The sequence below is a fragment of the Aeromonas sp. S16(2024) genome (assembly GCF_041403065.1).
Taxonomy (GTDB): Bacteria; Pseudomonadota; Gammaproteobacteria; order Enterobacterales; family Aeromonadaceae; genus Aeromonas.
This window is the reverse complement of the sequence record NZ_JBGLQX010000016.1, coordinates 57,279-113,322: the sequence shown is the minus strand read 5'-3', so window position 1 is coordinate 113,322 and position 56,044 is coordinate 57,279. Positions and strand designations below refer to the sequence as shown.

Here is a 56,044-nt window from a genome sequence, read left to right as displayed (position 1 = left end):
GGCGCTCGCTGCGCCCCTGCCAGCGGCCGAACAGCTGCCGCTGCAGCGGGCCGAAGCCCAGGTTGAGGTAGAGCAACCGCTCGATCATCAGAATCCACATCAGCACCAGCAAGGCCAGGATGACCCAGAGCACGGGGCCGCCACGGCCCATGAAGCTCTGCAACTGTTGCCAGATGTCGACCATCATGCCACCCGCTCCATCCCGTCCCCGTTATTCTCGGCCCGCTCGGCCAGAATGCCGGCGACCTGCTGCTCCAGCACGTTGGAGAGCTCGGTGAAACGGGATTGCAGCAGGCTGTGGGCCAGGATCAGCGGAATAGCGGCCACCAGCCCCTGAACCGTGGTGATCAGCGCCATGGAGATGCCGCCCGCCATGATCTTGGGATCGCCGGTACCGAACTGGGTGATGGCCTGGAAGGTGCCTATCATGCCGGTGACGGTGCCGAGCAGCCCCAGCATGGGGGCGATGGCCGCGATCACCTTGACCATGCCGATGCCACGCTCCATTCGGGGCGTCTCCTGCAGTATCGCCTCGTCCAGCCTCAGTTCGAGGGTTTCCATGCTCAGCTCCGGGTGCTTGTCCGCCACCGTCAGCACCCGACCGAGGGCGTTGTCGGCGTGGTATTCGCCACTCTTGAGCTGGCGACGCACCAGGGTCAGTTCGCGGGAGAGGGTCCAGAGCCGCACGGCGGCAATGCCGAGGCCGATGGCGGCCAGCAGCACTATTATGGCGCCGACCTGGCCCCCTTGCTGGACTTGCTGCCAGAAGGTCGGTGCCTGGGCCTGCATCTCGAGCAGGACGCCGTGGGAGGGATCCAGCGGCAACGCCTCACCTTCCTTGCCCTGATAGGCGGTCAGCTCGGACAACAAACCGCCGGGCAGCCCCAATACCGGGCTCAACCCTTCGCCGCTCGGTTGCAGGAAGCCTTCGCTGCCAAACAGCGCGAAGCTGCCGACCCGGGTCAGCGCCTGCTCACTGGCAGCGCCCTGGGCATTGAGCACCTTGCCATCGAACTGAACAACCCGACCCGACTCGCGGATCTCCTGCAGCAAGGTGGCGGGCAGCAGGGCAAGGGCGGCGCGATCCGGCACCTGCTTGTCCTGGGCCATGGCCTTCAAGGCAGTCAGGCGATCCGGATACTGGCCCTGCACCGAGGAGTCTCCCAGCAGCTTGACCGCATCGCTGGCCCCCTGACGGGTCACCGCGAAGATCTCGTTCATGTCGCCGGAGGCTTGCTCCCAGCGGGTGTTGAGCTCGACCAGCTGCTTTTCATTGCTGGCAAACTGGCCGGCCAGCTCCTTGCTCAGGCGTTGGGCCTCGGCCAGCCTGGTGCGGGCACTGTGCAATTCGGTGGAGACAGATGCCAGATCCTGCTGTGCCTGTTGCTCGCGGGCCTGTTCCTGCTGTTGCCACTCTTCATTGGCAACAGCCAGATGGGAGCAGAGGGAGAGGGTGATCAGAAGGGGGAACCATTTCATGACTGAGCCTCCTGGCTACGTGCGACAGACAGGGGCAGATGCAACAGTTGCGGGACTTTCTTGTCGGCCGCCATGTCCAGCGCATCGGCAAGGGGGCTGAGCCACTCGCTATCCAGCGGCAACCAGGTCTTGCTCTCGGCGGACCAGCGCCACCCCTGGGTGCGATCGGCTGTCATGGCCAGCAGGGAGACGCGACCGAGCGCCAGCACATCGACCCGGCGCTCGACACCATCCAGCGCCAGCTGGGCGGGATAGGCGTCCATCCGGCTGCCGTATTCGGCTTCGATCTGGTAGGCCTGCAGCAGCTGGCGGAACTTCTCCGCCTCGCTCACGTCCGCCCGGGCCAGGGTCGCTTTCAACTGCTCGACCCGCGCCAGACGGTCCTCCTTGCGCAGGGGAATGTCATCCTGCACCAGCTGCTCCAAATCCGCCTGCATCTGCAGCATCAGGGGGATCAGGCCCTGCCGGGTCTCCTGCACCGCTTCCAGCTGTTGAGTCAGCTTGCCCAGCTCATTCTGCTGATCGGCCACCAGAGACTGCATGTAGCGGTTGTAGGCTTCCAAATCCCGCAGTTGCAGCTGGGCATTTTGCAGCTCCAGCCGGGCGGCAACGGCGGCATCGGCCGCCTTTTCTACGCGCTGCTGGGAGGCTTTCCCATCCGCGATGCTGTTTTTCAGTGCGGGCGCGACCAGATCGTCTGCCGAGGCGGCGAAATGAACGGCCAATGGCAACAAGGCCAGACCCCAGATCTTTTTCATGGTACACAATCTTAACAATGATAACTATTCTCATTGTCTCAAAGAGTAGTGCCAGTGGCAATCAGATGATTTTCTTGGCCTGTGGCCGAAAAAACAGGATACTTTTTAGACAAGCACGGGAATAACTGGCGTTGGTAGTCACAACACCTTTTTAAATAACTAAAAAATGTCTTTTCGATCAGGATGATAAGTGGTCGAAGAAGGAGACTTACATGTTTAACGATGCGATCTGGGAACACATAGATCGGTTCACCAAGGCCAAGAAAACCAGCGACATCCAGCAACAACTGGAGCGCTTCAGCCATCAGATGGGATTTGATTACTTCAGGTTGCTGATCATTTTCCCCATCAGCATGCAGAAATCACACGTGGCCTTGTTCAACAACTGTCCGACCAGCTGGTTCGAGGCTTACTCTGAACGGCACTACCTGACCCAGGATCCTGTGGTCTTTCTGGGCCTGAAGCAGACCCAGCCCATCTTCTGGAACAAGCTCGATTGCGACTCCCCCTGGCTGCCCAGCGCCAGCCGGGAAGTGATGAACCTCGCCGCCGACTTTGGCGTGAGAAACGGCGTCTCCTTCCCGCTGCACACCCCCCAGGGGGAACACGGCATCCTCTCCTTCATCAGCAAGGAAAAATCCAACTCCGACCTGATGTTTGAAAACGTTCCCATGCTGTCGTTCTGCGCCAGCTACATCTTCAATGCGGCGCTGCAGCTGATAAAGAGCAGGCCGGACCTGATGAAGCATCTGGCCGAGCTGTCGGATCGGGAGAAGGAGTGCCTGTTCTGGGCCAGCGAGGGCAAGACCTCCTGGGAGATAGCCACCATACTCGGCATCAGCGAGCGCACCGTGAACTTCCACCTCAATCAGGTCACCAACAAGACGGATTCGAAGAACCGCAACCAGGCGATCGCCAAGAGCATCTCCAGCGGCATCATAGTGCCTTCGCTGAACGACGTGACCATCACCAACCTGCGGCTCTCCTGAGCCGGTCCGCAGCAACAAAAAGAGCCGCTACAGCGGCTCTTTTTTTATGTCTGACAACGGCTTATTCCACTGTCACGGATTTTGCCAGGTTGCGCGGCTGATCCACGTCCGTGCCCTTGATCAGGGCGACGTGGTAGGAGAGCAACTGCAACGGCACCGTATAGACGATGGGGGCTATCATCTCTTCCACGTGGTTCAGGCTCATCACCCTCATGGTCTCGTCGCTCTTGAAGCCGGCATCCGCATCGGCGAACACGTAGAGGATGCCGCCACGGGCACGCACCTCTTCCACGTTGGACTTGAGCTTCTCCAGCAGATCGTTGTTCGGCGCCACCACTATGATGGGCATCTCGGCATCGATCAGCGCCAGCGGGCCGTGCTTGAGCTCACCGGCGGCATAGGCCTCGGCATGGATGTAGGAGATCTCTTTCAGCTTGAGCGCCCCCTCCATGGCGATGGGGTACTGGCTGCCGCGACCGAGGAAGAGGCTGTGGTGCTTGTCGGCGAACTCTTCGGCCAGGGTCTCGATCTGCTTGGCCAGGGCCAGGCTCTCCTTGATGCGCAGCGGCAGGGCTTGCAGCGCCTTGACCAGTTCGGCTTCGGCCTCGGCACTCAGGTGGCCGCGGCAGTGACCGACGGAGGCCACCAGCATCAGCAGGCCGGCCAGCTGGGTGGTGAACGCCTTGGTGGAGGCGACGCCAATCTCGGCACCGGCCCGGGTCATAAAGGCCAAGTCAGATTCCCGCACCAGGGAGGAGCCCGGCACGTTGCAGATGGCGAGCGAGCTCATGTAGCCGGACTCCTTGGCCAGGCGCAGGGCCGCCAGGGTGTCGGCTGTCTCGCCGCTCTGGGACAGGGTCACCAGCAGGCTGTTGGGGCGCACCACAGACTTGCGATAGCGGAACTCGGAGGCGATCTCAACGTCGCAGGAGACGCCGGCTATCTCTTCGAACCAGTAGCGGGCCACCATGCCGGAGTTGTAGGAGGTGCCGCAGGCCACGATCTGGACGTGCTCCACCTTGTCGAAGATGGCGCGCGCGCCGTTGCCGAACGACTCGACCACCACGTGATCGCTGCCCAGACGCCCTTCCAGGGTGTTGGTGATGGCCTTGGGCTGCTCGTAGATCTCTTTGAGCATGTAGTGGCGGTACTCGCCCTTGTCACCGGCATCGTGGGAGAGCTCGGACTCCAGCTCCTCGCGCACCACGGCATTGCCCTGGGTATCGAAGATGTGCACGTCGCGGCGGGTCACTTCGGCCACGTCACCCTCTTCCAGGAAGATGAAGCGGCGGGTCACCGGCAGCAGGGCCATCTGATCGGAGGCGATGAAGTTCTCACCGATGCCGCGGCCGATCACCAGGGGCGAGCCGGAGCGGGCCACCACCACGCGGCTGTCGTCACGGCTGTCCATAACCACAGTGCCGTAGGCACCGCGCAGCTGCTTCACCGTGACCTGCATGGCCGCCAGCAGGCTGGGGGCGGATTTCAGCTCGTGGTGCACCAGGTGGGCGATCACCTCGGTGTCGGTGTCTGAGCTGAACTCATAGCCCATGCCCTGCAACTGTCTGCGCAGCTCTTCGTGGTTCTCTATGATGCCGTTGTGCACCACCACTATATGCTCGGAGACGTGGGGGTGGGCATTACGCTCGGACGGCTCGCCATGGGTCGCCCAGCGGGTGTGGGCTATGCCGGTGCCGCCGTGGACGGACTGCTCTTCCAGCGCCTTGGCCAGCTCGGCCACCTTGCCGAGGCGGCGTACCCGCTGCAGCGGCTGGTTGGCGCTGAACACGGCCACACCGGCGGAGTCGTAGCCGCGGTATTCCAGACGGCGCAGGCCTTCTACCAGGATTTCAGCCACATCACGTTGGGCCACTGCCCCGACGATGCCACACATAGACTTCTCCTTGAAATGTAAGACGTTAATTCGATTGGATAATAGATGTTTGGGTCAAACCGCCACTGGGGCGCAGATCAGTGCTATCCCCCTGGCCTGAATCTGTGCTCTGGCCTCTCCGTCCAGCCCCTCATCGGTCACCAGGGTATGGATGCTGGACCAGGGCAGCTCGAGATTGGGGATCTTGCGGCCTATCTTCTCCGACTCGACCATGACGATGACCTCGCGGGACACCTCGGCCATCACACGGGAGAGGCCCACCAGCTCGTTGAAGGTGGTGGTGCCCCGCTCCGGGTCTATGCCGTCGGCGCCGATGAACAGCTGGTCGAAGTCATAGGAGCGCAACACCTGCTCCGCCACCTGACCCTGGAAGGATTCGGAGTGGGGATCCCAGGTGCCGCCGGTCATCAGCAGAGTGGGCTCGTTCTCCAGCTCGCGCAGGGCACCGGCCACATTGAGGGAGTTGGTCATCACGATGAGGCCGCGCTTGCTGCCCAGCATGGGGATCATGGCGCTGGTGGTGCTGCCGCTGTCGATGATGACGCGGTTGTGATCGCGGATGCGCTCGGCGGCGGCACGGGCTATGGCCAGCTTTCGTTTCGAAACTTGATCCGGGTTGCTGTCCACCACCATCTCGCTCGGCAGGGGCACGGCACCACCGTAACGACGCAGCAGCAGGCCGCCGGTCTCCAGCACGGCCAGATCCTTGCGGATGGTCACTTCCGAGGTGGAGAAGTGCTTGGCCAGGGCATCGACGCTGACTTCGCCCTGTTCCTGCACCAGGGTCACTATGGTGTGACGGCGCTGTTGTGTATTGCGTTTGGTCATCTTAAAGTTTCGATTCGAAAGAATGTCGAAATATTAATACCTTTTTGGGAAAAATCAAACGGCAAATAGGATCCGATTTGGTTCGATGCCAGAATGGTCAGGCCGATTTATGACGAGGACGCCATGCAAAAACGAGTCATCTGGCTGGTGGAAGATGAGGCCAGCATCGCCGACACCCTAATCTATGCCCTGCAGACCGATGGTTTCGAGGTGGAGTGGTTCCCCCTCGGCCAGCCGTTGCTGGTGCGACTGGAACAGACGCGACCGGATTTTCTGATCCTGGATGTGGGGTTGCCAGACATCGGCGGCTTCGAGCTGTGCAAGCGGGTGCGGGCCCTGACCGACACGCCCCTGATGTTTCTCACCGCCCGCAGCGAGGAGATAGACAGGTTGATCGGGCTGGAAATCGGGGCCGACGACTATGTGGCCAAGCCCTTCTCGCCGCGGGAGGTGTGCGCCAGGGTGAGGGTGATACTGCGCCGCAGCCAGCCCATAATCCCCCAACCGAGCCAATTGTTGGCACTGGACGAGGAGCGGGCCCGCATCTGCTTCCACGGTCAACCCCTGACCCTCACCCGCTACGAATACCTGCTGCTCAAGACTCTGATGCAGGCGCCGGGCCGGGTCTACTCCCGCCAGCAGCTGATGGATCTGGTGTGGAGCGGGGCCGAAGAGAGCCTGGATCGCACCGTCGACACCCACATCAAGACCCTGCGCGCCAAGCTGCGGGAGCGGGACGCCGAGGCCAATCTTATCCTGACCCACCGCGGGCTGGGCTACAGTCTGGAGCTGGCATGAACCACAGGGGATCGCAACGGCCAGGCAGGCCAGGGCAGCGGAACCACAGAGGGGCACGACCATGAGGATAGGGTTGCAACTGCTGTGCGGTCTGGTGCTGATCTTCGCGCTGGCTGCCTGGTTCGTGCTGGAGATCTTCGTCGAGGAGATCAAACCCGGGGTGCGCAGCGCCACCGAGGATACCCTGGTGGACATGGCCCAGCTGCTGGCCCCCCTGGCCCTGGACGATCTGCAGGAGGGGAAGATGGCGGATGGCCGGCTGGCCAGCGCCTTTGCCCGCCTCAACCAGAGCCCCATCAACGCCCTGATCGACGGCCACCTCAAGCAGCAGGCGGAGTACCGCATCTATGTGGTCGACGCCAAGGGCAAGGTGGTCTATGACTCGGACGGGGTGGATCTGGGCAAAGACTACTCGCGCTGGAACGACGTCTACCGCACCTTGCGCGGGGAGTATGGCGCCCGCAGCACCCGCAGCGATCCTGACGATCCCGCCAGTTCGGTGATGCACGTGGCCGCCCCCCTGCGCGAAGGGGACGAGATCCTGGGTTCCCTCACTGTCGCCAAGCCCAACCGCACCCTGCTGCCCATGATAGAGCGCAGCGAGCACCAGCTGTTGCAGGGGGCGGCCCTGCTGCTCTGCCTCTCGCTGCTGATCGGCGCCCTGCTGGTGTGGTGGCTCACCCGCGCCATCGGCAAGCTGGTGCACTACGCCGATGCGGTCAGCCAGGGCCAGCCCGCCAGCCTGCCGAGGCTCCACAGCCCGGAGCTGGACCGGCTCGGCCACTCCCTCGAGACCATGCGCCGCCAGCTGGACGGCAAATCCTACATCGAAGCCTATGTGCACAGCCTGACCCACGAGCTCAAAAGCCCGCTGGCCGCCATTCGCGGGGCAGGGGAGATCCTCGCCGAGGCACCGCCCCCCGAGGTGGCGCGGCGCTTTATCGGCAACATCAATCTGGAGACGGCCCGCATGCAGCAACTGATCGAGCGCATGCTGCAGCTCGCGCGCCTCGAATCGGGGCAGGGGTTGGACAGACAGGCCATAGCCCCCGCCACACTGGGCAGGCGGGCTCTGGATGCCCGCCAGATAGTCGCTGCCCGTCGTCAGGTAGCCCTGGCGGCAGAGCTCGCCGACGCCCCCAGGCAGAAGTGGGATCCCCTGCTGGTGGAGCAGGCCCTGGGCAACCTGCTGGACAACGCCCTCGATTTCTCACCCGCCGGGGGTCAGATCCGGCTAAGCGGCGCCCTGGAGCAGGGGGGCTACTGCTTCCGGGTGCGGGATCAGGGACCCGGCATCCCGGACTATGCGCTGCCCAGGATCTTCGAGCGCTTCTACTCCCTGCCCAGACCCGACAAGGGCAAGAGCAGCGGCCTCGGGCTCAGCTTTGCCGCCGAAGTGGCTCGCCAGCACGGCGGCCGGCTGACCCTGGGCAACCAGCCGGAAGGCGGAGTGCTGGCCGAACTCTGGTTGCCCACGGCTTGAGCCACGGACTTCACACCGAGCACACAGAGCAGGGCTAAGCTGCGCCTCCTCAGATAGGGTCCCGCCCGGACCCGTTGATACGCGTTCTGATGAATCAAGGAGATGTTCATGTCCCGCATTCTGTTGTCCGGCCTGCTTGCCGCCGGCCTCTTCTGTACCTTGCCCGCCAGCGCCACCACGGGCTGCCTGCTGTTTGCCGATGGCAGCGGCAAACCCCTCAGCGCCCAGGGTGACTGCGCCAGCCAGCTGACGCCCGCCTCCACCTTCAAAATCCCCCTCGCGCTGATGGGCTATGAGAGCGGCTTCCTGGTGGATGAACAGTTGCCTGCCCTGCCATTCAAACCCGGTGACCCTGACTTCCTGCCGGAGTGGAAGCAGACCACCACCCCGAGCAACTGGATGAAATTCTCGGTGATCTGGTATTCCCAACGCCTCACCGAGTGGCTGGGAGAGGCGCGCTTCCAGCAGTACGTCGACCGCTTCGACTACGGCAACCGGGAGCTGTCGGGCAACCCGGGCAAGCACGACGGTCTGACCCAGGCCTGGCTCAGCTCCAGCCTCGCCATCAGCCCCCAGGAGCAGGCCCGCTTCCTCGGCAAGCTGGTGAGCGGCAAGCTGCCGGTCTCCGCCGAGGCGGTGCGCCGCACCAGCACTCTGCTGCGTCAACCCGACATCGATGGCTGGCAGATCCACGGCAAGACCGGCATGGGCTATCCCAAGCTGCTGGATGGCAGCCTCAACCGGGATCAGCAGATCGGCTGGTTCGTCGGCTGGGCCAGCAAGCAGGACAAGAAACTCATCTTCGTGCACACAGTGGTGCAAAAACCCGGCAAGCAGTTCGCGTCCCTCAGGGCAAAGGAAGAGGTGTTTGCCGCCTTGCCAGCAGAGCTGAAGAAACTCTGATCCCCAACCGGCGCCAGGCGCCGGTTTTTTTATCCTCCTTCACTCCCACTTCACAGGGCCCCATCCCCGCTTCACCCGACCAGGGCACAGTCGACCCCATCAACAAGGAGAGGCGTCATGGTCAAACAGATATTCACCCACAAGATAACGCTGCTGCTGTTGCTCAGCCTGCTGCTGATGATCCCGGTTCACTCCATCATGGAGCTGAACCGGGAGCGTCAGGCCTACCGCAGCCAGGCCATCCACAGCATCATGGCCAGCAGCAGTGGTCCGCAGCGCTTGCTGGGACCTGTGCTGGTGCAACCCTATACCCGGGCCGTCACCGTCGAGCAGGATGGCAAGCGCTTCGTGCACGAGGAGCGGGTCTATCGCTACCAGCTGCCGGACAGGCTGGATGTGCGGGCCAGCATGGAGGTCACCCCGCGCAAGCTCGGCATCTATCAGGCCCAGGTCTATCACGGCCGGCTCTCCCTCTCCGGCCGCTTGCCAGCCAGCCTGGCCGACAAGGTGCTGGTGGCCGGCAACCCGGATCTCAGCTTCGACGCCGCGGATCCCGCCCTGATCCCGGGCAAGCCCTACCTCAGCCTGGTGCTGTCCGATGCTCGCGGCATCAGCAGCGTGCCCGAGCTGCAGCTGGGGGAGCGGCGCATTCCGTTCGCCCCCGGTGCCTTGCTGGGTGACGGCCTGGCCGGTATCCATGCTCCGCTCGACAGCCTGCCCGGGGAAGATGGTCGCTTTCACATCGAGCTGAACCTGCAGGGCATGAATGCACTCGAGGTGGTGCCGATCGGCCAGGACAGCAGGTTCAACCTGAGTGGCAACTGGCCCCATCCCAACTTCATCGGCGATTTTCTGCCCGGCAACCGCACCCTGAACGATCAGGGGTTCGACGCCGGCTGGCAGACCAGCTGGTTTGCCACCGACATGGAGCGGCGCTTCACCCGCATGATGAAGGGGGCGGGGGCCGAGTTACCGACCTTCAGCGTCAGCCTGGTGCAGCCGGTGGATCACTATCAGCTGAACGAGCGGGCCGCCAAGTACGCCCTGCTGTTCATCGGCCTCAGCTTCCTCAGCTTCTTCATGTTCGAGCTGCTCAAGGGGCTGCGGGTGCACCCGATCCAGTACGCCCTGGTGGGCATGGGGCTGGCCATCTTCTATCTGGTGCTGTTGGCGCTGACCGAGCACCTCGGTTTTGGCTGGGCTTATCTGGTCGCCAGCCTCGCCAGCGTGTCGCTCAATGGCTTCTACCTCAGCCATGTGCTGGGGGGGCCGCGTCAGGGACTCGGCTTCGCGGCCCTGCTCGGGCTGGTCTACGCCATCCTGTTCGGGCTGCTGCAAGCCGAGGAGATAGCCCTGCTGCTCGGCGCCCTGCTGCTGTTCGCCATCCTGGCGCTCGTCATGGTGCTGACCCGCAAGCTGGACTGGTATGGGGTGATGGGCAACCCGCCCCCTTCTCCAGCCCCGGACCAGGAGAGCTGAAAACAAAACCGGCGCCCTCAGGCGCCGGTTTCATTTCATTGATCGGGCATCACTTCTTCTTGACCGGGCGGGCCCAGTTCTTGATGTGGCGCTGGGGCACCCGGGTGATCACCAGCTCGTGCTCGGCCACATCCTTGGTGATGGTGGAGCCAGCCCCCAGGGTCGCCCCCTTGCCGATGCGCACCGGCGCCACCAGCTGGGTATCGGAGCCGACGAAGACGTCATCCTCTATGATGGTCTGGAACTTGTTCACCCCATCATAATTACAAGTGATGGTGCCGGCACCGATATTCACCTTGGCGCCGATGTCCGCATCCCCCAGGTAGGTCAGATGACCACACTTGGAGCCGACCCCGAGCCGGGATTTCTTCATCTCGACGAAGTTGCCGACGTGGGCATCCTGCTCCAGCACGGCACCCGGGCGCAGACGGGCGAAGGGGCCGACCGAGCACTGATCCGCCACCAGGGCACCCTCGATGACGGAGTAGGGTTTCACCTCGCTGTGATCGCCAATCTCGCAATCCTTCAGCACGGCGCCTGCACCTATGCGCACATGGTTGCCGAGCTTGACCTTGCCCTCGATGATGACGTTGACGTCGATCACCACCTCCTCCCCGATCTCCAGGGTGCCGCGCAGATCGAAGCGGGCCGGATCGATCAGGGTGACCCCGGCGATCATCAGCTTCTCGGCCTGCATCTGCTGATAGCTGCGCTCGAGGGCCGCCAGCTGGACCCGGTTGTTGGCCCCTTCCACCTCCATGGCGCTGTCCGGATGGACGGCGGCGATGGGGCAGCCATCCCCATGGGCCATGGCGATCACGTCGGTCAGATAGAACTCCCCCTGGGCGTTCTTGTTGTCCAGGCGCGACAGCCAGCCGCTCAGCTGGGCGCCATTGGCCACCAGCACACCGGTATTCACCTCGCGGATGGCGAGCTGTTCGGCGTTGGCATCCTTCTGCTCGACGATGCCGACCACCTGGCCGCTCTCACGGACGATACGGCCATAGCCGGTGGGGTTGTCCAGCACCACGGTCAGCAGCGCCATGCCGTCGTCGGCCTTGGCGGCCAGCAGCCGTTGCAGGGTCTCGGGCTGGATCAGCGGGGTGTCGCCGTAGAGCACCAGCACGTCATCCTCATCCTGCCAGAACGGGATCGCCTGGGCGACCGCATGGCCGGTGCCCAGCTGCTGCGCCTGCAACACCCAGTTGAGATCCGGGGCGGCGATCCGCTCCTTGAGCAGCTCGGCGCCGTGGCCATAGACCAGGTGCAGTTGCTCGGCACCTATCTGGCGGGCGGTGTCGATCACATGGGACACCATGGGTTTGTTGGCGACAGGGTGCAGCACCTTGGGCAGAATGGAACGCATGCGAGTACCTTTACCCGCAGCCAGGATCACGACGTTGAGAGACATAGCCAGCCTTTGAAACATGAGGAAATGCTCGGCGGAGTCTATCCAACGGGCAAAAAAAAAGCGACCCGAAGGTCGCTTTTTGCATCACCGTGATTAGCGGTAATTCTTTTTGACGATATCGATAACCCGCAGCTGGGCCATTGCTTTGGCCAGCTCGGCAGACGCCTGAGCATAGTCGATATCACCATGGGAGCTGCTGATCCGCTCTTCGGCACGACGCTTGGCTTCCTGGGCTTTCGCCTCATCCAGGTCATCGGCACGAATGGCGGTATCGGCCAGCACGGTCACGGCTTCGGGTTGTACTTCCAGCATGCCGCCGGAGATGTACAGCACCTCTTCGCTACCATTTTGCTTGATCAAGCGGACCAGGCCCGGCTTGATGGCAGTCAGCAACGGAGCATGACCGTGGCGGAGACCCAGCTCACCCTCGGAGCCTGTTACCTGGGCTGATTGCACGCGACCGGAAAACAGTTTTCCTTCGGCGCTCACCACATCCAGGTGAAAGGAGATCATCTCAGCCATGGGCCCTCCTATCGAGGCTTACAGTTTCTTGGCTTTCTCGACGACTTCGTCGATGCTACCAACCATGTAAAACGCCTGCTCGGGCAGATCGTCGTACTCGCCTTTCAGGATGCCCTGGAAACCACGAATGGTCTCTTTCAGCGGCACGTATTTGCCCGGAGAACCGGTAAATACTTCGGCCACGAAGAACGGCTGGGACAGGAAACGCTCGATCTTACGGGCACGGGATACAGTCAGTTTGTCTTCTTCTGACAGTTCATCCATACCCAGGATGGCGATGATGTCCTTCAGCTCCTTGTAGCGCTGCAGCACGATCTGCACACCACGAGCGGTCTCGTAGTGATCCTTGCCTACCACCAGCGGATCCAGCTGACGGGAGGTGGAGTCCAGCGGGTCAACGGCCGGGTAGATACCCAGTGCCGCGATCTGACGGGACAGAACGATGGTCGCATCCAGGTGGGCGAAGGTGGTCGCCGGAGACGGGTCGGTCAAGTCATCCGCAGGCACGTAAACGGCCTGGACTGAGGTGATGGAACCAGTCTTGGTGGAGGTGATACGTTCTTGCAGAACACCCATCTCCTCGGCCAGGGTCGGCTGGTAACCTACTGCGGACGGCATACGGCCCAGCAGTGCGGATACTTCAGTACCGGCCAGGGTGTAACGGTAGATGTTGTCCACGAAGAACAGCACGTCACGACCCTCGTCACGGAACTTCTCGGCCATGGTCAGACCGGTCAGCGCCACGCGCAGACGGTTTCCGGGCGGCTCGTTCATCTGACCGTATACCAGGGATACTTTGTCCAGTACGTTGGACTCCATCATCTCGTGGTAGAAGTCGTTACCCTCACGGGTACGCTCACCCACACCGGCGAATACAGAGTAACCACTGTGTTCGATCGCGATGTTACGGATCAGCTCCATCATGTTGACGGTCTTGCCTACACCGGCACCACCGAACAGACCGACCTTACCACCCTTGGCGAACGGACAAACCAGGTCGATAACCTTGATGCCGGTCTCCAGCAGCTCGGCGCTGTTGGACTGATCTTCGTAGCTGGGGGCTTCGCGGTGGATGGACCAACGCTCTTCTTCGCCGATCGGACCCTTCTCGTCGATGGGCTCGCCCAGTACGTTCATGATACGACCCAGGGTCGAGGTACCAACCGGTACCTGGATGGCCTTGCCGCTGTTAACTACTTCCAACCCACGACGCAGACCGTCGGAGGAACCCATGGTGATGCAACGAACGACGCCGCCGCCGATCTGTTGCTGAACTTCCAGTACCAGACCCTGGCCTTGGCCTTCGCTGATGACTTTCAGTGCATCGTACACCTGGGGCACGGCATTCTGCGGGAACTCGATGTCCACGACAGCGCCGATGATTTGGACGATGAAACCGTTACTCATGTCAAATCCTCTAAACCTTTGATAACCCTTGCCTTACACCGCAGCAGCACCGGATACGATCTCTGTCAGTTCCTGGGTAATACTGGCCTGACGGGCCTTGTTGTACACCAGTTGCAGATCGTTAATCAGGTTGCCGGCGTTGTCAGTCGCGGCTTGCATGGCAACCATTCGGGCTGCCTGTTCACTGGCCAAGTTTTCTACCACACCCTGGTACACCTGGGATTCGACGTAGCGAATCAACAGGGTATCCAGCAGCTGCTTGGGATCCGGCTCATAGAGGTAATCCCAGTGGTTCTTCTTGTTCAGCTTGCTGTCTTCTGTTACGGGCAAAGGCAGCAGTTGATCGACTTTTGGTTGCTGAACCATGGTGTTGACGAACTTGTTGTACACCAGGTACAGCTTGTCAATCTCACCGTTGTCGTAAGCCTTCAGCATGACCTTGACTGAACCAATCAGGTCATTGACGCTCGGGTTGTCACCCAGTCCGGAGACGTGGGCTTTCACCTTGGCGCCGTGCCGCTCAAAGAAGTTGGAGGCCTTGCTACCGATCAATGCCAGGTCAACCTTGGCACCTTTCGCGCTCCATTGCTTCATATCGTTGAGGGCGGCTTTGAACAGGTTGATGTTCAGGCCGCCACACAGGCCACGGTCGGTGGAGACGACGATGTAACCCACTCGCTTGACCTCACGTTCGATGAGGTAGGGGTGCTTGTATTCCAAGTTCCCCTGAGCGATATGGCCGATCACCTTGCGCATGGTTTCAGCGTACGGACGGCTGGCAGACATGCGTTCCTGCGCACGGCGCATCTTGCTGGCTGCCACCATTTCCATAGCGCTGGTGATCTTCTGAGTGTTCTTCACACTCCCGATCTTGTTACGTATCTCTTTTGCGCCGGCCATCTCTTCTCTCCATCAGGTGGCAGCTCGCGCTGCCACACACGCTTACCAGGTCTGGGTTGCCTTGAAGCTATCCAGCAACGCAGTCAGCTTGCCAACGATCGCGTCGTTGTAGTCGGCCTTGGCATTGATTTCAGCCATCAGCTCAGCATGCTGGGTATTGGCGTAAGAGAGCAGAGAGGCTTCGAAGTCGACGATCTTGCTCAGTTCGACATCGGCGAGGTAGCCCTTCTCGGCGGCGAACAGCACCAGAGACTGGTGAGCCACGCTCATCGGAGAGTACTGCTTCTGCTTCATCAGCTCGGTCACTTTCTGACCATGGTCAAGCTGCTTGCGAGTCGCATCGTCCAGATCGGAGGAGAACTGGGCGAAGGCCGCCAGCTCACGATACTGGGCCAGCGCGGTACGGATACCACCGGACAGCTTCTTGACGATCTTGGTCTGAGCGGCACCGCCCACACGGGATACGGAGATACCCGGGTCAACCGCCGGACGAATACCGGAGTTGAACAGCTGAGTGGTCAGGAAGATCTGGCCATCGGTGATGGAGATCACGTTGGTCGGAACGAACGCAGACACGTCGCCGGCCTGGGTTTCGATGATCGGCAGCGCGGTCAGAGAACCGGTCTGGCCAGTCACGGCACCCTTGGTGAACTTCTCGACGTACTCGACGTTGACGCGGGAAGCACGCTCCAGCAGACGGGAGTGCAGATAGAAGACGTCGCCCGGGTAGGCTTCACGTCCTGGCGGACGGCGCAGCAGCAGGGAAATCTGGCGATACGCTACGGCCTGCTTGGACAGGTCATCATAGATGATCAGCGCGTCTTCACCGCGGTCACGGAAGTACTCACCCATGGAGCAACCGGCATAAGGAGCCAGGTACTGCAGGGCAGCCGCTTCGGAAGCAGATGCAACGACCACTATGGTGTTGGCCAGGGCGCCGTGCTCTTCCAGCTTGCGCACCACGTTGGCGATGGTGGAGGCCTTCTGGCCAATCGCAACGTAGACGCACTTAATGCCGGAGTCTTTCTGGTTGATGATGGTGTCGATCGCGATGGCGGTCTTACCAACCTGACGGTCACCGATGATCAGCTCACGCTGGCCACGACCGATAGGGATCATGGCATCGATGGCTTTCAGACCGGTCTGGACTGGCTGGTCAACAGACTTACGCTCGATAACGCCCGGGGCAATCACTTCGATCGGCGAGTAGCCGTCGTTGTCTACCGGACCCTTACCGTCGATCGGCTGACCCAGGGTGTTGACCACCCGGCCCAACAGACCACGACCGACCGGCACTTCCAGAATACGGCCGGTACCTTTTACTTTCATCCCTTCCGCCAGGTTGGCATAGGGACCCATGACAACGGCACCAACGGAGTCACGCTCCAGGTTCAATGCCAGAGCGAAGCGGTTACCCGGCAGCTCGATCATTTCACCCTGCATGGCATCGGCCAGACCGTGGATACGAATGATACCGTCGCTCACAGAGACGATGGTACCTTCGTTACGCGCTTCGCTTTTGACATCAAACTGCGCAATGCGCTGCTTGATCAGCTCGGCGATTTCAGTGGAATTCAGTTGCATGCTCTAATACCCCAATCAAGATTGCAGCGCGTCGGCCATGCGATCCAGCTTACCGCGGACCGTGCCGTCGATAACCAGATCACCGGCCTTGATGAGCACCCCGGCCATCAAGGACGCATCGATGCTGCAATTCAGCTTCACTTTGCGCGCGAGACGTTGTTCCAGAGAAGCCTGAATAGCGGCCTTCTGCTGGTCGGTCAGTTCGATCGCCGAAATCACGTCAGCCTGAACTTCTTTATCCAGTTCAGCCTTGAGCGCGACATATTCAGCAACGACGGCCGGCAGCACACCCAAGCGACCATTCTCAGCCATCACCCGGATCAGGTTCTGACCATGCTCGTTGAGCTGCTCACCGCAGACACCGACAAACAGATTTGCCAGCTCTTCGGCGGCCACAGAGCCGTTTACCAGGTCATGGATGGTCTCGTTCTCGGCCACTTGTGCGGCGAAACCGAGCATCTCCAGCCATTGGTCAACCGCCTTGTGCTCAACGGCAAACTCGAAAGCAGCCTTGGCGTAGGGGCGAGCGATTGTAGTCAGTTCAGACATAGCCCCGTTCCCGTTACAGTTCTGCTACCAGTTTGTCGACGATGTCGCTGTTGGCAGCCTGGTCGATTTGGCGTGCCAGGATCTTCTCTGCACCCGCAATAGCAAGAGCAGCAACCTGCTTGCGCAGTTCTTCTTTGGCACGATGACGTTCAGCTTCGATCTCTGCACGGCCCTGAGCCAGGATTTTTTCCCGCTCTGCTTGAGCTCCGACAGCGGCTTCATCAATGATCTGGGCCTTGCGTTTGTTGGCTTGATCGATGATTTCGGCAGCCTGGTGCTTGGCTTCTTTCAGCTGATCGGTGGCGTTGGCCTTGGCCAAATCCAGATCTTTCTTGGCACGCTCGGCAGAAGAGAGACCATCAGCAATTTCTTTCTGACGGGCTTCGATGGCAGCGATCAACGGCGGCCATACGTACTTCATGCAAAACACTACGAAGAAGAAAAAAGCAATTGCTTGGCCGAGGAGGGTGGCGTTGATATTCACAGCCTATGTCCTCTTAAGTTAGTTAATGGGTTATGCCTGGGGAGTCGTAGAGACTTAGCCAGCAACCGCAAACATCACATACAGACCCAGACCAACGGCGATCATCGGGATCGCATCCACCAGACCCATGACGATGAAGAACTGGGTACGCAGAACAGGGATCAGGTCCGGTTGACGAGCAGCACCTTCCAGGAACTTGCCACCCAGGATACCGATACCGATGGAGGCGCCGATAGCCGCCAGACCCATCATCATTGCAGCAGCGATGTACAGCAGGTCCATGTTCAAGTTTTCCATGAGGATCTCCATTTATTTAGATGTAATTGATTGTATAAAAAGGATTATTTGAGTTGCATCAACCATGGTCTTCTTGCGCCATCGACAGATAGACGATGGTCAGAACCATGAAGATAAACGCCTGCAAAGTGATGATCAGGATGTGGAAAATTGCCCAAGGCACGGACAGGATCCACTGTGACCACCAGGGTAACAAACCCGCAATCAGGATAAAGATCAGTTCGCCAGCATACATGTTGCCGAACAGTCGCAGACCCAATGAAACAGGCTTGGAAATCAACGTGACGGTTTCAAGGATGAAGTTAACCGGGATGGCAGCGGGATGGTTGAAAGGCTGAAGCGTCAGCTCCTTCACGAATCCACTGATACCCTTGACCTTGATGCTGTAGTACAGGATCAAGAAGAACACGCCCAAAGCCATGGACATGGTGATGTTAACGTCAGCAGAGGGAACCACACGCAGATAGGGAACACCCATCAACTGTGCAGCGTGAGGGATAAAGTCAACGGGGATCAGATCCATGAAGTTCATCAGGAAGATCCAGACAAACACTGTCAGTCCCAGCGGTGCGATGACCGGGTTCCGACCATGGAAGATGTCTTTGACGTTACCATTCACAAACTCGACCAGCATCTCCACAAAGCACTGCAGCTTACCGGGCACACCGCTGGTGGCCTTGACGGCTACGCGGCGGAACGACCAGATAAACAGGGCGCCTAGCAAGACGGAAAATATCATTGAGTCGATATTCACCGTCCAGAACCCGGACCCGACTTGCAGGTGGGTCAGGTGGTGGGAGATATATCCCTGAGGAGTCAGGACTTCTCCGGTTGCAGACATGAGTTTTCCTAATAGTGGTTGTTAAGCGTGAATGAAACTATCCACTGTACAACGAGGGCGAGGATATAAGTGGCGAAGAACGAGACGGTGTCGATCTCGATCCCGGAGCCAAACATCAGGGCGAAAAGTCCTGTTGTAGTAATGAGCTTAATCCCTGCCCCACCATAAAAGTCCCGCAGAACCAGGCCCACGCTCTCTTTCGTCACCTTGCGGCGCAGAACCCAGAGTGTGAACAGGGCTTGAGGAACCCAGTACATTCCCCCCCCGAAGAGGGAAGAACGTCCGGCAAACGCCCCTGTCTGATAAAACCAGACGGAACTGATCGCCAGGATCAGGATGAGCTGACAAACGAGCATAGCCAAGGCTAGCGTCAAACCTTCCAAGGCTACTTTCTGTTTCACCAACCTACCCCTGAACATTACAGAACTGTAAAAAATCGGGATCCGAAGACCCCAGGTTCACAGTTCGAAAAGCCGGTCAAATTATACCCGTGAAGACGGCTATTGCAATATGACAAAAATCCTTAATTTTTGAGGCTTTCCGCGCGAAATTAAGGTTATGTTCATATCGAAAGGAATGGATGTTTTATTACTACAAAAAGCGTAAAAATCACGATTCTGACAGACCAAAATAGCCCAATACCCGGTCCAAATCCGCTAAGTTATCGTAACTTATTACTAACTTGCCGCTATCCTTCTTGCCAGGCTGAAGCTGTACCTGATTGCCAATTTTTTCTGAAATCTGGCGCTCGAGGTAACCAAACTGGGGATCGCGCACGGGTTCGACCTTGGTTTTTGCTGGCTCCAGCGTTTTTTGCACCAGCTTCTCGGTATCTCGCACCGTCAGCCCCTTCTGGGCGACCAGCTTGGCCAATTCGGACTGGGCCGGGCCGCTCAGGGCCAGCAGGGCACGGGCGTGGCCCATGTCGAGATCGCCGTGCTCGACGAACCGCTTCACATCCTCGTTGAGCTGGTTCAGGCGTAGCAGGTTGGTGACCGTGGTGCGGGACTTGCCCACCGCCTCGGCCACCTGCTGGTGGGTCAGCTCGAATTCGGTCAGCAGTCGCTGCAGGGCGACCGCCTCCTCGATGGCGTTGAGATCCTCGCGCTGGATATTCTCAATCAGCGCTATGGCCACCGCGGCCTCGTCGGGCACGTCCTTGACGATGCAGGGCACCACCTCGAGCCGGGCCAGCTGGGAAGCGCGCCAGCGCCGCTCACCTGCGATGATTTCGAAGCGATTCTCCCCGATGGAGCGTACCACTATCGGCTGAATCACGCCTTGCGCCCGTATCGAGTTGGCCAGGTCTTCCAGCGCGTCCTGGGACATGTCCTTGCGAGGCTGGTATTTGCCGGACTGCAGCCACTCCAGCGGCAGCTTGCGCAGCTCGCCCTGGTTGGTGGGCGCCATGGCCTGTTCGGTACGCTGGTCGCTCATCACCTGTTTCTGGCGGGCGGCCGTGCTGGTGCTGAGCAGGGCATCCAACCCCTTGCCCAGCCCACGTTTCTTCGGCGTCATATGCTCTCTCGGTCTGCGGTGATCGGCTGAGACTCCTGCTCCTGACGACGCAGGATCTCGCCAGCCAGGGCCAGATAGGCCTTGGCCCCCACCGATGATTTGTCATAGTGCATGGCCGGGGCACCGAAGCTCGGCGCCTCCGCCAGTCTAACGTTGCGGGGGATGATGGTGCGATAGACCTTGTCCCCGAAATGCTGTTTCAGCTGATCGGACACATCATTGGCCAGCCGGTTGCGGTGATCGAACATGGTGCGCAGCACCCCCTCGATCTTCAGCTCCGGATTGACGACGGCCGCCAGCTTGCTGATGGTGTCCACCAGGGCGGTGAGCCCTTCCAGCGCGTAATACTCGCACTGCATGGGCACCAGCACGGAGTCGGCGGCGGCCATGGCGTTGACGGTCAGCATGTTGAGAGAAGGCGGGCAGTCGATGAAGACGTAGTCGTACTTGTCCCGTACCGAGGCAAGGGCATTGCGCAGGCGGATCTCGCGGGCGAAGAACTCCATCAGACGGATTTCCGCCGCCGTCACGTCGGCATTGGCGGCAATGAGGTGATAGCCACCCGAGGTCTCGGGGATGATCACCTCGTTGATGGGAGCATCGTCGATCAGCAGTTCATAGGCGGTGCGTTCGACTTCGTACTTGTCGACGCCGCTGCCCATGGTGGCATTGCCCTGCGGATCCAGATCGATCACCAGCACCTTGCGCCGGGTAGCGGCCAGGGAGGCGGCCAGATTCACACAGGTGGTGGTTTTACCCACTCCACCCTTCTGGTTGGCTATGGCGATGACTTTTCCCACACTATCCCCTAAATGAAACTGCGACCCTATGCGGGCTGGATATGTTTGAATTCCAGCAGATGACGTTCGCCTTCCAGTTCCGGTACCCGCAACTCATGACAGGCTACCAGACGGATATTGGCAGGCAACTGGGCCAGCTCCTGCTCGGGATATTGTCCCTTGAGCGCCAGGAAGCTGCCCTCGGGTGACGGCAGATGGTGACACCAGCTCAGCATGTCCTCCAGCGAGGCGAAGGCACGGCTGAGTACCGCATCGAAGCCCACCTCGGGTTGATACTCCTCCACCCGGGATTTGACCGGCGTCACATTGGTCAGCCCCAGCTCCTGGATCACCTGGCGGATGAAGCTGATCCGCTTGCCCAGACTATCCAGCAGCACAAACTGCTTGTCCGGATTGATGATGGCCAGCGGCAGGCCGGGCAGGCCAGGGCCTGTGCCCACATCGATGAAACGCTCACCGTGCAGATGAGGGCTCACCACCAGGCTGTCGAGGATGTGCTTGACCAGCATGGCGTCCGGATCTCGCACCGAGGTGAGATTGTAAGCCTTGTTCCACTTGTGCAGCAACTCAACCAACTGCACCAACTGGGTCTTTTGGGTGTCGGTGATAACAATACCGGCCTGCATGAGCAGGCCGTTCAATCTTTCCAGCATATTTTCCAACGGTAAGGATCCTCAGGCGGTTTTACGCAGCAGGCCGTGTTTCTTCAGGTGAACCAGCAGGATGGAGATGGCCGCCGGGGTGATGCCGGAGATGCGGGAGGCCTGACCTATGGTCTGCGGCTTGGCATCGTTGAGCTTGGCGATCACCTCGTTGGAGAGACCGTTCACGTCGCGGTAGTTCATGTCCAGCGGCAGCAGGGTGTTCTCGTTGCGCAGCTGCTTCTCCACCTCGTCGTGCTGGCGCTCGATGTAGCCGGCGTACTTGATCTGGATCTCCACCTGATCCGCCGCGGCCGCGTCTTCCAGCGCCGGGCCGACCCCCTCGATGGCCATCAGGGCATCGTAGGTCACCTCGGGGCGACGCAGCAGCTCTTCCAGGCTCTGCTCCCGGGTCAGGGGTGTGTTGACCAGGGCGTTGACCGCCTCCAACGACGGGTGCTGCGGGTGGATCCAGGTCGAACGCATGCGCTGACGCTCCTGCTCCACCTGCTCCATCTTGGTGTTGAACAGGCTCCAGCGATGGTCATCCACCAGGCCCAGCTCGCGACCTATGGCGGTCAGGCGCAGATCGGCGTTGTCTTCCCGCAGCAGCAGACGGTATTCGGCGCGGCTGGTGAACATGCGGTAGGGCTCGCGAGTGCCCAGGGTGGAGAGATCGTCCATCATCACGCCCATGTAGGCCTGATCCCGGCGGGGATGCCAGGCATCCTTGCCCTGGGCGCGCAGACCGGCGTTCAGACCGGCCATCAGCCCCTGGGCAGCCGCCTCTTCATAGCCAGTAGTGCCGTTGATCTGGCCGGCGAAGAAGAGGTTTGGAATGCACTTGCTCTCCATGTTGGCCTTGAGATCCCGCGGATCGAAGAAGTCGTATTCGATGGCGTAGCCGGGGCGGGTGATGTGGGCATTCTCGAAGCCACGGATCGAACGGACGATCTGCACCTGCACGTCGAACGGCAGGCTGGTGGAGATCCCGTTCGGGTAGAGTTCGTGGGTGGTCAGGCCCTCCGGCTCGACGAAGATCTGGTGCGCCGTCTTGTCGGCGAAACGGGTGATCTTGTCCTCGATCGACGGGCAGTAACGGGGGCCTATCCCCTCGATCACCCCGGCGTACATGGGGCTGCGATCCAGGTTGTTGCGGATCACCTCGTGGGTCTTCTCGTTGGTGTGGGTAACGTAGCAGGGCACCTGACGCGGGTGCTGGCTGGCGTTGCCGATGAACGAGAAGACGGGACGAGGATCGTCGCCGTGCTGCTGCTGCATCACGGAGAGATCGACGGTGCGGGCATCGATGCGGGGCGGCGTGCCTGTCTTGAGCCGATCGATGCGCAGGGGCAGCTCACGCAGGCGCTGGGCCAGGGCGATCGAGGGAGGATCCCCGGCGCGGCCGCCCTTGTAGTTTTCCATCCCGATGTGGATCAGGCCGTTCAGGAAGGTCCCGACGGTCAGCACGACGGTCTTGCCGCTGATGCGGATCCCGCTCTGGGTGACTACGCCTGCGACGCGATCCCCATCCATGACGAGATCGTCACAGGCTTGCTGGAAGATCTTCAGGTTCGGGTAATTTTCCAGGGTCTGGCGCACCACGGCCTTGTAGAGCAGGCGATCCGCCTGGGCACGGGTGGCACGTACCGCGGGCCCTTTGGAGGAGTTGAGGGTACGGAACTGGATCCCGCCAAGATCGATGGCCTGCGCCATGATCCCGCCCAGGGCATCCACTTCCTTGACCAGGTGTCCCTTGCCGATCCCGCCGATCGCCGGATTACAGGACATGTGTCCCAGCGTATCGATGTTATGGGTCAGCAACAGGGTATTCAGGCCCATACGGGCGGCCGCCGTCGCTGCTTCGGTTCCTGCATGACCGCCACCGACGACGATCACATCAAATTGTTCATGGTATTGCATTGGGGATCACCTTGATCTGCACGCCTGAAGATCTTTATTTGCCTGGGCTGAAGGGCGGATCATTCTATCCGTTTCGCCTCTTGAGGGGAACGTCTACTTCAGGATCAGTATGGATGCAGGATCCGTTAGTAGATCTTAAGGATCTTTAGATCGATCTTTTACTGGATCTTTTATTAGGATCCACGATTTCTGTTGATAAGCCCTTTTTGATCATAAAGATCATCCGTTTAAAGACGATCTCAGCTTGTGGAAAAGCTTGGATCCCAGGGCCCTGAACGGGGGGATAACCAGTGGTTTTATACACAGACCAGAACTGTATAAGATCTCATACATGGATAACTATAGGTTTTACAGAGCTTAACACTGTAGTTATGCACATTACCCCTGGGCATTGTGGGTAACCCTGTAGAACAACTCTCCCAGATCTATCTGTTAATAACCTGGTGGATAGGAATTTGGGGACAAGCGGGGAGATCGAGGTGCTTTTACCGGATCTCCCAGGCCCTGATCAGGCGATCATCTGCATCCAGTCATGGATCCAGGCTTCGGCGGCATCTTCCGGGATCTCGTGCTGGGTCACGTCTATCTCCAGACGATCCCCGATCCGGCTGGCGCCGCAGTCGGCCAGCAGCCGATCCAGCGTCTTGCCGCCCTGGCAGAAGGTGTCATAACTGCGGTCCCCAAGCCCGATCACCCCATATTTCAAGGCGTTGAGATCCGGATGCTGGTCGGAAAGATCCTTGGCGAAGGGCTGAAGATTGTCGGGCACATCGCCGGCGCCGTGGGTGGAAGTGATCACCAGCAGGATCGCATCCGGCTCCGCCAGCACCTCGGCCAGGCTGGCCGGGTTGTGGATCCGGGTCTGGTGGCCCGCCTGTTCCAGCAGGCTGGCGACATGATCTGCGACATATTCGGCGGCGCCCAGCATGGAGCCGACGACAAGATTGAGTTTGGCCATGGAATGGATCCTGATGTCATCGAAAGAAACGGAGAGCCGGGATTCTACCGCCAAAGGATGTGGATAAATATGGATAAAGCTTGGGGATAAGGATCCTTCACGATTTTTATGGCGAAGGCCGCCCTCGCCATCTTTTTTCATCTTCCTCTGTGTTCCCTTCTTTTGATCACCCTCCTGAATGAGTCTTTCTGCCGGAAAAGTCGTCCGTTGATACAGCAGGTAACAATAGAGATGCAAATGATTAGCAATTATTGAATCGATTCGATCATGGCTCCTGTAGTAGCATTGTGCCGCTTTATTCGCCTAAGGAGTCGGGCAGACCGGCCGCATTGGGCACCCATAATAAGAAACCAAAATATAACTCATTGATATTTGAGACACTTATATGATTGCGCAAAAAAATACCCAGAATGCAGTGATGCGAAAGAGGGGAGCCCAGCTGTTACCGCTCTCCTGCCTGCTGGCGAGCCTGCCGATGCTGGCTGCGGAACAAGCGGATAAAGAGCTGCCCAAGGCGGCTGAAACCATGGTGGTGACCGGCACCGCCATGAAGGTCGAGGTGCCCATGGCCGAGACCCCCCGCGCCGTCTCCGTGGTCAATCGCGAGGAGCTGGATCAGCATGCCGTGCTTCAGCTCGACGAGTCCGTGCGCTATCGCTCCGGCGTACTCACCGGTTTCTATGGCTCAGACAACAACACCGACTGGTTCAAGGTGCGTGGCTTCGATGCCGCCCAGTACCTCGATGGCAACCGCCTGTTCGGCACCGGTTACTATGTCTGGACACCGGAGCCCTTCGGCCTGGAGAGTGTGGAGCTGCTGAAAGGCCCGGCCTCCATCCTCTACGGCGAGGCACCTCCCGGCGGCGTGATCAACTCCATCAGCAAGCGCCCCACCGCAACCCCGCAAGGCCTGGTCAATCTGCAACTGGGCAACCGGGATCTGCGCCAGGTCGGGGTCGATTTCTCCGACGATCTGACCGACGACAGCCGCTATCGCATGGTTGCGCTCTATAAAGAGCGCGACGGCGTGCTGGATGGCACCTACAACGAGCGCGCCTACCTGGCGCCGAGCGTGACCCTGGACATCTCGGATCGCACCAGCCTCACCCTGCTGGCCAGCTTCCTGCACGATGAAGGGGTGCCCACCAACGGTTTCTTCCCCGTCTATGGCACCCTGAACACCTCGGGCGGCCAGATCGATCCCGCCACCAACCTGAGTCAGCCGGATTACGATCGCAACCGCAACACCCAGATCTCCACCGGTTACGAGCTGGCCCACCAGTTCAACCAGACCTGGGAGTTCAAGCAGAACGTCCGCTTCAACTACAACGATCTGCTGCTGCGTCAGACCTATATCTTCCCGACTTACGAAGGCACCACCGCCTACCGTGGCCTGGTCTACCGTGATGGCGACACCAAGAGTGCCACCATGGACAACCAGCTAGTGGGTTACTGGAACACGGATCGCACCGAGCAGACCCTGTTGATGGGGATAGATCTGCAGCGCCATGTGAATGAAGGGGTCGAGGCCGACAACTACGGCATGGGGTCCATCGACACCATGAACCCGGATTACAGCGGCTTCCCCGGCTTCGACGAGTCCACCGCCACCTATCAGAAGAACACCAAGGGCCAGAGCGGCCTCTACGCCCAGCATCAGATCCGCTGGGACGATCGCTGGTTGCTGACTGCAGGCGGCCGCTTCGACTATGTGGAGACCCACAACATCAGCGAAGCCACCAGCAAGAACGAGAAACAGTATGACGACAACCTCTCGCTCTCCGGCAGCCTGATGTACCTGGCCGACAACGGCCTCTCCCCGTACTTCGCCTATGCGGAGTCGTTCGAAGTGCTGCCTGGCATAGACCCGAACACCAAGAACTCCTACAAGCCGCTGGAAGGCAAGCTGTATGAGACCGGCATCAAGTACGCCCCCAGCTTCCTCGATGGCTACATCAACCTGGCGCTGTTCGATCTGGAACAGACCAACTCGCTCGTCTCTACCGGTTCCGGCCAGCAGACCCAGGCCGGTGAAGTGACCTCCCAGGGGATCGAACTGGAAGGGAGCGTGCAGGCCACAGAGGCGCTGCGCCTGACCGCTGCTTATACCTACACCGATGCCAAGACCAACGACACCGGCAACGGTGATCGCCAGGCCAGCCTGATCCCGCGTCACCAGGCCTCCTTCTGGGGCAACTACAAGGTGCAGCAGGGTCCGGTTTCCGGGCTGGAAGTGGGCACCGGGGTGCGTTACATCGGCTCCAGCGTCGGCATAGGTGCCGTGAATGCGGACTACACCCCCATCTACGGTTCGGCCCAGGTGCCGGCCCAGACGGTGTGGGATGCGATGATCGGGTATGACTTCGCCAAGAACTGGCGTGCCCAGGTCAACGTCAACAACCTGCTGAACGACACCTATGTAGCGAGCTGTGACTACTACTGCTACTACGGTGAGCCGCGCAGCATAGTCGGCTCAGTCAACTACCGCTGGTAAGATACAGGCCGGGCGGGAGCCTCAAGCTCCCGCCCTCCTTCTTTTTGTACACAGGCCTGTCATGGAACTCTTGTCACTGGTTTACCGCCAATACCGTTGGCCCTTCATCGCCATTACCCTGCTCAGCCTGCTCAGCGCGGTGAGCGGGATAGGTGTCATTGCCTTTATAAATCAATATCTTATCGAGTCAGTCGGCGATCCGTTGCCGATCCTGGGTCAGCTTGTCGGCCTTATCTTTTTGCTGCTGGTGATCACGCTCGGCTCTCAGCTGGCCCTGACCACCCTCGGTCATCATTTCGTCTACCGGTTGCGCGGCCGCCTGCTCAAGCAACTGCTGGACACCGACGTCGCCCGCATTCGCCAGATAGGGCAGGGGCCGCTGCTGGCCTCCCTCTCCAGCGACATCGGCCAGATCACCATCGCCTTCGTGCGCCTGCCGGAGCTGGTGCAGGGGCTGGTGCTCACCCTGGGTTCCATCCTCTACCTCGGCTTGCTCTCTCCCGCCCTGCTCGGTGTCACCGCCCTCTGGGTGACCGTGACCATGGTGGTGGGCTGGCTGCTGGTGAACCGGGTCTATCGCCACCTGGCCCGGATGCGTCAGGCCGAAGACAGGCTCTACCAGAACTACCAGTCCATCATCGCGGGCAGCAAGGAGCTGGCGCTCAACCGCGAGCGGGCCCACTTCGTCTACCACCAGCTCTATGAGCAGAACGCCCGGGACTACCGCCGGGAGATCATCCGCGCCGATACCTATCACCTGAGCGCGGTGAACTGGTCGAACATCATGATGCTGGGGGCCATAGGCCTGGTCTTCTTCCTGGCCAATGGCCTCGGCTGGGCCAACACCAATGTGGCCGCCACCTTCGCCCTGACCCTGCTGTTCCTGCGCACCCCGCTGCTGCAGGGCATCGGCGCCCTGCCGACCCTGATCTCGGCCCAGGTGGCGTTCGACAAGATTGCGACCCTGAATCTGGCCGAGCCGGAGCCCAAGTTCCCGCTGCCGCCGGCCCCCAATGCCTGGCAGCGCATCGAGCTGGAGCAGGTGAGCTTTCACTATCAGGGTGAGGGCGGCTTCGCCGTGGGCCCCATCAATCTGACCATTGAGCGGGGGGAGCAGATCTTCATCATTGGCGGCAACGGCTCCGGCAAGTCGACCCTGGCCATGCTGCTGACCGGGCTCTATCAGCCGGTATCGGGCCGGATCCTGCTGGATGGGAAGCCGATCACCGATCGCAACGCCTACCTGGCGCTCTTCTCCGCCATCTTCACCGACTACCACCTGTTCCAGCACCTGCTGGGGCCTGAGCCGAAAGAGGACCTGGTGGCCGAGTGGCTGGAGCGGCTGCAGATGGGCAGCAAGCTGACCATCGAAGAGGGCTTTATCGCCAACATCGATCTCTCCCAGGGGCAGCGCAAGCGGGTCGCCCTGCTGCTGGCACTGGCGGAGCAGCGCGAGGTGATGCTGTTTGACGAGTGGGCTGCGGATCAGGATCCCCAGTTCCGCCGCATCTTCTATCAGGTGCTGTTGCCGCGCCTCAAGGAGATGGGCAAGACGGTGATCGCCATCAGCCACGACGATCTCTATTTCTCCCTGGCGGATCGCCTGCTGGAGATGCGTCAGGGCCAGCTCACCGAGCTGACCGGCGAGCGGCGCGAGCAGGTGAGCCGGGATGCGGTCGCTCATCTCGATAGCGAGGTGCCGGTCTGATACCGGCCGCAAGGGGGAGGCGAGCGCCAACCCCTTTCAGTACAGGAATGAATCATGTTTGAGAGGAAATCTGCCGGCTTTATGGTGAACGTTCGCCGAGCCATGGCGCTCACCGACCCGAGCGTCGAGCACAGAGCCAGCACGGGAGCAGATCATGTTTGAGATGAAAGCCGCCAGCTTTGCGGTCAACGACCGCACCCTGCTGCAACCCACCAGCCTGCGTTTCGAGCAGGGGCAGGTCTATGGTCTCATCGGCCACAACGGCTCGGGCAAATCCACCCTGCTCAAGCTGCTAGCACGCCAGCAGCCCCTGAGCGATGGCGAGATACTGTTCGATGACAAGCCGCTGCTGGAGTGGGGCAACCGGGACTTCGCCCGTCAGGTGGCCTATCTGCCCCAGCACCTGCCGAGCGCCGAGAACCTGCTCGGCCGGGAGCTGGTGGAGATGGGGCGCTATCCCTGGCGCGGCCTGCTGGGCCGCATGGGGGCGGAAGATCACCGTCAGGTCGACAAGGCCATAGCGCTGACCCATACCGAGGGGTTTGCCGACAGGCTGGTGGATACCCTCTCCGGCGGCGAGCGGGGCCGGGTCTGGCTGGCCATGCTGCTGGCCCAGGAGAGCCGCTTCATCCTGCTGGACGAGCCGCTGGCCGCCCTGGATGTGGCCCACCAGGTGGAGGTGCTCACCCTCGTCAAGCAGCTCAGTCGCCAGCTCAACCTCGGGGTTATCATCGTCATTCACGACATCAACATTGCGTCCCGCTTCTGCGATCGGCTGGTGGCGCTGCACGGTGGTCGTCTGCTGACCCATGGCGAGCCTTCACACATCATGACCGGCGAGACCCTGCATGCCATCTACGGCATCCCCATGGAAGTCATTCGCCACCCGGCCCATGACCACGCCATCGCCATCGTTTAGACAAGGTTTGTTATCCCGATGCGTTTATTTGTACCCATATCACTGCAGACTGGCGAGACCCTGCACTCCATGCACCATGGCATCCCCATGGAGGTCATTCGCCATCCGGCCCATGACTACGCCATCGCCATCGTCTGACCGGGGGAGCTCTTGAACCTTTTATTGAAGATGGCCCCCTGCCTCGTCAGCCTGCTGTTGCCGCTGGCGGCGCAGGCCGAGACACCGCCCGCAGCCCCTGCTGCCGACGGCACTGTTCCGCGCATCGCCACCGTGGATTGGACCATAGCCGAAACCCTGTTGGCCCTCGGCGTGACCCCGCTGGCCATGGGGGATGTGAACTCCTATCGTGCCTGGGTCGGCGAACCCCGGCTCCCCGCCGGGGTGATCGACATCGGCCTGCGGGCCCAGCCCAACCGGGAACTGCTGGCTGAGCTCAAGCCCGATCTCATCCTCATCTCCCCGCTGGCGGCCCCCCTGGCGCCGACCCTCTCCCGCATCGCGCCGGTGCAGTCCATCGCCCTCTATGAGCCCGATGCAGAGCTGTGGCCGCGACTGCGCGAGGCGACCCTGACCATAGCCGCGCTGGTGAACAGAACCGCCGAGGCCGAGCGCCAGCTCGCCGCGCTGGAGCGGGATCTGGCGCAGATGAAGGGGGCGCTGCCCGCCGATCTGCCCCCCTTGCTGGTGGTGCAGTTCATCGACGAGCGCCATGTACGGGTGTTTGGCCGCCACAGCCTGTTCGAGGCGGTGATGCAGCGGCTCGGCCTGCGCAATGCCTGGCAGGGGGAGACCAATGCCTGGGGCTTCTCGGTGGCCAGCCTCGAGCAGTTCTTGGCCATTCCCGAGGCCAGGCTGGTGGTGGTGGAACCCGTTCCCGTGGGGGTGAGCGAGAAGCTGCAGGAGCCCGGGCTCTGGCAGCACCTGCCGCTGGTACAGAACGCGCCCGTACTGCATCTGCCTGCGACCTGGAGTTTCGGCGGCATGCTGGCCGCCCGTCGTTTCGCCACCCTGCTCGGCGAGGCTTTGCAAGATCAGGCCAACGTGGCCCTCAAGGGAGAAGCCCAATGAATCGTTTCGTCTCCTCTCCCTTGCTGCGCCCGGGCCTCTGCCTGCTGGCGCTGACCCTGGCGCTGGCCTGTGGTGAGCTGGCGCGCCAGCTGCCGGGCTCCCTCTGGTGGCAGGCGCTCTTCTCCCCCGAGCTGGACGATGCCCGCCAGGCGGTCATTCACTTCAGCTGGCTGCCGCGGCTGCTGGTCTGCCTGCTGGCCGGTGCCGCCCTGGGGCTGGCCGGCACCCTGATGCAGCAGGTGCTGCGCAATCCCCTCGCGTCCCCCACCACGCTGGGGGTGGCCTCCGGCGCCCAGCTGGCGCTGATGATGGTGACCCTGTTCGCCCCCTCCTGGCTGCTGATTGGCAGGGAGTGGATCGCCATGGCCGGTGGCAGCCTCGCCATGGCGCTGGTGTTTGCCCTGGCCTGGCGGCGCCAGCTCAATCCCGTGGTCATCGTCTTTGCCGGGCTGGTGATCAACCTTTATCTCGCGGCCATCAGCATGGGGCTGCTGCTCTTCTTCCAGGAGGAGCTGAAGGGCCTGCTGGTGTGGGGCAGCGGCTCCCTGGCCCAGAACAGCTGGAGCGGCGTCCTCTATCTGTTGCCGCGGCTGCTGCTGGCCGGCGTCCTGGCCGCGCTGCTGGTCCGCCCCCTGGGCGTGCTGGAGCTGGACGATGCCAGCGCCCGCAGCCTGGGGGTCTCCCTCAGGCAGCTGCGTTTTGCCGGCCTCGGGCTCGCGGTCTTCGTCACCGCCTGCGTGGTGAGCGTGGTGGGGCTGATCGGTTTCATCGGGCTGGCGGCACCGGCCATGGTGCGACTGCTGGGGGTGAGGCAGCTCGGCCAGCGCCTGCTGTGGGCCCCCATACTGGGTGCCTTGCTGCTGGCGGCCACGGATCTGCTGCTGCAATCCCTGAGCCGCTTCTGGCCTGTGCTGATCCCGACCGGGGCCATGACGGCACTGCTGGGGGCCCCTCTGCTGCTCTGGCTTATCCCTCGGCTTGCCTTCAAGTCAGGCGCTCCCAAGGCCGCCAGCGGCCTGACGGTGGCGCGCCATGGGGCGCCCGCTCGCCTTATCGGCCTGCTGTTGATGGGGCTGCTGTTGGCGGTGGTTGCGTCCCTGCTGGTCGGGCAGGGGATGCACGGCTGGAGCTGGCCGAGCTGGCTCAGGTGGCAGGCCCAGCTGGAGTGGCGCCTGCCGCGTACCCTGGCGGCGGGGGCTGCCGGGGTCTTGCTGGCACTGGCGGGCACCCTGCTGCAGCGGGTCAGCAACAACCCCATGGCGAGCCCCGAGCTGCTGGGGGTGAGCGGCGGCACCTTTATGGGGGTGATAGCGACGGCCTTGCTGCTGCCCGCCCTGCCGCTGCCCATGATGCTGCTGGGGGGCGTGATAGGCGCTTTCGGCTGCCTCTTGCTGCTGGTGCTGGTCAACCGCAAGCACGGCTTCCAGCCAGAGCGGATCCTGCTCTCCGGCATCGCCATCACGGCGCTATTCGAGCCGCTGCAGGCCATCGCCCTGGCCAACGGCGATCTGCGAGTGCAGCAACTGCTCTCCTGGATGTCCGGCTCCACCTATTACGTCACCCTGCCGGTGGCCTATGCCCTGACGGGGCTGGCGCTGCTGATGCTGGCGGCCTGCCTGCTGGTGAGCCGCTGGCTCGATCTGATGCCCATGGGGCCGGCGGTGGCGACGGCCCTCGGCATCCGTCTCAACCGCGCCCAGCTCATCATACTGCTGCTGGTGGCCGTGCTCACCGCCAGTGCGACCATGGTCATAGGCCCGCTCTCCTTCGCCGGCTTGCTGGCCCCCCACATGGCCAAGCTGATGGGGCTGGTGCGGGCCCGCTGGCACCTGCTCGGTGCGGCGGGATGCGGGGCCCTGCTGATGGTGTTGGCGGACTGGGTCGGCCAGCAGATCCTGTTCCCGCAGGAGGTGCCGGTCGGGCTGGTCTCCACCCTGTTAGGGGGCGCTTACTTCATGTGGTGCCTGCGCCGCCTCTAGGTTTCGGATAAAAAATGCACAAAAAAAGCCCGGGATCATCCCGGGCTTTTCATTGCCTGCCGTGCAGGTTTACTTGCCGATGCAGAAGCTGGAGAAGATGCGGCCCAGCAGATCGTCCGAGCTGAACTCGCCGGTGATCTCGGAGAGGGACTCCTGCGCCAGGCGCAGTTCCTCGGCCACCAGCTCGCCGGCCACGAACACTTCCAGCTGCTCCCTGGCCACCAGCAGCCGCTCGGCGGCGCGTTCCAGAGCGTCCAGGTGGCGGCGGCGGGCCATGAAGCCCCCCTCGGTGTTGCCCTGGAAGCCCATGCAGGCCTTCAGGTGCTCGCGCAGGGCGGGCAGCCCCAGCTCGGTCTTGGCTGAGATGCGGTAGACTGCGTGGCCCAGTTCCTGGCTAGGTGCCAGATCCTCGCCGGTCAGGTCGGCCTTGTTGCGAATGACGGTGAGGCCGATCTTTTTTGGCAACCGATCAACAAATTCCGGCCAGATCTCCCGCGGGTCGACCGCATCCGTGGTGGTGCCATCCACCATGAAGAGCACCCGGTCGGCCTGCTCTATTTCGGCCCAGGCACGCTCTATGCCGATCTGCTCCACCTTGTCCTGGGTATCGCGCAGGCCGGCGGTGTCGATGATGTGCAGCGGCATGCCGTCCAGGTGGATGTGTTCCCGCAGCACGTCGCGGGTGGTGCCGGCGATTTCGGTGACGATGGCGGACTCGCGGCCCGCCAGGGCGTTGAGCAGGCTGGACTTGCCGGCGTTGGGACGGCCGGCGATCACCACCTTCATCCCTTCCCGCAGCAGGGCGCCCTGCTTGGCCTCGCCGCGCACGTCGTCGAGCGACGCCATGATGGCGTACAGATCCCCCGCCACCTTGCCGTCTGAGAGGAAGTCGATCTCCTCGTCCGGGAAGTCGATGGCGGCCTCCACATAGATACGCAACCGGGTGAGACTCTCCACCAGTTGCTGGATCTTGCCGGAGAATTGCCCCTGCAGGGAGTGCATGGCACTGCGGGCGGCCTGCTCGCTGGAGGCTTCGATCAGGTCGGCGATGGCCTCGGCCTGGGCCAGATCCAGCTTGTCGTTGAGGAAGGCGCGTTCGCTGAACTCGCCGGGACGGGCGGGGCGGATGCCCTCGATCTGCAGGATGCGGCGTATCAGCATGTCCAGGATGACGGGACCGCCGTGGCCTTGCAGCTCCAGCACATCCTCGCCGGTGAAGCTGTTGGGGGCCTTGAACAGCAGGGCGATGCCCTGATCCAGAGGCTGGCCCTGCTCGTCCTTGAACGGCAGATATTCGGCATAGCGCACCCTGGGCAGCCGACCGAGCACGATTTCGGCGACTCGTTCGGCGGCGGGGCCTGAGACGCGGACTATGCCGACGCCACCCCGGCCGGGGGCGGTGGCCTGGGCCACGATCGTATCTGTTGTCATCTTGCTTGACTCGTCTGTTCGGTAATTGGGGGACATTGTAATAAAAAAGGCGGCCCGAAGGCCGCCTCTTTTGTCATCAGGGAAGATGGGCTGCGTATCAAGTGCGTGAGTGCAGGCCTTTCTTCTCCAGCTGACGATAGATGATGGTCTGCTGGATGATGGAGATGACGTTGCTCACCAGCCAGTACAGGGTCAGACCTGCCGGGAACCAGAGGAACATGAAGGTGAAGATGATCGGCATGAACTGCATCACCTTCTGCTGCATCGGGTCCGTGATGGTGGTCGGGCTCATCTTCTGCAGATACCACATGGAGGCACCCATGAGGATCGGCAGCACGAAGAAGGGGTCCTTCACCGACAGGTCGGTGATCCACAGGGCGAACGGCGCGTGACGCAGCTCGACAGACTCCATCAGTGCCCAGTAGAGGGCGATGAAGATGGGCATCTGCACCAGGATCGGCAGACAGCCGCCGAGCGGGTTGACCTTCTCCTTCTTGTACAGCTCCATCATGCCCTGGGACATCTTCTGGCGATCGTCACCGAAGCGTTCCTTGAGCGCAGCCAGCTTGGGTTGCAGCATGCGCATCTTGGCCATGGAGGTGTACTGGGCCTTGGTCAGCGGGAACATGATGCCGCGTACCAGCAGGGTCAGCATGATGATGGCCAGGCCCCAGTTCTGGACGAAACCGTGGAACACGGTCAGCAACCAGTGCAGCGGCTGGGCGATGAACCAGAGCCAGCCGTAGTCGACGGTCAGGTCCAGGTGGTTTGCCACCTTGGCCATCTGATCCTGCAACTTGGGACCGACCCACAGCTTGGCGTTCACTTCGGCCTGCTGACCGGCAGCCACGTCAACCAGCGGCGCCTTGTAGCCGATGATGGCCTGGTCTTTACCCGGGATCACGCGGCTGTAGAAGCTGTTGGTGTCCTCGGCATTCGGTGCCCAGGCGGAGACGAAGTAGTGTTGCAGCATGGCGACCCAACCACCCTTGGTGGTCTTGTTCAGGTCGGCATCCTTCATCTCGTCGAAGGTGTATTTCTTGTAGCGGGTATCTTCGCTGGAGAAGGCACCACCACGGTAGGCGCTGGCCACCATGGCATGACCTTCCTGGTCCTTCGGCGTGGTCACGGTCTGCTTCAGCTGACCGTAGAACTGCACCTGAACCGGCTCGGCAGACTTGTTGTCGATCTTGTAATCGACGCCGATGGCGTAGTCACCCCGCTTGAGGATGAACTCCTTGGTGAAGACGACGCCCTTGCTGTCGGTCCAGGTCATCGGCACGACGACTTGATCCTGACCGTCGGCCAGCTGGTAGCTGGTCTGGGCGGCTTCGTAGGTGGGACGACCCTGGGGCTGGCTGTCAGGACCATCGCGGCCCACCAGACCACTCTGGGCAACATAGAGGTGCGCAGGCTGGCTAGTCAGCAGGGTGAACGGCTGTTCCTTGCCTTCTTCCAGCTTGTGGGCCAGCAGTTCGGCAGAGACGATGTCACCGCCCTGGGTATCCAGGGTCAGCTTGAGCACGTCGGAGGAGACGGTGACAAGCTTGCGTGCGGTAGAGGCGTTGGCTTGCTCGGAAACCTGAGGAATATCACCGGTCTGACCGGCTTCAGGTACGAAATGTTCGGTTTGGGCCACGGTAGTCGGGGCCGGCTTCGGAGCCTTGTCGGACTCCCACTGTTGCCAGAGCAAGAAGCTCACGAACAGCAAACCGATCAGGAGTAAATTGCGTTGTGATTCCATAGTCTTCAGTTTCTTCGCTTTGGTTGCGGAACCGGGTCATAACCACCCTCGGATAAGGGATGGCATTTTAATAGACGTTTGCTGGCTAACCAAACGCCTTTTATGAAACCGTGAAGTCGGATTGCTTCTATCGCAAATTGGGAACAAGTCGGGGTGAAACGGCAGCGCGGCCCGAGCAGGGGACTAATGATTAGCTGATACAGGCGTATCAGTTTGATAGCTACCCATTGCAACGGCGTGACAGAGTGCGCCATAGCTTTTCCAGTAACTTGAACAGCTCTTCGTTGTCCATCTCCTTTACGCCACCCTTGGCTATGACGACGATGTCGATAGCGGGCAGATTGGCCTGATTGAGACGGAAGCTCTCCCGTACCACTCGTTTGACACGGTTACGCCAGACGGCACGCTTGAGTGCTTTTTTGGGCACAGCCAGGCCAAGACGGGGGTGTTCGAGGGAATTGGGGCAAGCAAGAAGCGTAATTTGCGGAGAAGCGGCCCGGACAGGCTCGGCGAAAACGCGTTTGAAGTGTTCGGGAGTTAACAGACGTAACTCCCGAGAGAAGGTGTGCTGGGTAGGCATTAGACTACCAGGCGGGCACGACCCTTGGCACGACGAGCGGCCAGAACTTTGCGGCCGTTGGCGGTAGCCATGCGAGCGCGGAAACCGTGAGAGCGCTTGCGCTTCAGGTTGGACGGTTGAAAAGTACGTTTCATGATTCGATTCCGTATTTCTGTACAGTTTTGATTGTCACACTTAGCCGACGCGCCAGCTATAGCGTGTGACGACTAGCAAAAGAGGCCGAATTCTAAACAGAGTTCGGCTTCTCGTCAATCCGCCGTTCCCTCTCATCTTCTTCTGGCTCAACAATAAGCAGGAGAAGCTGGCAGGATCCAGAGGATCAAGGGCCCCGAATTATACTGGCAACCCCGGGTTAAACAAGGATCCACCAAGAAAAAAGGCGGCCAGGCCGCCAAAGAGAGAGCTATTTCAGTACTTTTCGCAAGAACTCCCGGGTGCGGGGATCCTTGGGATCGACCAATATCTGATCCGGCGGGCCCTGTTCGACGATCCGGCCCCCCTCCATGAAGATCACCCGATCGGCGACATCACGGGCAAACTCGATCTCGTGGGTCACCACCACCATGGTCTGGTGCTGGCGGGCGAGCTCCTTCATCAGCCCCAGCACCTCGTCGACCCATTCGGGATCCAGGGCAGAGGTAGGCTCGTCAAACAGGATGACCTTGGAGTGAGCCGCCATGGCGCGACCTATGCCGACCCGTTGCTGCTGTCCGCCGGAGAGAGACGCCGGGTAGGCATCCTGCTTGTCGGCGAGGCCTATGTCCTTGAGGATGCCCAGCGCAGTGGCACGGGCCTCCGCCTTCGGCTGCTTCCAGACGGTGATCAGCCCCTCGGCGATGTTGTCCAGCGCCGTCTTGTTGGCAAACAGGGCATAGTTCTGGAACACGAAGGAGGCGCGCTTGCGCAGCTCGATGGCCTGCTGCTCGCTGGCATGGGCCAGATCCAGCTGCAGATCATCGATGGCAAGGGTGCCTGCATCCGGGGTCTCCAGCAGGTTGAGGCAGCGCAGCAGGGTCGACTTGCCGGTGCCGGAGGGGCCGATGATGACGACAATGTCACCCTTCTTCACCTCCAGATCGATGCCGTTCAATACCTGATTGCCGTCATAGGCCTTGGAAAGACCCGTTAACTTGATCATGACAGGTCTCCTTCAATGGGCGCGGCTGTTGAGAGGTACTTACAGCCTGTGCCGCAAGTGGGTAATGGCGTGCTCATCATCGCTGGCATCCTCTTAGTAAGCACGATTGAGGCGTACTTCCAGCAGGTGCTGCAAGCGGGTGAAGAAGATGACCACTACCCAGTAGACCAGGGCCACCGCCATGAAGCTCTCGAAGAACTTGAAGGAGGAGGAGGCCTCCATCTGCGCCTTGCCCATGATCTCGGCCACTCCCAGGGTAAACGCCAGTGAGGTGCTCTTGATCATGTCGATGAAGTAGTTCATCAGGGACGGCGTCGCGATGCGGGCCGCCTGCGGCAGTATGATCCGCCGCATCGCCTGATATCGACTCATGCCGATGCTGAGGGCAGCTTCCATCTGGCTCTTGTGGATGCCGAGAATGGCGGCCCGGATCGACTCGGCCATGTAGGCGGCGAAGTGCAGGGTCAGCCCTATGATGGCGGCGGTAAAGGCATCCATCCCCACGAAGACAGGGAACAGTTGCGGCAGCCCGTAGTAGAGCAGGAACAGCTGGACGAGCAGGGGAGTCCCCCGGAAGAACGAGATATACAGCATCGCCAGCCAGTGAATTGCGGGAACGCGAAAGACCCGTACTATCGCCAGGGCCAGCGACAGTACGAGTGCCAATACGAATCCCCACAGGGCCATTTCCATCGTGGTGCCCAGGTATTTGAGCAGGATGGGAAACAGCCCTAGCGTGTACTCGAGATCAAATTCCATCATTTATTTGCTGGTGATGTCCGCTGCGAACCATTTTTCCGAGATCTTGGTCAGGGAGCCGTCTTTACGCATGGCGGTCAGCGCCTCGTCGACCTTCTTCAGCACGGCCTGTTTTTCCGGGGTCTTCAGGAAGGGCAGGGCGTTCTCGATAGTCTCGAACGGTGCGCCTGCCTGTTGCAGCGGCAGCTTGGATTCCTTGATCAGCTGGGCGGTGGAGACGCGGTCCATCACGAAGGCATCGATACGACCCAGGGCGACATCCTGCTCGAAGCTGGAGTCATAGGTGCGGATGTCGATCTTCTTGTTCGGGTCGTTCTTGCGCAGCAGCTCTTCGAAGTTGGAGCCCAGGTTCACCGCAACTGTCTTGCCTTCCAGATCCTTGAGACCGTGGATGGTGCTGTTGCCCTTGCGCACCACTATCTGGGCGCCGTCATAGACGTAGGGCTGGGAGAAGGCGTACTTGGCCTTGCGCTCGTCGGTGATGGTGATCTGGTTGGAGATGGTATCGACGCGACCGGTTTCCAGCATGCCGAACAGGCCGGAGAAGCTGGCGGTGACGAACTCGACCTTGTAACCGGTGCGCTCACCGATCTGGTTCCACATGTCCACCTCGAAGCCCTGCAGCTTGTCCTGCTTGACGAAGGTGAACGGGAAATACTTGCCGGACATGCCGACCTTGATGGTTTCCTGGGCGATGGCCTGGCCGGACAGGCTGGCCAGCAGAATGGCGGCGCCGGAAATCAGCTTGATGGTGGTCTTCATGGGGATTCCTCTCTCTGTAGTTCTGTATTTTTAGTTGTAATCACGGGTTGGCGCTGATGTTATTGGAATAAAATATAAAGAATAAATGATATTTGGTTATATAAAATAACCGCAGCAGCAGGGTCTCATTCTGTCCACATCACCGGTCGGTGGCTGTGGGTAACTTTGGGGATGAAATCAGATCCTGGGGCGTTGGATCCTTGAAAGTCAAGGATCTTATTTGCTGGATCCGTGCGGCGGCAACTGGAGATCCAGCCACTAAAAACGTAGAATAGCCGGTCTTTACTTAATCAATTGACGGGAGTCTAGAGTGACTGCTTCGCTATGGCAGCAGTGCCTTAACCGGCTGCAAGATGAGTTGCCCTCGGCAGAATTCAGCATGTGGATCCGGCCGCTTCAAGCGGAGTTGAGTGACAATACTCTGACCCTGTATGCACCGAATCGCTTCGTTCTGGACTGGGTACGCGACAAGTACCTGCTCCGGGTCAATGGCATCATCAACGAGCTGTGCGGAGCCGATGCTCCCACCCTGCGTTTTGACATCGGTAATCGTCCCCATCCCGTCGCGGTCGCCAGAGCGCCGGCGCGCGGTGTCGATCCTGTGAATAACTCTCACAAGAGCTGGGAAAGCAAGGCGGAAGCCAAGCCCGAGCCGAACCACAAGAGCAACACCAACGTGAACTACACCTTCGAGAATTTCGTCGAAGGTAAGTCCAACCAGTTGGCCCGTGCGGCGGCCCGTCAGGTGGCCGACAATCCGGGTGGCGCCTACAACCCGCTGTTCCTCTACGGTGGCACAGGTCTGGGCAAGACCCACCTGCTGCACGCCGTTGGCAATGCCATCAAGGAACGCAAGAAAGACGCCAAAGTCATCTACATGCACTCCGAACGGTTCGTGCAGGACATGGTGAAGGCGCTGCAGAATAACGCCATTGAAGAGTTCAAGCGTTATTACCGTAGCGTCGATGCCCTGCTCATCGATGACATCCAGTTCTTCGCCAACAAGGAGCGCTCCCAGGAGGAGTTCTTCCACACCTTCAACGCCCTGCTCGAAGGCAACCAGCAGATCATCCTGACCTCGGATCGTTATCCGAAGGAGATCAACGGTGTCGAGGATCGCCTCAAGTCCCGCTTCGGCTGGGGTCTGACGGTGGCGATCGAACCGCCTGAGCTGGAGACCCGCGTCGCCATCCTGATGCGCAAGGCGGACGAGAACCAGATCCATCTGCCTGATGAAGTGGCCTTCTTTATCGCCAAGCGCCTGCGCTCCAACGTCCGTGAATTGGAAGGCGCCCTCAACCGGGTGATCGCCAACGCCAACTTCACCGGTCGTGCCATCAACATCGACTTCGTGCGCGAGGCGCTGCGCGACCTCTTGGCCCTGCAGGAGAAGCTGGTCACCATCGACAACATCCAGAAGACGGTGGCGGAGTACTACAAAATCAAGCTGGCGGATCTGCTGTCCAAGCGTCGTTCCCGTTCCGTTGCCCGCCCGCGTCAGCTGGCGATGGCCCTGGCCAAGGAGCTGACCAACCACAGTTTGCCGGAGATAGGGGATGCCTTTGGTGGCCGTGACCACACCACCGTTCTTCATGCCTGCCGCAAGATCGAGCAGCTGAAGGAGGAGAGTCACGACATCAAGGAAGACTATTCCAACCTGATCCGTACCCTCTCGTCCTGATAACGGAACAGAGTGGACAGATGGGGCTCGAATATTCCAACCTGATCCGAAAATTTTCCTCCTAATCACAACGGAGAGCACAGATGCAGCTCGAAATTAGCCGTGAGGCCCTGTTACGTCCTCTGCAACTGGTGTCCGGTGCCCTGGGTGGCCGGCCGACCCTGCCCATCCTCGGCAACGTCCTGCTCGATGTCAGCAATGGCCTGCTGTCGCTGACCGGGACAGATCTCGAGGTGGAGATGATAGGCCAGGTCTATCTCAGCAGCGACAGCCAGGATGGACGTACTACTGTACCGGCCCGCAAGTTGCTGGATATCTGCCGCGGCCTGCCGGAAGGGGCGGATATTCGTCTCAACACCGAAGGGGATCGTCTCATCATCCGCTCCGGTCGTTCCCGCTTCAATCTATCGACCCTGCCGGCCACCGAGTACCCGAACATCGAGGACTGGGAATCCGTGCTCGAGTTCGACATCAGCCAGCTGGAGCTGAAGAAGCTGATCGATGCGACCCAGTTCTCCATGGCCAGCCAGGATGTGCGTTACTACCTGAACGGCATGCTGTTCGAGAGCGAGGGTCATGGCCTGCGCACCGTCGCCACCGACGGTCACCGCCTGGCCACCTGCCGCCGCGAAGTGGTCGGGGAATCGCTGCCCGATCATCAGGTCATCCTGCCCCGCAAGGGTGTGCTGGAGCTGGTGCGCCTCCTGGAGGCGGAAGACAAGCCGGTGCGGTTGCAGGTCGGTCGCAGCAATCTGCGTGCCGCCCTGGATGGCTTCATCTTTACCTCCAAGCTGGTGGATGGCCGCTTCCCGGACTGGCGTCGCGTCATTCCCCGGGGGAGCGACAAGGCCTTGATCGCCGGTCGTGAGGATCTGCGCCAGGCCTTCGCCCGCGCCGCCATCCTCTCCAACGAGAAATTCCGTGGGGTGCGTCTCAATCTGCAGGAAAACCTGCTGCGCATCACCGCCAACAACCCGGAACAGGAAGAAGCCGAGGAGCTGCTTGACGTACAATATGCCGCTGGCGAGATGGAGATCGGCTTCAACGTCTCCTATGTGCTGGACGTGCTGAATACGTTAAAATGTGACCAAATCCGGATCAGCCTGAGCGATTCCATCAGCAGTGCCATTATTGAGGATTTTGACAGCCAAGATGCCCAGTATGTGGTGATGCCGATGCGGATCTAGTCGTGTCCCTGGTCAAACTCCAGCTCAGCGACTTTCGCAACATCCAGCACGCCAGTCTCGCGCTGTCCCCCGGCCTCAATATCCTGGTCGGGTGCAATGGCAGCGGCAAGACCAGCGTGCTGGAAGCCATCCATTACCTCGGTCTCGGTCGTTCTTTTCGTACTCACCTGACCGGGCGGGTCATCCGCCAGGGGGAGAGGGCCTTTACCCTGTTTGCCCAGTGCGAGCTGGAGGGGCGTCAGGTGCCCATCGGGCTTGCCAAGGACAAGGGGGGCGAGACCCAGCTCAAGATCGCCGGGGCCCAGGCCCAGCGATTGGCCGATCTGGCCGAGCTGTTGCCGGTGCAGTTGATCCACCCCGATGGTTTCAACCTGCTGACCGGCGGGCCTCAGGCTCGCCGGGCCTGGCTGGACTGGGGCGTCTTCCATCAGGAGCCGACCTTCTTCTCCCTGTGGGGACGGGTACGGCGTCTGCTGAAACAGCGCAATGCGCTGCTGCGCCAGAGCAGCCAGTATCGCCAGCTGGCGTTCTGGGATCAGGAACTGGTGCGGCTCGGGGGTGAACTGGTGGAGTTTCGCGCCAGTTACTGTCAGGCCATTACACCCCTGATCAAGGAGATGACGGCGGATTTTCTGCCGGAATTCGACATCAGCCTCGGTTTCTATCGGGGCTGGGAGAGAGAGACTCCCCTCGGCGACTTGCTGGAGGCGGGGTTCGAGCGGGATCGTTCGCTGGGGTACACTGGGGTCGGTCCGCAGAAGGCGGATGTGCGGCTCAAGGCGAACGGGGTGCCTGCTCAGGATATTTTGTCCAGGGGTCAGTTGAAGTTGCTGGTCTGCGCCATGCGACTGGCTCAAGGGCTCTATTTGAATCAACATAGCAGCCGTGGCTGTATTTTTTTAATTGACGATTTTGCCTCTGAACTGGATGTCGACAAACGTCGCCTGCTGGCCGCAAGGCTGAAGCAGTGCGCGTCCCAGGTGTTTATCACCGCCATCGATACCGGTCAGCTCGCAGACATGATGGATGCGAGTGACTGCAAGCTGTTCCACGTGGAACAAGGCAAGATCTCCGAAACGTTAGAGAAGGCAGAGAGTAAGCTATGAGTGAAAATACTTACGACTCCTCGAATATCAAGGTGCTGAAGGGCCTGGATGCGGTCCGCAAGCGCCCGGGGATGTATATCGGCGATACGGATGATGGCTCGGGCCTGCACCACATGGTGTTCGAGGTCGTCGATAACTCCATTGACGAGGCTCTGGCTGGCTACTGCTCCGATATTCAGGTCAAGATCCATTCCGACGGTTCCGTCTCCGTGCGTGACAACGGCCGGGGTATCCCGGTCGACATGCACGAGGAGGAGGGCCGCTCCGCCGCCGAAGTCATCATGACGGTGCTGCACGCCGGCGGCAAATTCGATGACAACTCCTACAAGGTATCCGGCGGCCTGCACGGCGTGGGTGTCTCGGTTGTGAACGCCCTCTCTGACAAGCTGCTGCTGACCATACGTCGCAACGGCCACGTCTACGAGCAGACCTATCACCTGGGTGAGCCGCAGGCGCCGCTCAAGCAGATTGGCGACAGCACGGGCACAGGTACCGAAGTGCGCTTCTGGCCGAGCCCGACCATCTTTACCGATACCCTGTATCACTACGAGATCCTGGCCAAGCGCCTGCGTGAGCTCTCTTTCCTGAACTCCGGTGTCTCCATCCGCCTGATGGACGAGCGGGATGGCCGCGAGGCTCACTTCTGCTACGAGGGCGGCATCAAGGCCTTCGTCGAATACCTGAACCAGAACAAGACCCCGATCCATCCCAAGGTGTTCCACTTCACCACAGAGCAGGATGGCATCGGCGTCGAAGTGGCGATGCAGTGGAACGACGCCTATCAGGAAGGGGTCTACTGCTTCACCAACAACATCCCGCAGCGGGATGGGGGCACCCACCTGGTGGGCTTCCGTACCGCGCTGACCCGTACCCTCAACTCCTACATGGATAAAGAGGACTACAGCAAGAAGGCCAAGTCTGCCGCCAGTGGCGACGACGTCCGTGAAGGCCTGATTGCGGTCATCTCCGTCAAGGTGCCTGATCCCAAGTTCTCCTCCCAGACCAAGGACAAGCTGGTCTCTTCCGAAGTGAAGACTGCCGTTGAACAGGCAATGGGCGAGAAGCTGGCCGACTTCCTGCTGGAAAACCCGGGCGATGCCAAGATAGTGGTCAACAAGATCATCGATGCGGCCCGCGCCCGTGAAGCGGCCCGCAAGGCCCGCGAACTGACTCGCCGCAAGGGTGCGCTGGATATCGCCGGTCTGCCCGGCAAGCTGGCAGACTGTCAGGAGAAAGACCCGGCCCTCTCCGAACTCTACATAGTGGAAGGGGACTCTGCTGGCGGCTCCGCCAAGCAGGGTCGCAACCGCAAGAACCAGGCCATACTGCCGCTCAAGGGCAAGATCCTGAACGTGGAGAAGGCCCGTTTCGACAAGATGATCTCCTCGCAAGAGGTGGGCACCCTGATCACTGCGCTGGGCTGCGGCATAGGTCGCGACGAGTACAACCCGGACAAGCTGCGTTACCACAACATCATCATCATGACGGATGCGGACGTCGATGGTGCGCACATTCGAACCCTGCTGCTGACCTTCTTCTACCGTCAGATGCCGGAGATCATCGAGCGTGGCTACGTCTTCATCGCCCAGCCGCCGCTCTACAAGGTCAAGAAGGGCAAGCAGGAGCAGTATCTGAAAGACGAAGATGCACTGCTGCAGTACCAGACCTCCATGGCGCTGGACGGTGCTACCCTGCACGTCAACGAGTCTGCCCCTGCCATCGGTGGCGAGGCGCTGGAGCGTCTGGTCAACCAGCACCGTGCCGTCTCTCACCTGATCACCCGCATGTCCCGCCGCGCCCCGGATGCCGTGCTGACCCAGCTGATCTATCAGCCTGAGTTGAACGAAACCCTGCTGGCCAGCGAGAGCGATCTGCTGGCCTGGTGCCAGGGGATGGAAGCCGTGCTCAACGAGAGCAACCACGGCATCCAGTACCAGATCCAGGTACGCCGTGACGAAGAGCGCAGCCTGTTCGTGCCGCACGCCGTGGTACGTCAGCACGGTGTCGACCGGGAATACCCGCTCAGCTACGACTTCCTGCAGTCCGGTGAGTACCGTCAGCTGGTCTCCCTGGGCAAGGAGATTGCCAACCTGATCGAGGAAGGTGGTTTCATCAAGCGTGGCGAGAAGGTCAAACCGGTTGCCAACTTCGTGGAAGCGGTCGACTGGCTGATGGGCGAAGGTAAGCGTGGCATCTACATCCAGCGCTATAAAGGGCTGGGTGAGATGAACCCGGATCAGCTGTGGGAAACCACCATGGATCCGGAAGCCCGTCGCATGCTGCGCGTCACCATAGACGACGCCGTCGGCGCCGACCAGCTCTTCTCCACCCTGATGGGTGATGCGGTCGAACCCCGTCGTGACTTTATCGAGACCAACGCCCTGCGGGTCGCCAACCTCGACGTCTGACGACTCAGTAGAGCAATAAAAAAGCCGGTCCTCGTGACCGGCTTTTTGTTTTCTGTGCGAGAGGAAAGTGGCGCGTTCCACGTGAAACATGAGAGGAATAGTCAGGACGGGGCTGGGGCTGCTGTCAGACCTTGTCACCACGAAAAGAGCGGCGCCATTCACTCGGCGACACCCCGAAACGAGCGCGAAAATGCTGGCGCAGTATGGCGGCCGTCTTCAGCCCCACCAGCTCGGCGATGCGATCCATGGAGTGGGAGCTCGTCTCCAGCAACTCCTGGCAGCGCCTGAGGCGCTCGGCCAGCAACCACTCCCCGACGGAGAGGCCGGTCGCCTGCTGGAAGCGACGGGTGAAGGTGCGCCGGCTCATCAGGCAGTGCTCTGCCAATGCGTCCAGGTTGTGAGGCTCGGCCAGGTGCATGCGCAGGTGGTCGAACAGCTGGTTGATCCTGGCATCCCGGGTGGAGGCGGGCACCGGCTGCTCGATGAACTGGGCCTGGCCCCCCTCTCTATGGGGCGGCACCACCAGCCGCCTGGCCAGCTTGTTGGCGATCCGGCTGCCATGGTGTTCGCGCACCAGGTAGAGGCAGCAGTCCAGCCCGGCGGCGGTGCCTGCCGAGGTGATCAGGCCCTCATCGTCCACGTAGAGGGCATTGGTATCGAGCCGCACGGCGGGAAAGCGGCCCATGAAGTCCTGCTCGAACTCCCAGTGGGTCGAGGCCCTGCGTCCCTCCAGCAGACCGGCATAGGCCAGCACATAGGTGCCCAGACAGAGCCCCACTATCTGGGCGCCCCTGCTTCGGGCGGCAACCAGGGCATCGAGCAGTGGCTGGGCCGGTCGCTCGGCCGGATCGCGCCAAAAGGGGATGATGACGATGTCCGCCCCGATCAATCCCTCCAGCCCGTGGCTGGCGTCGATGCGAAAGCCCTGGGCGGAACCGGGTTGGCGGGTGGTGTCGCCGGCGCAGAGCCTGAGTTCGAACAGGGAGGCGCCTGGCATCATGGTGTCGCCGAAGATGAGGCAGGGCACAGCGCAGTGAAAGGGGCTGAAGTGATCGAAGGTGATGACGGCGACGACGATGGGATTGGGCATAGTAGCAGACTCCTTTGCACTCGGATCCCCATGATAAGGGGCGGCAACAGAAAGCCGAAGGGCTATGTGGTCACATGGCCCGCTCGATCAGAGGACGATGGACTCGCCATCCTCTGGCACCAGCACCCGCGTTGCCATCCCCTGTTTGCCGAGGTAGTCGCGCAGTTCGCGCCTTGTCAGCAGGGCATGATTGACCGCCTCCATGTGGCTGGCAATCAGGGTGGCCTGTGGCGCTGCCTGATAGACGGCGGCGACATCCTCCTTGCCCATGATGATGGAACCCAGCCCAGGCACCTGGGCATCGCCACAGTTGAGGATGACGACCTCGGGCTGGTGCCGTTGCAGCGCTTGTTCAACCTGGGCGTTCCAGACGGTGTCACCCGCCAGATAGAGGGTCTTCTCTGCGGGGTGGGAGAAGACCACCCCGGATACCTCACCCAGCCGCTCGCCCAACACCGCCATGACCTGATCGTTGCCGTGTTGCCCCTCGGTCTGTTGCAACCGGATGCCGGCAAACTCGGCCTGCTCGCTCAGCAGGCGCACATCCATGAAGCCGCTGGCGCTTATGCTGTCGGCATCTTTCTGATGCTGCACAAACAGCGGGAGGTGCTTGGGGATCTGCTGCTGAGCGACCGGGTCCCAGTGGTCCAGGTGATCATGGGTCACTATCACCGCATCCACATCGAGGATCTCCGCCATGGGCAGGGGCAATTCGACCAGCGGATTGCGCAGCTGGCTGTTGGCCGTTCCCTCAAACCCCGGGAGGCTGCCCTTGGCAGACAGCATGGGATCGATCAGGAAGCGGGTGCCGGCGTAGTGGATGAGCAGGGTGGCATTGCGAACCTGGGTAACTTGCATGGTGTGCTCCGGTCTCTGGTGGGGGGACGCAACCAGTATGGCGCGCAGCGGATTGGAGGGTGAGTGGCCCGCGGGCCGAATATCATATCAATCGGGCCATTTTCGACGCTGATGGGCGACCAAAAATTTCTTTTCATTTTTTCCCTTGAAAGGAAAAAGTGAGCCCCTATATAGGTAACAAGGCCGGAACGCTCGACAGAGGTTTCGACCAGGCGCCCGTCCATCAGGAGGGCAAACAATCCGTTATCGCTCACAAGAGGGTAATACTATGCGTTCTATCGACTTTTCTCCGCTCTATCGTTCTGCCATTGGTTTCGATCGTCTGGCCAATCTCATCGAATCTGCGGCCAGCAATGGCAATGCCGGTTATCCCCCCTACAACATCGAGCAGCTGGGTGACAACGACTACCGCATCAGCATGGCGGTGGCGGGCTTTACCCAGGAAGAGCTGGAGTTGAGCTTCCAGGAAAATCTGCTGACGGTGAAGGGCAACAAGCAGGCTGACTCCGAGCGCCACTATCTCTATCAGGGCATAGCCGAGCGCGGCTTCGAGCGTCGCTTCCAGCTGGCCGACTATGTGCGGGTGAAGGGGGCCGATCTCAAGAATGGCCTGCTGCACATCGATCTGGCCCGTGAAGTGCCCGAGGCGATGAAGCCCCGCAAGATCGAGATCAACGGCTGACAGCCTGAACTCACTGCGATTTTCAAATTTCCCGGGTGCCGATGACGGGCCTGTGGAGAGTCAAACCTGTTGCTTATTAGAAGGATAGGATTATGCGTAACCTCGATTTTTCTCACCTCTCTTCCAATGCCGTCGGCTTCGAGCGGATGGCCCGCGAGCTGGAAGGCCTGTTCGACCAGAAGGCGGCGGCCTATCCCCCTTACAATATCGAGAAGCGGGAGCATGACGGCTACCGCATCACGGTCGCCGTGGCTGGCTTCGAGCGCGACGAGCTGGAGCTGGAGACCGAAAACGGCACCCTCAAGGTGAAGGGGCGCAAGGCCGCAGCGGCCGGTGAACGTCAGTTCCTCCATCAGGGAATTGCCGAGCGTGACTTCGAGCTCGCCTTCAAGCTGAGCCAGCACGTGGAGGTGAAGGGGGCCAGACTGGAGCATGGTCTGCTGACCATAGATCTCGCCCGCGAATTGCCGGAGGCACTCAAGCCCCGCGCTATCCCCATCGGCAAACCCGATCAGCTGGCGCTGCCGAGCTAAGCCGGGAATGTCAGGCCGGGGAGCCTGATACCAGAGACGAGAAAGGCCTGCGATCGCAGGCCTTTCTTTTATCTGCAGGCGAGTCAGCCGCCGCGGTAAATGGCGTTGATCTCGTCCGCCAGTATGGCGATGCCGCGTCGCACCAGCTCTTCGCTCTGGGAGTAGTTGAGACGGATGCACTCCTGGCTGTGGCGCCACTCGGGGTCGTCGATGCCGGGGAAGAAGTAGTGACCCGGCACTATCAGCAGGTTCTTCGCCTTCAGCCGCTCATAGAGTTCCTGGCAGTGGATCGGCAAGCCTTCGAACCAGAGCCAGAGGAAGAGGGCGCCTTCCGGCTTGTGGATGTGGAAGCGCGGATCGGGAATGGCGTCTCGCAGCAGCTGGACCGCGAAGTCGGCCTTCTGCTTGTAGAAGGGTTTCACCACCTGCTCGCTCAGGGCGATGATCTCGCCGCTCTCTATCATGGGGATGGTGATGGCGGGCCCCAGGCTGCCCGGTGCCAGGTTGATGATGCCGCTCAGGTTGGTGATGGCCTGGATGATCTTCTCGTCGGCGATGACGATGCCGCAGCGGGTGCCCGGCAGCCCCAGCTTGGAGAGGCTCATGCAGAGTATGGTGTTGGCATTCCAGAACGGCTTGGCCTCGCTGAAGATGATGCCGGGGAAGGGCACGCCGTAGGCGTTGTCGAGCAGCAGCGGGATCCCCTTGTCGCGGGCGATCTGATCCAGATGCTCTATCTCTTCATCGGTCAGCACGTTGCCTGTGGGGTTGGTCGGGCGGGAGACGCAGATCACCCCTATGTCGTCGCCCACCTCCAGGCTCTCGAAATCCACATGGTATTTGAACTGGCCGTCGGCCAGCTTCTCTATGGTGGGCTTATAGGCGACGAAGTGATCCTCCGCCAGAGCCGAGTCCGCATAGCCGATGTATTCGGGGGCCAGGGGGAAGAGCACCTTCTTCTTGCGGCCATCGGCGAACTCGCCGGCCAGCAGGTTGAACAGATAGAAGAAGGCATTCTGGCTGCCGTTGGTCAGGGCTATGTTGCGGGCCGAGATGTCCCAGCCCAGCTCTCTCTTGAGCAGGGCGGCCAGCGCCTTGGTGAACCTGTCCTTGCCTTGCGGGCCATCGTAGTTAGCCATGGCCTTGATCAGCTCGCCATTGTCGAGCAGCTGCTTGGCCTCGGTCTGAAAGCGTTCCAGCATGGCGGGGATGGGGGCCGGATTGCCGCCTCCCAGCATGATGGCGTCCGGATTGAGCAGCCCCTGATTGAGGTCATCCATGAGTTGGGTAATACCGGCGTGGCGAGTGAACTTCTCGCCGAACAAGGAGAATTCCATTCGGTGACAGATCCAGAGTCAGTTACGGGGGAGCTAGCACCATAGCTCAGTTTAAAAGCGGGTGTCGATCAAAATCATGGGACGTTCCACGTGGAACGGGCCCAGGAAAATGGATGTGGTAAAAATAACCACTAATGGGTTTCAAAATAACCAACAAGATGGGAAGGGATGCCTCAAATGGCATCTTTTTTTATTTTATTTAAACAAAATCAACTGCTTATATAGTTGGCACGACTATTGGAATAACTCTCTGGTCATCTCAACCATACCGGAGCAAGCCAGATGAAGACCCTGATCGCGACCCTGATACTGAGTAGCCTGAGCCTGAACGTCATGGCCAACGACAACCCCAGGCCCGAGCTGAATAGCGCCAAGCTGGCGCAGGAGATGCTTGCCCAGCAGCAGCAGGCATCCCGGGAGGTGGTACTGGATGCCATCCACAACCTCCAGCCATTGGCACTGGATACCCTGGTGGTGGAGGTCAGCCCCGCCGTGGCGACTCACCCCGAGAGTTGAGGTGACGCAGGGGCGTCTGCCCCGAATGTTGTTTGAAGAAGCTGATGAAGGCGCTGTCGCTGGAGAACTCCAGGGAAGCGGCAATCCGGCTGATGGGCTCGCTTTCTGCCAGCAACTCCATGGCGCGCAGCAGTCGCCACTGCTGGCGCCAGGCCTGGTAGTTCATGCCAGTCTCCCTCATGAAGATGCGACCTATGGTCTTGTCACTGGCACCCACCTCCTCGGCCAGCCGGTTGAGCCGAGGGGGCAGGGTGTCGCCCCGCTTTATCTCCTGCAGCCAGGTCGCCAGACGCGGGTCTGACGGCAACGGCAGCTGCCAGGACTCTCGGGGTGCCTGCCCCAACTCCTCCATAAACAATGCCAGCGTCCGCTGCTGCTCCTCTTGCGGCTGGTCCCACGGCCAGAGCGCCATCCGTTCGATCAGGGCGTGCAACAGGGGATTGACCGCCAGTACCGCCATGCTGGTCGGCAACTCGGAGTGCGGCGTGAAGTAGAGGGATCGGTAGGCAACGACACCTCGCATCAAGACCCTGTGGGGCGTGCCCGCCGGCAGCCAGGCCGCTCGCGTCGGCGGGAGCAGGCAGACCCTGTCTGCCAGCTCCATGGTCATGCAGCCGGATTGGGTGAACAGCAGCTGGTGGCGCCGATGCCGATGCAGGCCGGAGTCATGCCAGCCGAGCGCGGAGGCGATGCCGATCACGCTGCCAGCGTGGCTGTCCGGGTCGAAAGGGTGATCGGGAAGAATAAAGGCCATGTGTCCGATTCTTGATGTATATAGTCCTGCTTATTGTAATCAGACAATAGGCATCTCTCTAGAATGGCGACCTCTTGTGAAGGAGGTGTGTCATGAACAACAAGTTGCCACCGCGCTGGCTGGTGGTGGGATTGATGATGTTTCCCCAGATAGTGGAGACCATCTACAGCCCGGTGCTGACCCAGATCGCCAGCCAGTTCCGGGTGAGCGAGGGGCAGGCATCCCAGACCCTGTCGGTCTATTTCCTGGCGTTTGCGGTGGGTGTGGTCTGCTGGGGCAGGCTCTGCGATCTGATCGGGCGGCGTCCCGCCATGCTGGCGGGCTTGTTCACCTACGGGGTTGGCACCCTGCTGGCGCTGTTGGCCAATGAGTTCGAGGTGTTGCTGCTGGCCCGGGTCATCTCGGCCTTCGGCGCCGCCGTGGGATCCGTGGTGACCCAGACCATGTTGCGCGACAGCTATCAGGGCAGCGATCTGGCGCGGGTCTTCTCGGTGATGGGCATGGCGCTCTCCCTCAGCCCCGTGCTGGGGTTGGTGAGCGGCGGCCTGCTGGCCGAGCGGCTTGGCTATCTCGGGGTCTTCAGCGGTCTGCTGGTGCTGGCGGCAGTGTTGCTGCTGGTGGCCGGTCGGTGGCTGCCGGAAACCCGTCCGGCCACGACTCAGCGGGTTGCGCTCTGGCCGCTGGCGTGCCGGATGATGAAAGATGGCGGGCTCTGGCGCAGCGCCCTGCTGGTCGCCCTGTTCAACACCATGCTGTTTGGCTACTACAGCCTGGCGCCCTTCCTGTTTGCCGGACTGGGATTGAGCACCGGCGAGTTTGGTTACTCGGGGATCTTGCTGGCGCTGGCGACCCTGCTCGGCAGCCTGTTCAACAAGCATCTGCTGGGAAGGGGGTGGCAGCCGTCATCCCTGCTCAGACTGGCCTGCACTCTGGCACTGGTTGCCGGGCTGCTGGTCTGGGCGAGTCAGGCCTCGCTCTGGTTCCTGCTGCCCATGATGGGGATAGTGGTGGCCTATGGGGTGGCGATCCCCAATGTGCTGAGCCAGGCGCTGCTGGCCTATCGCGAGGTGGCAGGCAGCGCCGGTGCCCTGTTCGGGCTTGGCTACTACCTGCTGCTCAGTCTGGGGTTGGCGGTGGCGGCCGGCTTGCAGGATCTCGGCCTGTTGCTCTGTGGCTGCGGTCTGTTGGCGCTGATTTGCAGCGTGCGTCGTTCCACGTGAAACATCAGTTGCCGATACCGGGTATGGTGTTTCGAACGGGATGGGCTGCCTGCGACTGTTTCAACTGCCGATAAAGCGGTAGCCGATGCCGGATTCGGTCTCGATCAGACTGGGGTTCTGGGGATTGTCTCCCAGCTTCTTGCGCAGGCTGGCGATGACGATGCGCAGGTAGTGGGTATCCTCCTTGTGGCTGGGCCCCCAGATGTCGTTGAGCAACTGGGTCTGCAGCACCAGCTTGCCGGGGTGACACACCAGGGCCTGCAGCAGGGCGAACTCCTTGCGGGAGAGGGGGATCTCCTCCTCTCTCATGGTGACCTTGTGACTGCCGGTATCCAGGCTCAGGCCGCACTGGGGAAAGTGGCGGCATTCGCCGCTGCTGACCCCGGCGCGCTGGCGCAGCAGCACCCGGATGCGTGCCATCATCTCGCCGATGCCGAACGGCTTGCTCATGTAGTCGTTGGCCCCGGCATCCAGCAGCCGCACCTTCTCCTGCTCCGAATCCCGTGCCGACAGCACCAGCACCGGGTTGGGGTGGTGCTCGCGGATGGCCTGCAAGATCTGGATGCCATCCCCGTCCGGCAGGCCGAGATCCAGGATCACCAGATCGGGGTTGAGGTGGCGGTACTGCGCCAGCCCTTCGTTGACCCCCACCGCCTCGCTCACCTGGTGCCCCTCGGCGACCAGGCTGATCCGCAGAAAGCGGCGAATGGCCGCTTCATCATCTATGACCAGGATATGAGCCATCTAACCTCCAGAGGCGAGTGTTGAAGGGTCAGAAACCCGGAATGTGCGCATCATACCTCAGGTGAGTTGAGAGAGAGCGGCAGTGAGATACGCATGCAGGTGCCGTTGCCGTTGGGGCCGGCAAATGCCCAGATGCGACCACCGTGGGCTTCTATCATAGCGCGGGAAATGGCGAGGCCAAGTCCGGTGCCGCGACTGCCGCAATCACCTACCGGCTGGGTGTAGAAGAGATTGAAGATCTTGTCCCGATCCGATTCTGCGATGCCGACCCCGATGTCGATGATGTCGATGATGAGGTCGGGATCCGCCAGCATCACCTTGAACTCTATGGGAGTGCCGGCCGGCGAGTAGCGGGAGGCGTTGTCGAGGATGTTGACCAGCACCTGCTCGATCAGGGCACCGTGCACATAGAGCTGGGGGATCTGCTGATCGAAGTGGATCAGCAGCTTGTGCTGGCGCCAGGAGGAGTCCAGCCGCTTGCGGGCACTCTCCACCAGATCGGCGAGGTCGACCCACTCCCGCTTCAGCTGGAAGTCCGGGGAGCCGATGCGGGTCATGTCCAGCAGGTTCTGCACATAGCTGTGCAGGCGGCGCGCCTCCTCCTGCACCGAGTGGAGCAGCTCGTTGCGATCCTCGGCACTGATCCTGTCACCGTATTCCAGCAGTGTGCTGCCGGCCCCCATGATGGTGGCCAGCGGCGTCTTCAGATCGTGGGAGACCGAGGAGAGCAGGGCGGCGCGCATCCGATCCGTCTCCGCCTGCAGCTGGCTGTCGGCCAGCCGCTCGTTGAGATCGATCCGCGCCAGGGCGGCGCGGATGTCGGTGAGCAGCGCCTGCAACTGATGTTCGGCGGAGGAGGCGAGCGGGCTGGCCAGCCGTATCCCCAGCACCAGTTCATCGGTGAGGTGGTGGTACTGGGCCTCGGCCGCATTGAGGGTGGCGGTGTGGGCCCCGGCGCTCTGCTTCTGGGCCAGGCACCAGTCGATGGCGGCCTTGTCGGTCTGGCCCGGTGCCCGCACCTCGTCTCCGGCTCTGTACTGGTACTCCTCATCCAGAGCGAACACGGGCTGCCCCAGGGCGAGGGAGATGGCCTGGGTACCCTGCCTGAGCACCTCCACCGGGCTGCTGGCGGTGGCCAGCCCCTGGCTGAGAGAGAGCAGGGCGTTGCCGAGCTGCTGGGTCTCGCGCAAGCCTACCAGCTGCTGGCGCTGGCGGGAGGCGAGCCGCCCCGCCGTCATGCCGACGATGAGCAGCACGAACAGGGTGAGCAGGTCGCTGTGGCTGGCGACGCTGAGGGAAAAGTAGGGGGCGGTGAACAGCAGATTGTGCGCGACGAATCCCAGCACGGCCGCCAGGATGGCGGGCACCAGGCTGGTGGTGAGGGCTGTGGCGAGCACCCCCAGCACGAACAGCAGCGGCAGGGAGGCGGGCGGCAGCCAGTGGGAGAGCCCCCAGGCGCTGGCTGAGGTCACCGCCATTATGGCGATGGCCAGCAGGCTCTGGCGAATGTCCTTGGGGTGGAGTGGTTGCAGCCTCAGTCCAGGCTTGTTCTTCTCCGTATCCACCAGCGTGATCTCGAATCCCTGTGCCTGTTTCAGCAGGTGCTGCACCAGGGAGCGGCGCCAGGGCGGGTTGTGGGGCTTGCCGAGCAACAGCTGTGAGACCTGCTGCTGTTCGGCCGTCTCCAGCAGGGCATCGGCGACAGCCGGGCTGGAGAGGGTCAGCACCTTGGCGCCGAGGTGAGAGGCCAGCGCCAGCGCCTGCTCCAGCTCGGGGGAGCGCTGCCCCTTGCTGTCGATGTGCACCACCAGCCAGGGTAGCTGGCGGCGCTGGGCGAAGCGGTGGCCGTAGCGCACCAGGGCCGAGCCGTGCTGATCCCCGAGGCAGACCATCAGCTTGCCCCGCAGTGGCAGCGTGGTCTTGCCCGCCGCCTGCCATTGCAGTTGCAGATCCCCCTCCACGTGGCTGGCGGCAGTCTGCATCGCCAGCTCGCGCAGGGCGGTCAGGTTGTTGAGGGAGAAGAAGGATTGCAGGGCGGCCTTGGCCTGATGGGGCACATAGACCTTGCCCTCCTTGAGCCGGCCGAGCAGCTCCTTGGGGGGCAGGTCTATGAGGACTATGCTGTCCGCCTCCAGCAGCACCTGATCGGGCAGGGTCTCCTTGACCCTGACCCCGGTCAGTTGCCACACCAGATCGTTGAGGCTCTCCAGGTGTTGTACGTTGAGGGTGGAGTAGACGTCTATGCCGGCGCCGAGCAGTTCCTCCACATCCTGCCAGCGTTTCTCGTGGCGGCTGCCGGGGGCATTGGTGTGGGCCAGCTCATCCACCACTACGATGGCGGGCTTGCGTTCGAGCAAGCCATCGAGATCCATCTCCTCCAGCCGTTGCTGGCGGTGGTGATGCAGCTTGCGTGGCTGGATGGCGAGCTTGTCGAGCAGCGCCAGGGTCTCCTGGCGCCCGTGGGTCTCGACCACGCCGATGAGAATGTCGACCCCTTCCCTGGCCTGTTCCCGCACCGCCTGCAACATGGCGTAGGTCTTGCCTACGCCGGGGGCTGCGCCGAGGAAGACCTTCAGCTTGCCCTTGTGTTCCTCTTCCAGGCTTGCCAGCAAGGCGTCGGCCCTAGCCTCATCACGCATTCCCGTGCTCCTGCTCCAGCCTTGCCAGCAGGGCAAACGCTTTTACCACATCACGCATCATCATCCTTATGGAGCAACTGCCGGCTCGGTTCGAAAATCTGGGTCGCCCTCCAACTCGGGCCAGCCAGGCGCGCCATCATGCGTCCTTGTGCTGATCGAGCAACAGATTCAACTGGAGGATGTTGACCACCTGGGGGCCAAGGATACCAGCTTGTGTCGACGACTTGACCTGCTCCGTCAGGGAAGCGGGATCCAGCCCGC

Annotated in this window: 53 protein-coding genes (2 of these 53 only partly in view); 18 read left to right on the top strand and 35 right to left on the bottom strand. The window is 61.1% G+C overall.

Annotation, left to right across the window (positions count from 1 at the left end; all coding sequences use genetic code 11):
• The 3 genes in view from ACB030_RS13465 to ACB030_RS13455 are tightly spaced (each overlapping or abutting the next) and all read right to left on the bottom strand, a layout consistent with a single transcriptional unit that may run on beyond the window.
• A protein-coding gene (locus ACB030_RS13465) for a MotA/TolQ/ExbB proton channel family protein (protein ID WP_025328851.1) crosses the window boundary here: on the bottom strand, positions 1-187 show its beginning. 344 nt of this gene lie to the left of the window's left edge; 187 of the gene's 531 nt are visible here — the first part of the coding sequence; its start codon is at positions 185-187; the stop codon falls past the left edge of the window.
• Positions 184-1,479, bottom strand: a complete 1,296-nt coding sequence (locus ACB030_RS13460) for a MotA/TolQ/ExbB proton channel family protein (RefSeq protein ID WP_371160423.1) — start codon at positions 1,477-1,479, stop codon at positions 184-186. Before ACB030_RS13460 ends, ACB030_RS13465 begins: the two co-directional genes overlap by 4 nt.
• A complete protein-coding gene (locus ACB030_RS13455) occupies positions 1,476-2,237 on the bottom strand; it encodes a DUF3450 domain-containing protein (RefSeq protein ID WP_371160421.1) in 762 nt (253 codons plus the stop codon). Before ACB030_RS13455 ends, ACB030_RS13460 begins: the two co-directional genes overlap by 4 nt.
• A 212-nt stretch (positions 2,238-2,449) precedes the next feature.
• Here ACB030_RS13455 and ACB030_RS13450 point away from each other — a divergent pair, with 212 nt between their 5' ends.
• Positions 2,450-3,226 (top strand): LuxR family transcriptional regulator, encoded by a 777-nt coding sequence (locus tag ACB030_RS13450; RefSeq protein ID WP_371160419.1) that lies wholly within the window; start codon positions 2,450-2,452, stop codon positions 3,224-3,226.
• A 61-nt stretch (positions 3,227-3,287) separates the two neighbouring features.
• Here ACB030_RS13450 and glmS read toward each other — a convergent pair whose 3' ends face one another.
• Together glmS and ACB030_RS13440 are read right to left on the bottom strand one after the other, a co-directional pair.
• On the bottom strand, positions 3,288-5,120 hold the full coding sequence (gene glmS / locus ACB030_RS13445; RefSeq protein ID WP_371160417.1) for a glutamine--fructose-6-phosphate transaminase (isomerizing): 1,833 nt from the start codon (positions 5,118-5,120) through the stop codon (positions 3,288-3,290).
• A 54-nt stretch (positions 5,121-5,174) separates the two neighbouring features.
• Entirely contained in the window at positions 5,175-5,948 is a 774-nt protein-coding gene (locus ACB030_RS13440) for a DeoR/GlpR family DNA-binding transcription regulator (RefSeq protein ID WP_139745121.1), read from the bottom strand.
• Positions 5,949-6,071: 123 nt separating this feature from the next.
• Here ACB030_RS13440 and blrA point away from each other — a divergent pair, with 123 nt between their 5' ends.
• The 4 genes from blrA (at position 6,072) to creD (ending at position 10,611) form a co-directional block, all read left to right on the top strand.
• Complete coding sequence (gene blrA / locus ACB030_RS13435) at positions 6,072-6,746, top strand: beta-lactam response regulator transcription factor BlrA (protein ID WP_371160415.1); 675 nt, start codon at positions 6,072-6,074, stop codon at positions 6,744-6,746.
• A 61-nt stretch (positions 6,747-6,807) separates the two neighbouring features.
• Complete coding sequence (gene blrB / locus ACB030_RS13430; protein ID WP_371160413.1) at positions 6,808-8,229, top strand: beta-lactam sensor histidine kinase BlrB; 1,422 nt, start codon at positions 6,808-6,810, stop codon at positions 8,227-8,229.
• Positions 8,230-8,337: 108 nt separating this feature from the next.
• Positions 8,338-9,132 (top strand): class D beta-lactamase, encoded by a 795-nt coding sequence (gene blaOXA / locus ACB030_RS13425; RefSeq protein ID WP_303807181.1) that lies wholly within the window; start codon positions 8,338-8,340, stop codon positions 9,130-9,132.
• A 117-nt stretch (positions 9,133-9,249) separates the two neighbouring features.
• Entirely contained in the window at positions 9,250-10,611 is a 1,362-nt protein-coding gene (gene creD / locus ACB030_RS13420; protein WP_371160411.1) for a cell envelope integrity protein CreD, read from the top strand.
• Positions 10,612-10,660: 49 nt separating this feature from the next.
• On the opposite strand, the gene glmU is transcribed toward creD, so the two are convergent.
• From glmU to mioC, 15 genes are all read right to left on the bottom strand, one after another.
• Entirely contained in the window at positions 10,661-12,022 is a 1,362-nt protein-coding gene (glmU, locus tag ACB030_RS13415; RefSeq protein ID WP_371160409.1) for a bifunctional UDP-N-acetylglucosamine diphosphorylase/glucosamine-1-phosphate N-acetyltransferase GlmU, read from the bottom strand.
• 93 nt (positions 12,023-12,115) lie between these two features.
• A complete protein-coding gene (locus ACB030_RS13410) occupies positions 12,116-12,544 on the bottom strand; it encodes a F0F1 ATP synthase subunit epsilon (RefSeq protein WP_025328862.1) in 429 nt (142 codons plus the stop codon).
• 18 nt (positions 12,545-12,562) lie between these two features.
• A complete protein-coding gene (atpD, locus tag ACB030_RS13405) occupies positions 12,563-13,951 on the bottom strand; it encodes a F0F1 ATP synthase subunit beta (protein ID WP_262113840.1) in 1,389 nt (462 codons plus the stop codon).
• 33 nt (positions 13,952-13,984) lie between these two features.
• Complete coding sequence (atpG, locus tag ACB030_RS13400; RefSeq protein ID WP_205642822.1) at positions 13,985-14,851, bottom strand: F0F1 ATP synthase subunit gamma; 867 nt, start codon at positions 14,849-14,851, stop codon at positions 13,985-13,987.
• Between the two features lie 42 nt (positions 14,852-14,893).
• Entirely contained in the window at positions 14,894-16,435 is a 1,542-nt protein-coding gene (gene atpA, locus ACB030_RS13395) for a F0F1 ATP synthase subunit alpha (RefSeq protein ID WP_371160406.1), read from the bottom strand.
• Between the two features lie 15 nt (positions 16,436-16,450).
• Positions 16,451-16,984, bottom strand: coding sequence for a F0F1 ATP synthase subunit delta (gene atpH / locus ACB030_RS13390; RefSeq protein ID WP_106885386.1), 534 nt, complete (start codon positions 16,982-16,984; stop codon positions 16,451-16,453).
• Positions 16,985-16,997: 13 nt separating this feature from the next.
• Positions 16,998-17,468 (bottom strand): F0F1 ATP synthase subunit B, encoded by a 471-nt coding sequence (gene atpF / locus ACB030_RS13385; RefSeq protein WP_041206628.1) that lies wholly within the window; start codon positions 17,466-17,468, stop codon positions 16,998-17,000.
• 54 nt (positions 17,469-17,522) lie between these two features.
• Positions 17,523-17,765: a F0F1 ATP synthase subunit C gene (gene atpE / locus ACB030_RS13380; protein WP_005307205.1), complete on the bottom strand. Its 243-nt coding sequence runs from the start codon at positions 17,763-17,765 to the stop codon at positions 17,523-17,525.
• Between the two features lie 58 nt (positions 17,766-17,823).
• Positions 17,824-18,606 carry a F0F1 ATP synthase subunit A gene (atpB, locus tag ACB030_RS13375; RefSeq protein ID WP_025328868.1) on the bottom strand — a complete coding sequence of 261 codons (783 nt, stop codon included), beginning with the start codon at positions 18,604-18,606 and terminating at the stop codon, positions 17,824-17,826.
• A gap of 8 nt (positions 18,607-18,614) precedes the next feature.
• Complete coding sequence (locus ACB030_RS13370) at positions 18,615-19,025, bottom strand: ATP synthase subunit I (RefSeq protein WP_205642823.1); 411 nt, start codon at positions 19,023-19,025, stop codon at positions 18,615-18,617.
• A 190-nt stretch (positions 19,026-19,215) separates the two neighbouring features.
• Positions 19,216-20,124: a ParB/RepB/Spo0J family partition protein gene (locus tag ACB030_RS13365; RefSeq protein WP_171277147.1), complete on the bottom strand. Its 909-nt coding sequence runs from the start codon at positions 20,122-20,124 to the stop codon at positions 19,216-19,218.
• Positions 20,121-20,924 carry a ParA family protein gene (locus ACB030_RS13360; protein ID WP_043132402.1) on the bottom strand — a complete coding sequence of 268 codons (804 nt, stop codon included), beginning with the start codon at positions 20,922-20,924 and terminating at the stop codon, positions 20,121-20,123. Before ACB030_RS13360 ends, ACB030_RS13365 begins: the two co-directional genes overlap by 4 nt.
• 26 nt (positions 20,925-20,950) lie before the next feature.
• Positions 20,951-21,577, bottom strand: coding sequence for a 16S rRNA (guanine(527)-N(7))-methyltransferase RsmG (rsmG, locus tag ACB030_RS13355; RefSeq protein WP_205642824.1), 627 nt, complete (start codon positions 21,575-21,577; stop codon positions 20,951-20,953).
• A gap of 21 nt (positions 21,578-21,598) precedes the next feature.
• Entirely contained in the window at positions 21,599-23,488 is a 1,890-nt protein-coding gene (gene mnmG / locus ACB030_RS13350; RefSeq protein ID WP_139437145.1) for a tRNA uridine-5-carboxymethylaminomethyl(34) synthesis enzyme MnmG, read from the bottom strand.
• A gap of 508 nt (positions 23,489-23,996) precedes the next feature.
• Positions 23,997-24,446 (bottom strand): FMN-binding protein MioC, encoded by a 450-nt coding sequence (gene mioC / locus ACB030_RS13345; protein WP_371160400.1) that lies wholly within the window; start codon positions 24,444-24,446, stop codon positions 23,997-23,999.
• A 385-nt stretch (positions 24,447-24,831) separates the two neighbouring features.
• Here mioC and ACB030_RS13340 point away from each other — a divergent pair, with 385 nt between their 5' ends.
• The 5 genes from ACB030_RS13340 to fhuB all read left to right on the top strand — a co-directional run bounded on the left by ACB030_RS13340 (position 24,832) and on the right by fhuB (position 32,614).
• On the top strand, positions 24,832-26,940 hold the full coding sequence (locus tag ACB030_RS13340) for a TonB-dependent siderophore receptor (RefSeq protein WP_371160398.1): 2,109 nt from the start codon (positions 24,832-24,834) through the stop codon (positions 26,938-26,940).
• Positions 26,941-27,001: 61 nt separating this feature from the next.
• On the top strand, positions 27,002-28,648 hold the full coding sequence (locus tag ACB030_RS13335) for a multidrug ABC transporter permease/ATP-binding protein (RefSeq protein WP_371160396.1): 1,647 nt from the start codon (positions 27,002-27,004) through the stop codon (positions 28,646-28,648).
• Positions 28,649-28,802: 154 nt separating this feature from the next.
• A complete protein-coding gene (locus ACB030_RS13330) occupies positions 28,803-29,567 on the top strand; it encodes an ATP-binding cassette domain-containing protein (protein WP_371160394.1) in 765 nt (254 codons plus the stop codon).
• Positions 29,568-29,735: 168 nt separating this feature from the next.
• Positions 29,736-30,635 (top strand): ABC transporter substrate-binding protein, encoded by a 900-nt coding sequence (locus tag ACB030_RS13325; protein ID WP_371160439.1) that lies wholly within the window; start codon positions 29,736-29,738, stop codon positions 30,633-30,635.
• On the top strand, positions 30,632-32,614 hold the full coding sequence (gene fhuB, locus ACB030_RS13320) for a Fe(3+)-hydroxamate ABC transporter permease FhuB (protein ID WP_371160392.1): 1,983 nt from the start codon (positions 30,632-30,634) through the stop codon (positions 32,612-32,614). Before ACB030_RS13325 ends, fhuB begins: the two co-directional genes overlap by 4 nt.
• A gap of 69 nt (positions 32,615-32,683) precedes the next feature.
• On the opposite strand, the gene mnmE is transcribed toward fhuB, so the two are convergent.
• The 8 genes from mnmE to ACB030_RS13280 form a co-directional block, all read right to left on the bottom strand.
• Positions 32,684-34,045 (bottom strand): tRNA uridine-5-carboxymethylaminomethyl(34) synthesis GTPase MnmE, encoded by a 1,362-nt coding sequence (mnmE, locus tag ACB030_RS13315; protein ID WP_371160390.1) that lies wholly within the window; start codon positions 34,043-34,045, stop codon positions 32,684-32,686.
• 97 nt (positions 34,046-34,142) lie between these two features.
• Positions 34,143-35,789 carry a membrane protein insertase YidC gene (gene yidC, locus ACB030_RS13310; protein ID WP_371160388.1) on the bottom strand — a complete coding sequence of 549 codons (1,647 nt, stop codon included), beginning with the start codon at positions 35,787-35,789 and terminating at the stop codon, positions 34,143-34,145.
• Positions 35,790-35,794: 5 nt separating this feature from the next.
• A complete protein-coding gene (yidD, locus tag ACB030_RS13305; protein ID WP_010672280.1) occupies positions 35,795-36,043 on the bottom strand; it encodes a membrane protein insertion efficiency factor YidD in 249 nt (82 codons plus the stop codon).
• Positions 36,010-36,369, bottom strand: a complete 360-nt coding sequence (rnpA, locus tag ACB030_RS13300) for a ribonuclease P protein component (protein ID WP_025328882.1) — start codon at positions 36,367-36,369, stop codon at positions 36,010-36,012. The genes yidD and rnpA overlap by 34 nt, the downstream gene beginning before the upstream one ends.
• Entirely contained in the window at positions 36,369-36,503 is a 135-nt protein-coding gene (gene rpmH / locus ACB030_RS13295; RefSeq protein ID WP_005307156.1) for a 50S ribosomal protein L34, read from the bottom strand. The genes rnpA and rpmH overlap by 1 nt, the downstream gene beginning before the upstream one ends.
• Before the next feature lie 269 nt (positions 36,504-36,772).
• Positions 36,773-37,507, bottom strand: a complete 735-nt coding sequence (locus ACB030_RS13290; RefSeq protein ID WP_371160386.1) for an amino acid ABC transporter ATP-binding protein — start codon at positions 37,505-37,507, stop codon at positions 36,773-36,775.
• A 93-nt stretch (positions 37,508-37,600) separates the two neighbouring features.
• Positions 37,601-38,269 carry an amino acid ABC transporter permease gene (locus tag ACB030_RS13285; RefSeq protein ID WP_139437129.1) on the bottom strand — a complete coding sequence of 223 codons (669 nt, stop codon included), beginning with the start codon at positions 38,267-38,269 and terminating at the stop codon, positions 37,601-37,603.
• A complete protein-coding gene (locus ACB030_RS13280) occupies positions 38,270-39,028 on the bottom strand; it encodes an amino acid ABC transporter substrate-binding protein (RefSeq protein ID WP_042650677.1) in 759 nt (252 codons plus the stop codon).
• A 310-nt stretch (positions 39,029-39,338) separates the two neighbouring features.
• Between ACB030_RS13280 and dnaA the strand changes: the two genes are divergently transcribed.
• The 4 genes from dnaA to gyrB all read left to right on the top strand — a co-directional run bounded on the left by dnaA (position 39,339) and on the right by gyrB (position 45,410).
• A complete protein-coding gene (gene dnaA, locus ACB030_RS13275; RefSeq protein WP_025325183.1) occupies positions 39,339-40,709 on the top strand; it encodes a chromosomal replication initiator protein DnaA in 1,371 nt (456 codons plus the stop codon).
• Between the two features lie 83 nt (positions 40,710-40,792).
• Positions 40,793-41,896, top strand: a complete 1,104-nt coding sequence (dnaN, locus tag ACB030_RS13270) for a DNA polymerase III subunit beta (RefSeq protein WP_025325184.1) — start codon at positions 40,793-40,795, stop codon at positions 41,894-41,896.
• Positions 41,897-41,898: 2 nt separating this feature from the next.
• Entirely contained in the window at positions 41,899-43,002 is a 1,104-nt protein-coding gene (recF, locus tag ACB030_RS13265; protein WP_371160382.1) for a DNA replication/repair protein RecF, read from the top strand.
• Complete coding sequence (gyrB, locus tag ACB030_RS13260; RefSeq protein WP_139437127.1) at positions 42,999-45,410, top strand: DNA topoisomerase (ATP-hydrolyzing) subunit B; 2,412 nt, start codon at positions 42,999-43,001, stop codon at positions 45,408-45,410. Before recF ends, gyrB begins: the two co-directional genes overlap by 4 nt.
• A 124-nt stretch (positions 45,411-45,534) precedes the next feature.
• Here gyrB and ACB030_RS13255 read toward each other — a convergent pair whose 3' ends face one another.
• Both ACB030_RS13255 and ACB030_RS13250 read right to left on the bottom strand, forming a co-directional pair.
• Positions 45,535-46,500 (bottom strand): GlxA family transcriptional regulator, encoded by a 966-nt coding sequence (locus ACB030_RS13255; RefSeq protein ID WP_371160380.1) that lies wholly within the window; start codon positions 46,498-46,500, stop codon positions 45,535-45,537.
• An 87-nt stretch (positions 46,501-46,587) separates the two neighbouring features.
• Entirely contained in the window at positions 46,588-47,358 is a 771-nt protein-coding gene (locus tag ACB030_RS13250; protein WP_371160378.1) for an MBL fold metallo-hydrolase, read from the bottom strand.
• 268 nt (positions 47,359-47,626) lie between these two features.
• Here ACB030_RS13250 and ACB030_RS13245 point away from each other — a divergent pair, with 268 nt between their 5' ends.
• A complete protein-coding gene (locus tag ACB030_RS13245) occupies positions 47,627-48,040 on the top strand; it encodes an Hsp20 family protein (RefSeq protein ID WP_042000332.1) in 414 nt (137 codons plus the stop codon).
• 92 nt (positions 48,041-48,132) lie between these two features.
• Positions 48,133-48,573, top strand: coding sequence for an Hsp20 family protein (locus tag ACB030_RS13240; RefSeq protein WP_043132728.1), 441 nt, complete (start codon positions 48,133-48,135; stop codon positions 48,571-48,573).
• Between the two features lie 83 nt (positions 48,574-48,656).
• On the opposite strand, the gene ACB030_RS13235 is transcribed toward ACB030_RS13240, so the two are convergent.
• Positions 48,657-49,910 carry a valine--pyruvate transaminase gene (locus tag ACB030_RS13235; protein ID WP_371160375.1) on the bottom strand — a complete coding sequence of 418 codons (1,254 nt, stop codon included), beginning with the start codon at positions 49,908-49,910 and terminating at the stop codon, positions 48,657-48,659.
• A 282-nt stretch (positions 49,911-50,192) separates the two neighbouring features.
• Between ACB030_RS13235 and ACB030_RS13230 the strand changes: the two genes are divergently transcribed.
• Positions 50,193-50,426, top strand: coding sequence for a hypothetical protein (locus tag ACB030_RS13230; RefSeq protein ID WP_371160373.1), 234 nt, complete (start codon positions 50,193-50,195; stop codon positions 50,424-50,426).
• On the opposite strand, the gene ACB030_RS13225 is transcribed toward ACB030_RS13230, so the two are convergent.
• Positions 50,392-51,180 carry a helix-turn-helix transcriptional regulator gene (locus tag ACB030_RS13225; RefSeq protein WP_371160371.1) on the bottom strand — a complete coding sequence of 263 codons (789 nt, stop codon included), beginning with the start codon at positions 51,178-51,180 and terminating at the stop codon, positions 50,392-50,394. The genes ACB030_RS13230 and ACB030_RS13225 overlap by 35 nt on opposite strands.
• 92 nt (positions 51,181-51,272) lie before the next feature.
• On the opposite strand from ACB030_RS13225, the gene ACB030_RS13220 reads away from it, so the two are divergent.
• A complete protein-coding gene (locus ACB030_RS13220; RefSeq protein ID WP_371160369.1) occupies positions 51,273-52,400 on the top strand; it encodes a multidrug effflux MFS transporter in 1,128 nt (375 codons plus the stop codon).
• Positions 52,401-52,460: 60 nt separating this feature from the next.
• Here ACB030_RS13220 and ACB030_RS13215 read toward each other — a convergent pair whose 3' ends face one another.
• From ACB030_RS13215 to ACB030_RS13205, 3 genes are all read right to left on the bottom strand, one after another.
• Complete coding sequence (locus ACB030_RS13215) at positions 52,461-53,144, bottom strand: response regulator (protein ID WP_371160367.1); 684 nt, start codon at positions 53,142-53,144, stop codon at positions 52,461-52,463.
• 50 nt (positions 53,145-53,194) lie between these two features.
• The gene (locus ACB030_RS13210; protein WP_371160365.1) at positions 53,195-55,783 is read right to left on the bottom strand and encodes a DUF4118 domain-containing protein; all 2,589 of its coding nucleotides are present in this window, start codon (positions 55,781-55,783) and stop codon (positions 53,195-53,197) included.
• Between the two features lie 136 nt (positions 55,784-55,919).
• On the bottom strand, positions 55,920-56,044 hold the end of the coding sequence (locus ACB030_RS13205; RefSeq protein WP_043132716.1) for a potassium-transporting ATPase subunit C. The gene runs 391 nt beyond the window's last position; 125 of the gene's 516 nt are visible here — the last part of the coding sequence; its start codon lies off the right edge, out of view; its stop codon occupies positions 55,920-55,922.

Excerpts from the sequence above, each read along its gene's own strand:
- ACB030_RS13460 (WP_371160423.1), bottom strand. The coding sequence starts at position 1,479 with ATGAAATGGTTCCCCCTTCTGATCACCCTCTCCCTCTGCTCCCATCTG.
- ACB030_RS13455 (WP_371160421.1), bottom strand. The coding sequence starts at position 2,237 with ATGAAAAAGATCTGGGGTCTGGCCTTGTTGCCATTGGCCGTTCATTTC.
- ACB030_RS13450 (WP_371160419.1), top strand. The coding sequence starts at position 2,450 with ATGTTTAACGATGCGATCTGGGAACACATAGATCGGTTCACCAAGGCC.
- glmS (WP_371160417.1), bottom strand. The coding sequence starts at position 5,120 with ATGTGTGGCATCGTCGGGGCAGTGGCCCAACGTGATGTGGCTGAAATC.
- ACB030_RS13440 (WP_139745121.1), bottom strand. The coding sequence starts at position 5,948 with ATGACCAAACGCAATACACAACAGCGCCGTCACACCATAGTGACCCTG.
- blrA (WP_371160415.1), top strand. The coding sequence starts at position 6,072 with ATGCAAAAACGAGTCATCTGGCTGGTGGAAGATGAGGCCAGCATCGCC.
- blrB (WP_371160413.1), top strand. The coding sequence starts at position 6,808 with ATGAGGATAGGGTTGCAACTGCTGTGCGGTCTGGTGCTGATCTTCGCG.
- blaOXA (WP_303807181.1), top strand. The coding sequence starts at position 8,338 with ATGTCCCGCATTCTGTTGTCCGGCCTGCTTGCCGCCGGCCTCTTCTGT.
- creD (WP_371160411.1), top strand. The coding sequence starts at position 9,250 with ATGGTCAAACAGATATTCACCCACAAGATAACGCTGCTGCTGTTGCTC.
- glmU (WP_371160409.1), bottom strand. The coding sequence starts at position 12,022 with ATGTCTCTCAACGTCGTGATCCTGGCTGCGGGTAAAGGTACTCGCATG.
- ACB030_RS13410 (WP_025328862.1), bottom strand. The coding sequence starts at position 12,544 with ATGGCTGAGATGATCTCCTTTCACCTGGATGTGGTGAGCGCCGAAGGA.
- atpD (WP_262113840.1), bottom strand. The coding sequence starts at position 13,951 with ATGAGTAACGGTTTCATCGTCCAAATCATCGGCGCTGTCGTGGACATC.
- atpG (WP_205642822.1), bottom strand. The coding sequence starts at position 14,851 with ATGGCCGGCGCAAAAGAGATACGTAACAAGATCGGGAGTGTGAAGAAC.
- atpA (WP_371160406.1), bottom strand. The coding sequence starts at position 16,435 with ATGCAACTGAATTCCACTGAAATCGCCGAGCTGATCAAGCAGCGCATT.
- atpH (WP_106885386.1), bottom strand. The coding sequence starts at position 16,984 with ATGTCTGAACTGACTACAATCGCTCGCCCCTACGCCAAGGCTGCTTTC.
- atpE (WP_005307205.1), bottom strand. The coding sequence starts at position 17,765 with ATGGAAAACTTGAACATGGACCTGCTGTACATCGCTGCTGCAATGATG.
- atpB (WP_025328868.1), bottom strand. The coding sequence starts at position 18,606 with ATGTCTGCAACCGGAGAAGTCCTGACTCCTCAGGGATATATCTCCCAC.
- ACB030_RS13370 (WP_205642823.1), bottom strand. The coding sequence starts at position 19,025 with ATGTTCAGGGGTAGGTTGGTGAAACAGAAAGTAGCCTTGGAAGGTTTG.
- ACB030_RS13365 (WP_171277147.1), bottom strand. The coding sequence starts at position 20,124 with ATGACGCCGAAGAAACGTGGGCTGGGCAAGGGGTTGGATGCCCTGCTC.
- rsmG (WP_205642824.1), bottom strand. The coding sequence starts at position 21,577 with ATGCTGGAAAGATTGAACGGCCTGCTCATGCAGGCCGGTATTGTTATC.
- mnmG (WP_139437145.1), bottom strand. The coding sequence starts at position 23,488 with ATGCAATACCATGAACAATTTGATGTGATCGTCGTCGGTGGCGGTCAT.
- mioC (WP_371160400.1), bottom strand. The coding sequence starts at position 24,446 with ATGGCCAAACTCAATCTTGTCGTCGGCTCCATGCTGGGCGCCGCCGAA.
- ACB030_RS13340 (WP_371160398.1), top strand. The coding sequence starts at position 24,832 with ATGATTGCGCAAAAAAATACCCAGAATGCAGTGATGCGAAAGAGGGGA.
- ACB030_RS13335 (WP_371160396.1), top strand. The coding sequence starts at position 27,002 with ATGGAACTCTTGTCACTGGTTTACCGCCAATACCGTTGGCCCTTCATC.
- ACB030_RS13330 (WP_371160394.1), top strand. The coding sequence starts at position 28,803 with ATGTTTGAGATGAAAGCCGCCAGCTTTGCGGTCAACGACCGCACCCTG.
- ACB030_RS13325 (WP_371160439.1), top strand. The coding sequence starts at position 29,736 with ATGGCCCCCTGCCTCGTCAGCCTGCTGTTGCCGCTGGCGGCGCAGGCC.
- fhuB (WP_371160392.1), top strand. The coding sequence starts at position 30,632 with ATGAATCGTTTCGTCTCCTCTCCCTTGCTGCGCCCGGGCCTCTGCCTG.
- mnmE (WP_371160390.1), bottom strand. The coding sequence starts at position 34,045 with ATGACAACAGATACGATCGTGGCCCAGGCCACCGCCCCCGGCCGGGGT.
- yidC (WP_371160388.1), bottom strand. The coding sequence starts at position 35,789 with ATGGAATCACAACGCAATTTACTCCTGATCGGTTTGCTGTTCGTGAGC.
- yidD (WP_010672280.1), bottom strand. The coding sequence starts at position 36,043 with ATGGCGCACTCTGTCACGCCGTTGCAATGGGTAGCTATCAAACTGATA.
- rnpA (WP_025328882.1), bottom strand. The coding sequence starts at position 36,369 with ATGCCTACCCAGCACACCTTCTCTCGGGAGTTACGTCTGTTAACTCCC.
- rpmH (WP_005307156.1), bottom strand. The coding sequence starts at position 36,503 with ATGAAACGTACTTTTCAACCGTCCAACCTGAAGCGCAAGCGCTCTCAC.
- ACB030_RS13290 (WP_371160386.1), bottom strand. The coding sequence starts at position 37,507 with ATGATCAAGTTAACGGGTCTTTCCAAGGCCTATGACGGCAATCAGGTA.
- ACB030_RS13285 (WP_139437129.1), bottom strand. The coding sequence starts at position 38,269 with ATGATGGAATTTGATCTCGAGTACACGCTAGGGCTGTTTCCCATCCTG.
- ACB030_RS13280 (WP_042650677.1), bottom strand. The coding sequence starts at position 39,028 with ATGAAGACCACCATCAAGCTGATTTCCGGCGCCGCCATTCTGCTGGCC.
- dnaN (WP_025325184.1), top strand. The coding sequence starts at position 40,793 with ATGCAGCTCGAAATTAGCCGTGAGGCCCTGTTACGTCCTCTGCAACTG.
- gyrB (WP_139437127.1), top strand. The coding sequence starts at position 42,999 with ATGAGTGAAAATACTTACGACTCCTCGAATATCAAGGTGCTGAAGGGC.
- ACB030_RS13255 (WP_371160380.1), bottom strand. The coding sequence starts at position 46,500 with ATGCCCAATCCCATCGTCGTCGCCGTCATCACCTTCGATCACTTCAGC.
- ACB030_RS13250 (WP_371160378.1), bottom strand. The coding sequence starts at position 47,358 with ATGCAAGTTACCCAGGTTCGCAATGCCACCCTGCTCATCCACTACGCC.
- ACB030_RS13245 (WP_042000332.1), top strand. The coding sequence starts at position 47,627 with ATGCGTTCTATCGACTTTTCTCCGCTCTATCGTTCTGCCATTGGTTTC.
- ACB030_RS13240 (WP_043132728.1), top strand. The coding sequence starts at position 48,133 with ATGCGTAACCTCGATTTTTCTCACCTCTCTTCCAATGCCGTCGGCTTC.
- ACB030_RS13235 (WP_371160375.1), bottom strand. The coding sequence starts at position 49,910 with ATGGAATTCTCCTTGTTCGGCGAGAAGTTCACTCGCCACGCCGGTATT.
- ACB030_RS13230 (WP_371160373.1), top strand. The coding sequence starts at position 50,193 with ATGAAGACCCTGATCGCGACCCTGATACTGAGTAGCCTGAGCCTGAAC.
- ACB030_RS13225 (WP_371160371.1), bottom strand. The coding sequence starts at position 51,180 with ATGGCCTTTATTCTTCCCGATCACCCTTTCGACCCGGACAGCCACGCT.
- ACB030_RS13220 (WP_371160369.1), top strand. The coding sequence starts at position 51,273 with ATGAACAACAAGTTGCCACCGCGCTGGCTGGTGGTGGGATTGATGATG.
- ACB030_RS13215 (WP_371160367.1), bottom strand. The coding sequence starts at position 53,144 with ATGGCTCATATCCTGGTCATAGATGATGAAGCGGCCATTCGCCGCTTT.
- ACB030_RS13210 (WP_371160365.1), bottom strand. The coding sequence starts at position 55,783 with ATGCGTGATGAGGCTAGGGCCGACGCCTTGCTGGCAAGCCTGGAAGAG.